General features: G+C 70.7%; 56 protein-coding genes (2 of these 56 cut by a window edge). 32 read left to right on the top strand and 24 right to left on the bottom strand.

What is annotated here, in order from left to right; translation table 11 throughout:
- The 4 genes in view from SOM19_RS02305 to SOM19_RS02290 are tightly spaced (at most 44 nt apart) and all read left to right on the top strand, a layout consistent with a single transcriptional unit that may run on beyond the window.
- Positions 1-360, top strand: the 3' portion of a protein-coding gene (locus SOM19_RS02305; protein WP_320486649.1) for an MFS transporter. It extends 1,044 nt beyond the left edge of the window; only the last 360 of its 1,404 coding nucleotides appear in the window; the start codon falls outside the window, past its left edge; it ends in the stop codon at positions 358-360.
- A gap of 44 nt (positions 361-404) precedes the next feature.
- A complete protein-coding gene (locus SOM19_RS02300) occupies positions 405-1,940 on the top strand; it encodes a peptide MFS transporter (RefSeq protein ID WP_320484933.1) in 1,536 nt (511 codons plus the stop codon).
- Between the two features lie 28 nt (positions 1,941-1,968).
- On the top strand, positions 1,969-2,847 hold the full coding sequence (gene purU / locus SOM19_RS02295) for a formyltetrahydrofolate deformylase (RefSeq protein ID WP_320484932.1): 879 nt from the start codon (positions 1,969-1,971) through the stop codon (positions 2,845-2,847).
- A gap of 23 nt (positions 2,848-2,870) precedes the next feature.
- Positions 2,871-3,602 carry an EI24 domain-containing protein gene (locus tag SOM19_RS02290; RefSeq protein ID WP_320484931.1) on the top strand — a complete coding sequence of 244 codons (732 nt, stop codon included), beginning with the start codon at positions 2,871-2,873 and terminating at the stop codon, positions 3,600-3,602.
- 19 nt (positions 3,603-3,621) lie between these two features.
- On the opposite strand, the gene SOM19_RS02285 is transcribed toward SOM19_RS02290, so the two are convergent.
- On the bottom strand, positions 3,622-4,713 hold the full coding sequence (locus SOM19_RS02285; RefSeq protein WP_320484930.1) for a serine hydrolase domain-containing protein: 1,092 nt from the start codon (positions 4,711-4,713) through the stop codon (positions 3,622-3,624).
- Between the two features lie 62 nt (positions 4,714-4,775).
- Here SOM19_RS02285 and SOM19_RS02280 point away from each other — a divergent pair, with 62 nt between their 5' ends.
- On the top strand, positions 4,776-5,294 hold the full coding sequence (locus SOM19_RS02280; protein ID WP_320484929.1) for a PadR family transcriptional regulator: 519 nt from the start codon (positions 4,776-4,778) through the stop codon (positions 5,292-5,294).
- Positions 5,295-5,360: 66 nt separating this feature from the next.
- On the opposite strand, the gene SOM19_RS02275 is transcribed toward SOM19_RS02280, so the two are convergent.
- Together SOM19_RS02275 and SOM19_RS02270 are read right to left on the bottom strand one after the other, a co-directional pair.
- Positions 5,361-6,413: a CorA family divalent cation transporter gene (locus SOM19_RS02275; RefSeq protein WP_320484928.1), complete on the bottom strand. Its 1,053-nt coding sequence runs from the start codon at positions 6,411-6,413 to the stop codon at positions 5,361-5,363.
- An 80-nt stretch (positions 6,414-6,493) separates the two neighbouring features.
- Positions 6,494-6,811 carry a hypothetical protein gene (locus SOM19_RS02270; protein ID WP_320484927.1) on the bottom strand — a complete coding sequence of 106 codons (318 nt, stop codon included), beginning with the start codon at positions 6,809-6,811 and terminating at the stop codon, positions 6,494-6,496.
- A gap of 113 nt (positions 6,812-6,924) precedes the next feature.
- On the opposite strand from SOM19_RS02270, the gene arfB reads away from it, so the two are divergent.
- Entirely contained in the window at positions 6,925-7,362 is a 438-nt protein-coding gene (gene arfB / locus SOM19_RS02265; RefSeq protein ID WP_320484926.1) for an alternative ribosome rescue aminoacyl-tRNA hydrolase ArfB, read from the top strand.
- A gap of 74 nt (positions 7,363-7,436) precedes the next feature.
- Positions 7,437-8,117: a Type 1 glutamine amidotransferase-like domain-containing protein gene (locus SOM19_RS02260; RefSeq protein WP_320484925.1), complete on the top strand. Its 681-nt coding sequence runs from the start codon at positions 7,437-7,439 to the stop codon at positions 8,115-8,117.
- A 50-nt stretch (positions 8,118-8,167) separates the two neighbouring features.
- Here SOM19_RS02260 and SOM19_RS02255 read toward each other — a convergent pair whose 3' ends face one another.
- The 3 genes from SOM19_RS02255 to SOM19_RS02245 all read right to left on the bottom strand — a co-directional run bounded on the left by SOM19_RS02255 (position 8,168) and on the right by SOM19_RS02245 (position 11,406).
- On the bottom strand, positions 8,168-8,398 hold the full coding sequence (locus SOM19_RS02255; RefSeq protein WP_320484924.1) for a YkvA family protein: 231 nt from the start codon (positions 8,396-8,398) through the stop codon (positions 8,168-8,170).
- Positions 8,399-8,440: 42 nt separating this feature from the next.
- Positions 8,441-9,358 carry a serine hydrolase gene (locus SOM19_RS02250; protein WP_491715920.1) on the bottom strand — a complete coding sequence of 306 codons (918 nt, stop codon included), beginning with the start codon at positions 9,356-9,358 and terminating at the stop codon, positions 8,441-8,443.
- An 83-nt stretch (positions 9,359-9,441) separates the two neighbouring features.
- Positions 9,442-11,406 carry a M13 family metallopeptidase gene (locus SOM19_RS02245; RefSeq protein WP_320484923.1) on the bottom strand — a complete coding sequence of 655 codons (1,965 nt, stop codon included), beginning with the start codon at positions 11,404-11,406 and terminating at the stop codon, positions 9,442-9,444.
- A gap of 115 nt (positions 11,407-11,521) precedes the next feature.
- Here SOM19_RS02245 and SOM19_RS02240 point away from each other — a divergent pair, with 115 nt between their 5' ends.
- The 3 genes from SOM19_RS02240 (at position 11,522) to SOM19_RS02230 (ending at position 15,199) form a co-directional block, all read left to right on the top strand.
- Positions 11,522-12,847: an MATE family efflux transporter gene (locus tag SOM19_RS02240; protein ID WP_320484922.1), complete on the top strand. Its 1,326-nt coding sequence runs from the start codon at positions 11,522-11,524 to the stop codon at positions 12,845-12,847.
- A gap of 82 nt (positions 12,848-12,929) precedes the next feature.
- Complete coding sequence (locus SOM19_RS02235; protein WP_320484921.1) at positions 12,930-13,991, top strand: semialdehyde dehydrogenase; 1,062 nt, start codon at positions 12,930-12,932, stop codon at positions 13,989-13,991.
- Entirely contained in the window at positions 13,988-15,199 is a 1,212-nt protein-coding gene (locus tag SOM19_RS02230) for an NAD(P)/FAD-dependent oxidoreductase (protein ID WP_320484920.1), read from the top strand. Before SOM19_RS02235 ends, SOM19_RS02230 begins: the two co-directional genes overlap by 4 nt.
- 78 nt (positions 15,200-15,277) lie before the next feature.
- Here the strand turns inward: SOM19_RS02230 and SOM19_RS02225 are convergent, their stop codons facing one another.
- Entirely contained in the window at positions 15,278-15,913 is a 636-nt protein-coding gene (locus SOM19_RS02225) for a TrmH family RNA methyltransferase (RefSeq protein ID WP_320484919.1), read from the bottom strand.
- Positions 15,914-16,019: 106 nt separating this feature from the next.
- Between SOM19_RS02225 and SOM19_RS02220 the strand changes: the two genes are divergently transcribed.
- The 3 genes from SOM19_RS02220 to SOM19_RS02210 all read left to right on the top strand — a co-directional run bounded on the left by SOM19_RS02220 (position 16,020) and on the right by SOM19_RS02210 (position 20,057).
- On the top strand, positions 16,020-17,459 hold the full coding sequence (locus tag SOM19_RS02220; protein WP_320484918.1) for an Nramp family divalent metal transporter: 1,440 nt from the start codon (positions 16,020-16,022) through the stop codon (positions 17,457-17,459).
- 23 nt (positions 17,460-17,482) lie between these two features.
- The gene (locus SOM19_RS02215) at positions 17,483-18,118 is read left to right on the top strand and encodes a metal-dependent transcriptional regulator (RefSeq protein WP_320484917.1); all 636 of its coding nucleotides are present in this window, start codon (positions 17,483-17,485) and stop codon (positions 18,116-18,118) included.
- Between the two features lie 358 nt (positions 18,119-18,476).
- The gene (locus SOM19_RS02210) at positions 18,477-20,057 is read left to right on the top strand and encodes a hypothetical protein (protein WP_320484916.1); all 1,581 of its coding nucleotides are present in this window, start codon (positions 18,477-18,479) and stop codon (positions 20,055-20,057) included.
- 53 nt (positions 20,058-20,110) lie between these two features.
- Here SOM19_RS02210 and SOM19_RS02205 read toward each other — a convergent pair whose 3' ends face one another.
- Entirely contained in the window at positions 20,111-21,070 is a 960-nt protein-coding gene (locus SOM19_RS02205) for an SDR family NAD(P)-dependent oxidoreductase (protein WP_414683619.1), read from the bottom strand.
- Positions 21,071-21,108: 38 nt separating this feature from the next.
- Between SOM19_RS02205 and SOM19_RS02200 the strand changes: the two genes are divergently transcribed.
- Together SOM19_RS02200 and SOM19_RS02195 are read left to right on the top strand one after the other, a co-directional pair.
- Complete coding sequence (locus tag SOM19_RS02200) at positions 21,109-21,918, top strand: HAD-IIA family hydrolase (RefSeq protein ID WP_320484914.1); 810 nt, start codon at positions 21,109-21,111, stop codon at positions 21,916-21,918.
- 524 nt (positions 21,919-22,442) lie between these two features.
- Complete coding sequence (locus tag SOM19_RS02195) at positions 22,443-23,015, top strand: YdeI/OmpD-associated family protein (protein WP_320484913.1); 573 nt, start codon at positions 22,443-22,445, stop codon at positions 23,013-23,015.
- A gap of 129 nt (positions 23,016-23,144) precedes the next feature.
- On the opposite strand, the gene pyrE is transcribed toward SOM19_RS02195, so the two are convergent.
- Together pyrE and SOM19_RS02185 are read right to left on the bottom strand one after the other, a co-directional pair.
- Complete coding sequence (pyrE, locus tag SOM19_RS02190; RefSeq protein ID WP_320484912.1) at positions 23,145-23,723, bottom strand: orotate phosphoribosyltransferase; 579 nt, start codon at positions 23,721-23,723, stop codon at positions 23,145-23,147.
- An 87-nt stretch (positions 23,724-23,810) separates the two neighbouring features.
- A complete protein-coding gene (locus tag SOM19_RS02185; protein ID WP_320484911.1) occupies positions 23,811-24,599 on the bottom strand; it encodes a S1 family peptidase in 789 nt (262 codons plus the stop codon).
- 124 nt (positions 24,600-24,723) lie between these two features.
- Here SOM19_RS02185 and SOM19_RS02180 point away from each other — a divergent pair, with 124 nt between their 5' ends.
- Positions 24,724-25,563, top strand: coding sequence for an exodeoxyribonuclease III (locus SOM19_RS02180; RefSeq protein ID WP_320484910.1), 840 nt, complete (start codon positions 24,724-24,726; stop codon positions 25,561-25,563).
- Between the two features lie 48 nt (positions 25,564-25,611).
- Here the strand turns inward: SOM19_RS02180 and SOM19_RS02175 are convergent, their stop codons facing one another.
- Positions 25,612-26,316, bottom strand: a complete 705-nt coding sequence (locus tag SOM19_RS02175; RefSeq protein WP_320484909.1) for a winged helix-turn-helix transcriptional regulator — start codon at positions 26,314-26,316, stop codon at positions 25,612-25,614.
- 4 nt (positions 26,317-26,320) lie between these two features.
- Positions 26,321-26,758 (bottom strand): VOC family protein, encoded by a 438-nt coding sequence (locus SOM19_RS02170; RefSeq protein WP_320484908.1) that lies wholly within the window; start codon positions 26,756-26,758, stop codon positions 26,321-26,323.
- A gap of 142 nt (positions 26,759-26,900) precedes the next feature.
- On the opposite strand from SOM19_RS02170, the gene SOM19_RS02165 reads away from it, so the two are divergent.
- Both SOM19_RS02165 and SOM19_RS02160 read left to right on the top strand, forming a co-directional pair.
- A complete protein-coding gene (locus SOM19_RS02165) occupies positions 26,901-28,163 on the top strand; it encodes a sensor histidine kinase (RefSeq protein WP_320484907.1) in 1,263 nt (420 codons plus the stop codon).
- A gap of 44 nt (positions 28,164-28,207) precedes the next feature.
- Positions 28,208-28,867 carry a response regulator gene (locus SOM19_RS02160; protein ID WP_414683644.1) on the top strand — a complete coding sequence of 220 codons (660 nt, stop codon included), beginning with the start codon at positions 28,208-28,210 and terminating at the stop codon, positions 28,865-28,867.
- Positions 28,868-28,962: 95 nt separating this feature from the next.
- Here the strand turns inward: SOM19_RS02160 and SOM19_RS02155 are convergent, their stop codons facing one another.
- The gene (locus tag SOM19_RS02155) at positions 28,963-29,532 is read right to left on the bottom strand and encodes an NADPH-dependent FMN reductase (protein WP_320484905.1); all 570 of its coding nucleotides are present in this window, start codon (positions 29,530-29,532) and stop codon (positions 28,963-28,965) included.
- A gap of 225 nt (positions 29,533-29,757) precedes the next feature.
- Between SOM19_RS02155 and SOM19_RS02150 the strand changes: the two genes are divergently transcribed.
- Both SOM19_RS02150 and SOM19_RS02145 read left to right on the top strand, forming a co-directional pair.
- Entirely contained in the window at positions 29,758-30,642 is an 885-nt protein-coding gene (locus SOM19_RS02150; RefSeq protein WP_320484904.1) for an ABC transporter ATP-binding protein, read from the top strand.
- Positions 30,639-31,751, top strand: a complete 1,113-nt coding sequence (locus tag SOM19_RS02145; RefSeq protein ID WP_320484903.1) for an ABC transporter permease — start codon at positions 30,639-30,641, stop codon at positions 31,749-31,751. The genes SOM19_RS02150 and SOM19_RS02145 overlap by 4 nt, the downstream gene beginning before the upstream one ends.
- Before the next feature lie 55 nt (positions 31,752-31,806).
- On the opposite strand, the gene SOM19_RS02140 is transcribed toward SOM19_RS02145, so the two are convergent.
- From SOM19_RS02140 to SOM19_RS02125, 4 genes are all read right to left on the bottom strand, one after another.
- Positions 31,807-32,187 carry a VOC family protein gene (locus SOM19_RS02140; RefSeq protein WP_320484902.1) on the bottom strand — a complete coding sequence of 127 codons (381 nt, stop codon included), beginning with the start codon at positions 32,185-32,187 and terminating at the stop codon, positions 31,807-31,809.
- 94 nt (positions 32,188-32,281) lie between these two features.
- Positions 32,282-33,493 carry an acetyl-CoA C-acetyltransferase gene (locus SOM19_RS02135; protein WP_320484901.1) on the bottom strand — a complete coding sequence of 404 codons (1,212 nt, stop codon included), beginning with the start codon at positions 33,491-33,493 and terminating at the stop codon, positions 32,282-32,284.
- Positions 33,494-33,663: 170 nt separating this feature from the next.
- Positions 33,664-34,131, bottom strand: a complete 468-nt coding sequence (gene rraA / locus SOM19_RS02130; RefSeq protein ID WP_320484900.1) for a ribonuclease E activity regulator RraA — start codon at positions 34,129-34,131, stop codon at positions 33,664-33,666.
- Between the two features lie 90 nt (positions 34,132-34,221).
- Positions 34,222-34,776, bottom strand: coding sequence for an ArsR/SmtB family transcription factor (locus SOM19_RS02125; RefSeq protein ID WP_320484899.1), 555 nt, complete (start codon positions 34,774-34,776; stop codon positions 34,222-34,224).
- Positions 34,777-34,833: 57 nt separating this feature from the next.
- Between SOM19_RS02125 and SOM19_RS02120 the strand changes: the two genes are divergently transcribed.
- The 4 genes from SOM19_RS02120 (at position 34,834) to SOM19_RS02105 (ending at position 39,406) form a co-directional block, all read left to right on the top strand.
- Positions 34,834-36,258 carry an MFS transporter gene (locus tag SOM19_RS02120; protein WP_320484898.1) on the top strand — a complete coding sequence of 475 codons (1,425 nt, stop codon included), beginning with the start codon at positions 34,834-34,836 and terminating at the stop codon, positions 36,256-36,258.
- 112 nt (positions 36,259-36,370) lie between these two features.
- Positions 36,371-37,534, top strand: a complete 1,164-nt coding sequence (locus tag SOM19_RS02115; protein ID WP_320484897.1) for a type III polyketide synthase — start codon at positions 36,371-36,373, stop codon at positions 37,532-37,534.
- Positions 37,531-38,271, top strand: coding sequence for a methyltransferase domain-containing protein (locus SOM19_RS02110; protein ID WP_320484896.1), 741 nt, complete (start codon positions 37,531-37,533; stop codon positions 38,269-38,271). Before SOM19_RS02115 ends, SOM19_RS02110 begins: the two co-directional genes overlap by 4 nt.
- Complete coding sequence (locus SOM19_RS02105; RefSeq protein ID WP_320484895.1) at positions 38,264-39,406, top strand: FAD-dependent oxidoreductase; 1,143 nt, start codon at positions 38,264-38,266, stop codon at positions 39,404-39,406. Before SOM19_RS02110 ends, SOM19_RS02105 begins: the two co-directional genes overlap by 8 nt.
- A 15-nt stretch (positions 39,407-39,421) precedes the next feature.
- On the opposite strand, the gene SOM19_RS02100 is transcribed toward SOM19_RS02105, so the two are convergent.
- The gene (locus SOM19_RS02100) at positions 39,422-40,264 is read right to left on the bottom strand and encodes a UbiA family prenyltransferase (RefSeq protein WP_320484894.1); all 843 of its coding nucleotides are present in this window, start codon (positions 40,262-40,264) and stop codon (positions 39,422-39,424) included.
- A gap of 55 nt (positions 40,265-40,319) precedes the next feature.
- The gene (locus SOM19_RS02095) at positions 40,320-40,802 is read right to left on the bottom strand and encodes a hypothetical protein (protein ID WP_320484893.1); all 483 of its coding nucleotides are present in this window, start codon (positions 40,800-40,802) and stop codon (positions 40,320-40,322) included.
- A gap of 63 nt (positions 40,803-40,865) precedes the next feature.
- Between SOM19_RS02095 and SOM19_RS02090 the strand changes: the two genes are divergently transcribed.
- A complete protein-coding gene (locus SOM19_RS02090) occupies positions 40,866-42,986 on the top strand; it encodes a DEAD/DEAH box helicase (RefSeq protein WP_320484892.1) in 2,121 nt (706 codons plus the stop codon).
- 27 nt (positions 42,987-43,013) lie between these two features.
- Here SOM19_RS02090 and SOM19_RS02085 read toward each other — a convergent pair whose 3' ends face one another.
- Entirely contained in the window at positions 43,014-45,218 is a 2,205-nt protein-coding gene (locus tag SOM19_RS02085; RefSeq protein WP_320484891.1) for an ATP-dependent Clp protease ATP-binding subunit, read from the bottom strand.
- A 196-nt stretch (positions 45,219-45,414) separates the two neighbouring features.
- Here SOM19_RS02085 and SOM19_RS02080 point away from each other — a divergent pair, with 196 nt between their 5' ends.
- A complete protein-coding gene (locus tag SOM19_RS02080; RefSeq protein WP_320484890.1) occupies positions 45,415-45,627 on the top strand; it encodes a dodecin family protein in 213 nt (70 codons plus the stop codon).
- A 3-nt stretch (positions 45,628-45,630) separates the two neighbouring features.
- Here the strand turns inward: SOM19_RS02080 and SOM19_RS02075 are convergent, their stop codons facing one another.
- From SOM19_RS02075 to SOM19_RS02060, 4 genes are all read right to left on the bottom strand, one after another.
- Positions 45,631-47,304: a SulP family inorganic anion transporter gene (locus SOM19_RS02075; RefSeq protein ID WP_320484889.1), complete on the bottom strand. Its 1,674-nt coding sequence runs from the start codon at positions 47,302-47,304 to the stop codon at positions 45,631-45,633.
- Between the two features lie 74 nt (positions 47,305-47,378).
- The gene (locus tag SOM19_RS02070; protein WP_320484888.1) at positions 47,379-48,383 is read right to left on the bottom strand and encodes a GlxA family transcriptional regulator; all 1,005 of its coding nucleotides are present in this window, start codon (positions 48,381-48,383) and stop codon (positions 47,379-47,381) included.
- 274 nt (positions 48,384-48,657) lie between these two features.
- A complete protein-coding gene (locus SOM19_RS02065) occupies positions 48,658-49,935 on the bottom strand; it encodes a glycosyltransferase (RefSeq protein WP_320484887.1) in 1,278 nt (425 codons plus the stop codon).
- A gap of 5 nt (positions 49,936-49,940) precedes the next feature.
- Positions 49,941-51,173, bottom strand: a complete 1,233-nt coding sequence (locus SOM19_RS02060; protein WP_320484886.1) for a glycosyltransferase — start codon at positions 51,171-51,173, stop codon at positions 49,941-49,943.
- A gap of 107 nt (positions 51,174-51,280) precedes the next feature.
- Between SOM19_RS02060 and SOM19_RS02055 the strand changes: the two genes are divergently transcribed.
- The 6 genes from SOM19_RS02055 to SOM19_RS02030 all read left to right on the top strand — a co-directional run.
- Positions 51,281-51,877, top strand: a complete 597-nt coding sequence (locus tag SOM19_RS02055) for a hypothetical protein (protein WP_320484885.1) — start codon at positions 51,281-51,283, stop codon at positions 51,875-51,877.
- Between the two features lie 9 nt (positions 51,878-51,886).
- Complete coding sequence (locus SOM19_RS02050) at positions 51,887-52,735, top strand: LLM class F420-dependent oxidoreductase (RefSeq protein ID WP_320484884.1); 849 nt, start codon at positions 51,887-51,889, stop codon at positions 52,733-52,735.
- A gap of 86 nt (positions 52,736-52,821) precedes the next feature.
- Entirely contained in the window at positions 52,822-53,034 is a 213-nt protein-coding gene (locus tag SOM19_RS02045) for a DUF8691 family protein (protein ID WP_320484883.1), read from the top strand.
- Between the two features lie 50 nt (positions 53,035-53,084).
- Positions 53,085-54,521, top strand: coding sequence for a cardiolipin synthase (gene cls / locus SOM19_RS02040; RefSeq protein ID WP_320486647.1), 1,437 nt, complete (start codon positions 53,085-53,087; stop codon positions 54,519-54,521).
- A 14-nt stretch (positions 54,522-54,535) separates the two neighbouring features.
- Positions 54,536-55,435, top strand: coding sequence for a formylglycine-generating enzyme family protein (locus SOM19_RS02035; protein ID WP_491715919.1), 900 nt, complete (start codon positions 54,536-54,538; stop codon positions 55,433-55,435).
- A 105-nt stretch (positions 55,436-55,540) separates the two neighbouring features.
- Positions 55,541-55,771, top strand: the 5' portion of a protein-coding gene (locus SOM19_RS02030) for a DUF899 family protein (RefSeq protein ID WP_320484882.1). Its footprint extends 549 nt past the window's final position; 231 of the gene's 780 nt are visible here — the first part of the coding sequence; it begins with the start codon at positions 55,541-55,543; its stop codon lies off the right edge, out of view.

The following is a 55,771-nucleotide window of genomic DNA, read 5'->3' as shown; positions in this document are numbered from 1 at the left end:
TTCTCGTCCGAGGTCTGGCACATCCTCGTCGCGAACATCCTCATCGGCGCCGGCATCGGCTTCGGCTACGCCTCGATGCCGATGCTCATCATGCGCTCGGTGCCGCAGAGCGAGACGGGCGCGTCCAACGGCCTCAACGCGCTCTTCCGGTCGCTGGGCACGAGCACGGCGGCGGCGGTCATCGGAGCGGTCCTGGCCACGTACGCCGTGGACTTCGAAGGCGTTCCCGTGCCGACGACGACGGCCTTCACCCTGTCGCTGATCCTCGGCGGCGCGGCGGCGATCATCGCACTCGTGGTCGCGCTGTTCATCCCCCGGCATCGCTCACCGCAGGAGCGGCATCCGTCCCTTCCTGAATGAGAGCGGTGCTGACGGGCCACCGCCCCTCCCGCTAGCCTGACGCCATGAACGAGAACGAGGGTCTCGAACAGGTGCCGGTCGGACCGCCCACGGGTGCCGCGGCCGCACGCGAAACGGCCACGGCGACGGCCGACGAGCACGATCGCCGCGACACCCGGTTCTTCGGACAGCCGTGGGACCTGGTCCATATCTTCTTCGTCGAGATGTGGGAGCGCTTCAGCTTCTACGGCATGCAGGGCATCCTCCTGCTGTACATGTACTACGCCGTGACCGAGGGCGGCCTCGGGATGCCGGAGGCCATCGCCACCGGCATCGTCGGCGCGTACGGCGGCTCGGTGTACCTCTCGACGATCCTCGGCGCCTGGGTCGCCGACCGCCTCCTCGGCTCCGAGCGGGTCCTGTTCTACAGCGCGATCGTCATCATGGGCGGACACATCGCGCTCGCCGTCCTCCCGGGGTACTGGGGCCTCGGCGTCGGTCTCATCCTCGTGGCCGTCGGGTCCGGCGGGCTCAAGGCCAACGCGACCTCGGTCGTCGGGACGCTCTACTCCCCCACCGACACCCGTCGCGACGCCGGCTTCTCGCTCTTCTACCTCGGCATCAACCTCGGCGCCCTGCTCGGTCCCATCCTCACCGGAGCCGCGCAGGTCGCGTGGGGATTCCACGCGGGGTTCGCGCTGGCGGCGATCGGCATGGCCATCGGGCTCACGCAGTACGCGTTCGGGCGCCGCAACCTGCCCGCCGAGTCGCGCACGGTTCCCAACCCGTTGCCGGCCAACCGCCGCGGCGTCATGATCGGCATCGCGGCGGCTGCCGTGCTGCTCGTCGTCGTGCTCGTGCTGTCGGGCATCATCCGCGCCGACAACCTGGACGGAGTGGTGATCCTCGTGACGCTGGGAGCGACGGTCGCGTACTTCGCCGTGATCCTCTCCAGTGGCCGCATCTCCGCGGTCGAGCGCTCGCGGGTCTTCGGCTTCATCCCGCTCTTCATCGTGAGCGTGGGGTTCTGGTCGCTCTACCAGCAGCAGTTCACGGTGCTGACGATCTACTCCGACAAGAAGCTCGACCGCAACATCTTCGGCTGGGAGATGCCGGTGCCGTTCGTGCAGTCCATCAACCCGATCTTCATCATCATCCTGTCGGGCGTCTTCGCGGCGCTGTGGACCAAGCTCGGCACTCGCCAGCCCTCCACACCGGTCAAGTTCGGCCTCGGTGTGATCATCATGGGCCTCGCGTTCCTGCTGTTCCTGCCCTTCGCCAACGGCGGGCCGAACTCCACGCCGCTCCTGGCGATCGTCGGGATCCTGTTCGTGTTCACCGTGGCCGAGCTGCTGATCTCGCCCGTGGGGCTGTCCGTCACGACGAAGCTCGCGCCGAACGCCTTCCACACCCAGATGGTGGCGCTCTTCTTCCTCTCGGTCGCGCTCGGCACGGCGATCGCGGGGTGGCTGGCGGAGTTCTACAACCCGGACAACGAGGTGCCCTACTTCTCGATCCTCGGAGCCATCGCGATCGTCCTCGGCATCGCGCTCCTCGTGTCGGTCAAGCCGGTCCTGAAGCTGATGCGCGGCGTGCGCTGACGCCGGCGCGACAGGGCAGAATCGTTGCATGGCCGCCCACAGCCCGCATCTTCTGCCCGACCACGCCTGCCTGATCGTCCACGGCAGCGACCGCCCGGGGATCGTCGCGGCCGTCTCGGCGCTCATCACGCGCAACCGCGGAAACATCGTCGCCTTCGACCAGTACTCCGACGACCCCACCGGCGGCGCCTACTTCCAGCGGGTCCTGTTCCACCGGCCTGACCTGTCGGCCGCGCTGCCCGAGATCGAGGCCGACCTCGGCCGCACGCTGGAGGGCAGCGATCTGCGGTGGACGATCACCGACCAGTCCGTGCCCAAGCGCATGGCGATCCTCGCCTCGAAGCAGGATCACTGCCTGCTCGATCTGCTCTGGCGCCACCGCCGCGGCGACCTGCCGGTGACCATCCCGATGGTGATCTCGAACCACACCGACGCGGCCGAAGACGTGCGCTCGTTCGGGGTTCCGTTCTTCCACGTGCCCTCGACGCCGGGGCCCGACAAGTCGGCGTCCGAGGCGGAGATCGTGAAGCTGCTCGCCGGGAACGTCGACTTCGTGGTCCTCGCCCGCTACATGCAGATCCTCTCGGCGGACTTCCTCGAGAAGCTCGCGGTGCCGGTGATCAACATCCATCACTCCTTCCTGCCCGCCTTCATCGGGGCCGAGCCCTACAAGAAGGCCAAAGAGCGGGGCGTCAAGCTGATCGGGGCGACGTCGCACTACGTGACGACCGACCTGGACGAGGGTCCGATCATCGATCAGGACACGATCCGGGTGACCCACGCCGACACCGTCGCCGAACTCGCGCGGCGCGGCGCCGACGTGGAGCGCCAGGTGCTCTCACGCGCGGTGCTGTGGCACGCGCAGGATCGCGTCATCCAGCACGGCAACCACACGATCGTCTTCTGACGGCCAGGCGAAGGCTGCCGTCGATGCGCGAATTCGCTCGAGGAGTCGCCCTGCTGGGCCGCGGCTTCGCGTATTGGCGACGCCGTCCGGGCGTCATGGCGCTCGGCCTGCTTCCGGCGGCGCTCGTCGCCGTGCTGCTCCTCTCGGGTCTGATCGCACTGGGCACTTCCCTCCCGGGCCTCACCGAGGCGGTCACCCCGTTCGCGGAGGGATGGCCGGGGCTCTGGGTCACCGTCATCCGTGTCGCCGTGGGAACCGCGGTGTTCGGCGGTGCGCTCGTGCTGGTGGCGGTCTCGTTCACCGCGCTCACGCTCCTGGTCGGGGAGCCCTTCTACGAGCGCATCTGGCGCACCGTGGAGTCCGAGGCCGGCGCAGCGCCCATCGATGCGGACTATGGATTCTGGCGTTCGCTCGGCGACAGCATCCGGCTCCTGGCACGAGGGTTCGGTGTCGCGATCGCGGCCGCCCTGCTGGGACTCATCCCCGTGGTGGGCGGGGTCATCGGCACCGTCTTCGCCGTGACCTTCACGGGATGGCTGCTCGCCGACGAACTCACCGCGCGCGCTCTGACGGCTCGGGGGATCGCCCGTGGCGCGCGCCGTCAGCTGATGCGAAAGCACCGAGCCCGGGCACTCGGCTTCGGCGTCGCCACGCAGCTGTGCTTCCTGGTGCCCCTCGGCGCGGTCGCGACCATGCCGGCGGCCGTGGCAGGATCCACGCTCCTCGCTCGCTCGATGCTGGAGCCGCCCCGCTGAGCATCAGCGAATCGCGCCCTCAGCGTCGCGCCCGCAGCACGCGCTGCAGCAGCTGGATGTGGAGCTGGAAGCTCCGGGTCATCTCGCGGGTGGAGTGCAGGTTGAGGACGAGGGTGATGTCGCGCTCCGGGTCGGAGAACAGGTGCACGCCCGTCACGCCGAGATGACCGATCGTGCGGGGCAGCCCCACCAGCAGGGGGAAGAAGCCCGGGTAGCGCAGCTGCATCACTCCGGCGCCGTAGTGGATGCCCGACCGGAATCGGTGCTCGATGCGCGTCATCCGTGCGCGCGATCCCCCGCCGATCAGCGCGCCGCCGTGCCACGCGCCGGCGAACCGGTGGAGGTCGTCGAGGGTGGTGGCGAGGCCGCCGCCGCCCCAGTCGCAGCTGAGGCTCCGCGCACGGCTGAGGTCGACGCCGTCGACGAGGATCGGCGCGATGTCGAGAGCCGCGCCGGGGTCGGATGCGGTGGATGCCCCACCGCCGGGCAGCGTGTGGAACAGCAGGCACGAGGCATCCATCCCGGCAGGACCGAGAATCCGCTCGTGCAGCTGCGCGCCCAGCGACGCCCCACCCGACTCCTCGATCAGCCGCGCGAGAAGCACGTACCCGGTGTCGGAGTACGAGAAGCGCTCGCCCGGTGCCCCGACGGGCCGCTGGTGCGCGCGTGAGAACGCGATCAGATCCCGCGGTGCGAACAGCTCGTCCCGGTCGGCGGTCACTCGTGCCGTGAAGGAGCGGCTCGTGTCGTTGGGGCCCTCGAAGTAGTCGGCGACGCCGCTCGTGTGGGTGAGCAGCTGCAGCGGGGTGACGGATGCCGCACCCGCGGCTCCTGCTCCGACGAAGAGTCCGTCGATCTCGTCCCGCGGAAGGAGGGACGTGAGCGGGGCGGTCATGTCGAGCCGCCCGCTCTCGGCGAGCTGGAATGCCAGGGTGGCCGTCAGCATCTTCCCGACGCTCGCGGAGTGGAAGCGGCGGCGGCGGTCGCCCGACGTGACATGCAGCCCCGGGGCGCTCACCAGCACCTGCGGTTCGGGAAGATCTCGGCGCTTGCGTGCGAAACGAGCGGCGATGGTATGCAGATCCTCCGCGATGCCGGAGTGTCGACCCATTTCTATACTCCCTTGAGATATATCTAAGGGATAGGTTGGCACAATTCGAGGAGGATGGATACATGCAGTTCGTCATCCTCGGCCTTCTCCTGCTCGCGCCGATGTCGCTCTACGACCTTCACAAGCAGTTCTCGGCCGGTCCGTCGCTGTTCTACAGCGCCAGCTTCGGAAGCCTGCAGCGCGCGCTCCGGCAGCTCGTCGAGCAGGGTCTCGTCACGGCGACGGATGCTCCGGACTCCGCGCGGAGGCGCAAACTGCACTCGCCGACCGCTGAAGGCATCGCCGCATGGCACAGCTGGATGCACGAGCCGATCGGGGGCGCCCACGCCGAGACGGCGATGCTGGCGAAGGTCTACCTGCTCGGACTGTTGGAACCGGGCCAGGAGCGCGACGACGCGCTCGCCGCGCTGAAGACGAGCGTGAACGCCGCTCTGGCGGAACTGCGCGAGGTCGCGCGTGCGCTCGACGCCGAGGACGTCCCCGCGCCCTTCGCCGACGTCTTCCGGTACCAGCGCGCCACGCTGGACTACGGCCTCCGTTCGCACGAGTTCGCCCTGGAGTGGCTGAACGAACTCCACTGAGTCCGCGGGGGCCGGCCGCCGGCGGGGTGGGTCCGAGCGTCAGCGGTCGGCCGCGTGCGGTCGCGGTCAGAGCCAGCCGCGGCGCTTGAACATGACGTAGATGATCACGTCGACGATGACCATGGCCGCGCCGATGGCGAGCCAGCCGTACTGCCACTGGACGAGCGGGATGTTCTCGAAGTTCATGCCGTAGAGCCCGGCGATCAGGGTCGGGAGGGCGAGCAGTGCGGCGAACGACGAGATGGTGCGCATGTCCTTGTTCTGCCGCGCGGACACGTTGTTCTCATGACTGGAGAGGATCGCATCCAGTGCGCGGCTCTGGTTGTTGATGAGCGCGGCCGTCCCCGCGGCGTCATCCAGAAGATCGTGCAGGTAGGGCACGATCTGCTCGCGCCCGACGGTGAGGGCCTCGAGGTGCTCGGTGCTCTCGCGCAGCGCTGCGGCGATGCTCGAAACCGCGCGGTCGATGCGGCCGATGTCCTTGCGGATCTTGTAGATGCGCCGATGATCCTCGGCGGTCTCGTCGTTGAAGACCTGCTCCTCCAGCTCCTCGAGGTCGGACTCGACATCTGCGGCGGCTTTGGCGTAGCCGTCGACGAGGTCGGCCATGATCGTGTACGCCGCGGGCATGGCCGCGTTGCGCAGGTTCTCCGGGGCATCGCCGAGCAGCTGCGGCAGGTCGGTGAGAACACCGCCCTCACCTCGCTGCACCGTGAGAAGCCACCCGTCGCCGATGTACACGTAGGTCTGTCCCAAGACGAGGTCGTCGGAATCCTCGTCCGGAAGGATGCTCCACAGCAGGATGAACAGGTGCTCGGCGAACTTCTGGATCTTCGGCTGCTGCCGCCCCGACACGACATCGGCGGCCGCGAGCGGATGGATGTCGAGCGTCTCCCGTGCCGCATCCACGGTGTCCTCGTCCGGATCGACGAGGTGAAGCCACACGAACCCGTCCTTGCGCTGCGCCTTGCGGACGAGCGCCGGCACGTCGGCCAGGTCCGTTTCCGCGGGCTCGATGGTGTCAGCGACCAGGAAGATCTCCAGCCGGCCGGGTGACTCGCCGGATGCTTCGGTGGATGCCTCGGTGGCATCGGACTGCGCGGTGCGTGTGGTGGCCATGCCAGATGGTAGGTCGGGAGGCACCGGCAGGCCCACGGCTTGACAACGGCCCTCCCAGGCGGTCCGACCGAGTCGGGCTCCTACGTCTGCTGCAGGTAGTGGCGCACCCGATCGTCGCGTTCCACCAGGTATCGGTCGTCTTCGGGGTAGAACACGGCGCGCTCGAGGTCCTCGCCGGCGAACCGCCTGATCGCGTCCAGCGACTCCCAGCGCGACACCGTGGTGACCTCGGTGCGGCCGTCACCGAGATCTCGAGTCAGCAGCCAGGCGTCGGTGTTGCCCGCCGTCGTGCGATAGGCGGACATCCCGGTGCGCTCGACGTACGCCACGTAGTCGTCCGTGTCTTCCGTGCGCACGACGCCCGTCCACATGCGCACGACCGCTCGCTGCTCCGCCATGTCTCCAGGGTGCACCCGTCATCACCGTGCGGAGAACGAATTTCCGCCAGGAATCGGCGTGAAACCGACATGCTCCACTTCGGTGGGCCCGGTCACCGGAGCATGATGGGTGAATGCCCGCCCCGCACCGTCCCGGCCTCCGCGTCGGCTCGGGAGTCACCATCCCCGAGTCCGAGCTGTCCTGGCGGTTCTCGCGATCGTCCGGCCCGGGAGGCCAAGGGGTGAACACCGCGGACTCGCGCGCCGAGCTCGTCTGGGATGCCGCGCGGTCCACGGCGCTCTCGCCGCTCCAACGCGAGCGACTCCTGGAACGCCTGAGCGGCCGGCTCGTGGACGGAGTGCTGACGATCGCCGCCTCGGAGCACCGAGCCCAGCTGCGCAATCGCGAAGCCGCGCGTGATCGGCTCGCTGCTCTCGTGGAAGACGCGCTGCGGCCGCCGTCGCCGTCCCGACGCCCGACGAAGCCGGGTCGGGGAGCCAGGGAGCGGCGCCTGAAGGCCAAGAAGCAGCGCGCCGACGTCAAACGGCTGCGTCGACCACCCGACGACTGACGCCGACATTCCCGCACCCGTCGCGCCCGTCCCTCCCGTCCCGCCTGTCCCGCCCGTCCCCGAGGAAGGAAATCATGAAACTGCTCCTCACGTCCGCCGGCATCACGAACCCGAGCATCCACGACGCGCTCGTCGGCCTGCTGGACAAGCCCATCGACGAGTCCAGCGCGCTCTGCATCCCCACGGCGGGCTACGGGCACCCCTGGGTGTCGCCCGTCCGAGCGTCGGCCTTCATCAGCGGTCGCGAGCCGGAGAATCCGATGGCCGGCCTCGGCTGGCGTTCGGTGGGCGTGCTCGAGCTCACCGCACTGCCCACGATCGCCCGTGAGCGCTGGACAGGGTGGGTCGCGGAGGCGGACGTGCTGCTGGTCAACGGCGGCGACGCCATGTATCTGGCGTACTGGATGCGGCAGTCAGGGCTCGCCGAGCTCCTGCCCACGCTGCGCGACAAGGTGTGGGTCGGGTTGAGTGCGGGCAGCATGGTGATGACTCCGCGGGTGGGAGCGGAGTTCCTGTCATGGGACCCTCCGCTCACCCCCGGCGACGAGACACTCGGCGTCGTCGACTTCTCGATCTGTCCGCACCTGGCCGAACCCGGGGCGCCGGGCAACACGATGGCCGCAGCGGAGAAGTGGGCGAGCGGGATCGGCGGCCCGGCGTACGCCATCGACGACCGGACCGCGATACGGGTCGTCGATGGAACCGTCGACGTGGTCTCTGAGGGGAACTGGAAGTTCTTCCCCGGAGGGAGCTGACACCGCCGGCGCCGCGGAGCGGCAGCAACCCGGTTCGCCGAGCGCCCGTCCTATTTCGCGGGCAGCGCGGCCTGCCACCGCCGCTTCTCGCGGGCGAACAGGACGGCGAATATGCCCCAGACACCGACGTCGTCGGCGAATCCCAGCGGCCCGAGTACCAGTTCGGGGATCAGATCGATCGGCACGAAGGTGTAGACGACAGCGCCGATCGCCACGACCCACGTCGTCGGTGCGACGCGGTGCTCGCGCAGTCTGACCGCCTTGAGGAACCTCCACCACATGCATCAAGTGTGCGCCACAACACGGAGGATGGCGCTGATCCGTCAGAACACGTACTCCATCAGCTCCATGCCGAGCGTGCGGAACGCTTCGTGCGCGCGCATGCGGTGCATGATCGACAGGTCGTCGAAGCAGACGATGAGGGCGTACGACACGCCGGCCCGCGGACCGGCCAGCACTCCCGCTTCGACGCGGATGCCGGCATCCCGGCCCGTCTTGTTGATGAAGAGCAGGCCGTGCTCGTCGTTCTCGTGCGAGAACGGGTCGAGGCCGGTCGCGGAGGCGACGAGCGACAGATCGTGGTTGAGGCTCAGCCACTCGGCGACCTGAGCGCTGACGCTCGCCGAGACGATCTGCGAGTTGACCAGGGCGGCGAAGACCTCGGCGAGCTCGCGCGCCGATCCGAGCGCGAAGTGCGGCGCGTCGTCGGGTCCGCGCTCATCCCGGAAGCGGTCGAGCATCGCGGATCGCGCGAGGCCGAGCTTCTCGATCCGGGCGCGCACGGCGGGCAGGCCGACCCGCGAGAGCAGGGCGTTCGCGGCGAGCGCGTCGCCGGTGGACGCGGCGAGCACCGCGAGGTCGACCAGCGGGAGCGCCGGCGCCTTGAGGTGCTGCCAGACCCCTCCCACGGCGACGGCGTCGACGTGCGAGCGTTCGATGATCTCGAGCGGATCGAGGCTTCCCGACTCGAATCCCGCCGCGACCTCGATCAGCAGCGGGACGACCCCGAGTCCGGCGACGGGAAGCGTGACGAAGTCGTCGCCGGCGAGCACCGACGTGCCGCGATCGAGGTCGGTGATGCGCACCGAGATCTTCGCGCCGGACGTGGCGAGGTCATCGAGCGCCTTGAGCGTCGATGTGAACGATCTGCGTCCGACCGCCGCCCTCCTCGGCAGTCTTCTGCTCGTGCTTCGTCGCGACCCCCGTAGCGACTCGGCATCCCTTCTGGGCTCAGTGCCCACGGGCGGGGTTCCTTCCGGTGGATTCGGGTGGGGTGGGGTGCGCCGCGAAGGCGCGGAGGGCTGCGGGCGGCAGGCCCGCGAGCTCACCAGATGGTGACGCGCTGCTCCTCGTCGAGCCACAGGGCGTCGGACTCCGTCACGTCGAACGCCTCGTAGAACGCGTCGATGTTGCGGACGATCTGGTTGCAGCGGAACTCGTTGGGCGAGTGCGGGTCGATCGTCAGCAGGCGGATGGTTTCGGCATCCCGTCCCTTCTGCTGCCAGATCTGGCCCCAGCTCAGGAGCAGCCGCTGCACGCCGGTGAATCCGTCGATGACCGGCGCCTCGGCACCGCCCAGGGACAGCTCGTAAGCCCGCAGCGCGATGCCGAGCCCGCCCAGGTCGCCGATGTTCTCGCCGATCGTGAGCGACCCGTTGACCTTGTAGTCGCCTTCCAGACCCTCGGGCGTGAGGGCGTCGTACTGGTCGATCAGGTTCTTGGTGCGCACCTCGAATGCGGCGCGATCGTCGTCGGTCCACCAGTCGCGCAGCGAGCCGTCGCCGTCGAAGCGGCTGCCCTGGTCATCGAACCCGTGACCGATCTCGTGGCCGATGACCGCGCCGATGCCGCCGTAGTTGGCGGCCGCGTCGCGCTCGGCGTCGAAGAACGGGTACTGCAGGATCGCCGCCGGGAACACGATCTCGTTCATCAGCGGGTTGTAGTACGCGTTGACCGTCTGCGGGGTCATGTACCACTCGTCGCGGTCGATCGGCTGGCCGATCTTGTCGAGCTGGCGGTCGTGCTCCCACACATGGGCTCGCCGCACGTTGCCGAGCAGGTCTGCGGCGTCGATCTCGAGCGTGGAGTAGTCCTTCCACTTGACCGGGTAGCCGATCTTCGGGGTGAAGGCGTCGAGCTTCGCGAGGGCCCGCTCGCGGGTCTCGGGCGTCATCCACTCGAGCTGAGTGATCGACTGCCGGTACGCCTCGATCAGGTTGGCGACGAGCTCGTCCATCGCGACCTTGGAGGCAGGCGGGAAGTGACGCTCGACGTAGACGCGGCCGATGGCCTCGCCGAGTGCGGCCTCGGTCAGCGCGACGCCGCGCTTCCACCGCTCGCGGTTCACCGGGACTCCGGTGAGCTGCGTGCCGTAGAACGCGAAGTTCTCGTCGACGAACTCGTCCGACAGGAACGACGCCGAGCCGTGCACGATCGCGAAGCGCAGCCACGCCTTCCAGTCCTCGAGCCGGTCCTCGCGAAGGAGCGATCCGAGGCCCTCGACGAAGCTGGGCTGGTAGACGTTCACCTCGGTGAACGCGCCGGCGTGCGAGGCCGCCACGCCCTCGATCCACGGACCGAGGTCGACACCGGCGAGCGCCTGGACGTCGGCCCACGGCTTGAGGTTGTAGGTCGCGACGGCGTCGCGGCTCTTCACGTTGTCCCAGTGATGCGTGGCGAGTTCGGTCTCGAGCGTGATGATGCGATCGGCGGATGCGGCGGCATCCGCCACCCCCGCCAGTTCGAGCATCTTCTGGACGTGCGCCCGGAAGGCGATGCGCGTCGGCTCGAAGTTCTCGAGCCGGTAGTAGCTCTCGTCCGGCAGCGACAGGCCGCCCTGGATGATGAACGGCACGTAGCGCCGGGGGTTGCCCGGGTCGGGCTCGATGTAGAGGTGCACGAGGCTGGCGAGGCCGTCCCGCTCGAGCTCGCCCACCGTGCGGAGGAAGGACGGGATGTCGTTCACCGCGTCGACCCGGGCGAGAGGCTCGACGAGCGGCGCGGCCCCGAGCGCCGTGATGCGCTCGGTGTCCATGAAGCTCGTGTAGAGGTCGCCGATCTTGCGCGTCTCGGTGCCGGGGTCGGCGGCGCGAGACTCCTCGACGATGACGCGGACGTCGGTCTCGGCCTGCTCGGCGATGAGGTGGAACGAGCCCCAGCGGGCCTTGTCTTCGGGGATGTCGGTGCGTTCGAGCCACGAGCCGTTGACGTGGCGGAACAGGTCGTCCTGCGGGCGGATCTCGGCGCTGAGCTCCTCGAGCGCGAGACCGGAGCGGGGGGCATCGGTCATGCGTTCCAGAATAGGTCCCACGACTCACGCGGCCCGCCGATCTTCCGTTGATTCACTGACGTGACCGCATTGTGATGAGAAGCCGGTCGTCGCAGCCCACGCCTAGGCTCGGAGGGTGACGAGCCGTCCCGACACGCTGAACCGCGACATCCGTCGGCTCGCCGTCCCCGCGCTCGGCGCCCTCGTCGCCGAGCCGCTGTTCCTCATCGTCGACTCGGCCCTGGTCGGGCACCTCGGCGTGACGCCGCTGGCGGGCCTCGGCATCGCGTCGGCGGTGCTGCAGACGATCGTCGGGCTGATGGTGTTCCTCGCCTACTCGACCACGCCGGCGGTCGCACGACGGTTCGGCGCGGGTGACCGCACGGGTGCGGTCTCGGTGGGCATCGACGGCATGTGGCTGGCGCTCGGCATCGGGGCCGTGCTGGCGCTCGCGGGCTCCTTCGCCACGCCGTTCCTCGTCGGGCTGTTCGGAGCGACTCCGCTGGTCGCCGACCAGGCCGAGATCTACCTCGGCATCTCGATGTGGGGCCTGCCGGCGATGCTCATCGTGTTCGCCGCGACCGGACTGCTCCGGGGCATGCAGGACACGGTGACCCCGCTGTGGATCGCGGGCCTCGGGTTCGGGGCCAACGCCCTGCTGAACTGGCTCTTCATCTACGGTCTCGGCTGGGGCATCGCGGGTTCGGCCACCGGCACCGTCGTGGCGCAGTGGGGAATGGTCGGCGCGTTCGTGATCGTCATCGGCCGGGTCGCGCGCCGGCACGAGGCATCCGTCCGCCCGCATCGCGAGGGAGTGCGGGGGTCGGCGCGATCGGGCGGGTGGCTCTTCGTGCGCACCGTCTCGCTGCGCGTCGCACTGCTCGCGACGGTCGCCGTCGCGGCCACTCTCGGAACCGAGGAGCTGGCCGGCTGGCAGGTCGCCTTCACCATCTTCTCGACGGCGGCCTTCGCGCTCGATGCACTCGCGATCGCCGCTCAGGCGCTGATCGGCAAGGGGCTCGGCGAGGAGGATCGGCCACTGGTGCGGCGAGTGCTCGGGCGCACCCTCGCGTGGGGCGCCTGGTTCGGCGTGATCGTCGGCGTGGTGATCGGTGCGCTGTCCGGCGTCATCGGCCTGGTGTTCACCGGCGATCCGGCGATCGCCGCGCTCGTGCAGCCGGCGCTGATCGTGCTCGCCGTCGCCCAGCCGGTCTGCGGCGTGGTGTTCGTGCTCGACGGCGTGCTGATCGGGGCGGGCGATGCGAAGTACCTGGCGATCGCGGGCGGGCTGAACCTCGTGCCCTACCTGCCCGTCCTCGTCGTCGTCGCGGCGCTCCAGCCGGCCGGGGCCGCGGGGCTGGCGTGGCTCGCGGTCGCCTTCTTCGGCGTGTACATGCTCGCGCGCCTGGCCACGCTGGGCTGGCGCGTGCGGGGTGCCGCCTGGATGAACGTCCCGGTCTGATCGGCTCCCGCCGGGTATCAGCGCGGGGCCCCGTCGCTCTTCTCCGCATGGCGCGCACTCGCGGCGCCGGGAGGAGCATCCTGTGTCCGGTTCCGGAACTTTCGCGTTCACCGTCCACCCGCGCGGCCGGCTGCGCGAGGACCTCGCACGTGCGTGGCGGCCGCTGGGCCTCGTGCCCGAGGCGGTGTACGACGCGGCCCTGCGGCGCCTCCCGCTGCCCCCGGTCACGATGGCGACGGCGCAGATCGGCGGCGAGCGGGTCGGCGATGTCGTGCTCGTGCCGTTCGGTGCTCGGCACCTTCTCGCCGACGTCGTCGGCGGCCGCCGACGGGTCGGACAAGCCGTCGACCGCGCGGTGGCGCTCGGGGCCGACGTCGTCGGGCTGGGTGCGCTCACCGCGACCGTCACGGCGGGGGGCATGACGCTGGGCGAGCGCACCGACATCGGAGTGACCAACGGCAACGCGTTCACGGCGGCGATCGTGGAGGACCAGATCCGGCTGCTGCTCGACCGCACCGCGGGCGGCGGATCCCGCCCGCACATCGCGATCGTCGGTGCCAGCGGCAGCGTCGGCTCCGCGGTCACGAGGCTGCTGGCGCGTGATCCGGCCGGTGCTCGGCTGACGCTCATCGCCCGGACTGCGCCCCGGCTCGACGCACTCGCGGCCGATGTCGCCGATTCCGTCGAGGTCGCCGTCGCGCACACCATCGACGCCGTCGCCGACGCGGACCTCGTGGTGCTGCTGACGGCCTCCGCAGACACGCTGCTGGGCCCGCAGCACCTGGCGCCCGGCGCCGTGGTGCTCGACGCCACGCAGCCGCGCAACACCTCCCCCGACCTGCGCGTGCAGCGCCCCGACGTGCTGATCGTCGACGGCGGGATCGTCTCGGTCCCCTCGCTGCGGCTCCGGGGCGGCGACATCGGGCTGCCGGACGGGCGCTCGTACGCCTGCTTCGCCGAGACCGCGATCCTCGCACTCACCGGACACCGCGGCCACTTCTCGCTGGGCAACCCGACACTCGAGCGGATCGACGAGATTCGTGCCCGAGCGCGCGAGCTCAGTCACCTGGGGTTCCGGGCAGCGGAGCCGACCAGCTTCGGCGCCCCGATCGCACTCGAGTCCCGCTCGGCGGTGATCGCATGACCCGCGTGCTGCTGCTCGGGGGCGGCTACGTCACGCTCCACGCCTACGCCACGCTCCTTCGGCGGATCGGTCGCAGGGTGCGCAGCGGCGAGGTGGAGATCGTCGTCATCTCGGCCGATCGGGCCCATCGATTCCACGGCTTCACCGGCGAGCTCATCGCCGGGATGGTCGACTCTGACCGCCTGGCGACGCCGCTGACCGAGGCGATGCCGGACGCCCGGATCATCCTGGGGCGAGCGGTCGACATCGATCCGCTGCGCCGCGAGGTCGTCTACCGGCGCGACGGAGACGAGACCGATGCCACCCTCGGCTACGACCACCTCGTGGTGGGAACCGGGGCCAAGGAGCCCACCGCACACGTGCCCGGGCTGCGCGAGCACGGTCACACGCTGCGGGGTCCGGATGAGATCGGCGAGCTCGCGGAGCAGCTGGCCGCCAGGCCCGGATCGCCGGTCGTCGTGGCCGGAGGCGGCGTCGCCGGTGCCGAGCTGGCGGCGGCGATCGCGGACCGCGGCCACCCGGTGACGCTGGTCCACTCGGGCGCGAGGCTGCTCGGCGAATGGGCCGACCAGCCGCGGCTCGTGGCCCGCACCGAGGCGGAGCTCGCGCGCCTCGGGGTGCGGGTCCTCGCCGGGACGCGCCTCGCGCGGGTCGCTGCCTCGGCCGCGATGCTGTCGGACGGCACGTCGATCCCGGCGGGCACCGTGGTCGCGGCGACCGGGCAGCGGCCCGTGCGCATCCCGGGCCTGGGCCGCTGGCGCGACGAGCACGGGCGGCTGCGCACCCGGCGCACGCTTGCGGTCGCGCCCGGGGTGTGGGCGGCGGGTGACGGGGCGCGCGTGACGCACCCGGTGACAGGAGTGTCCGTGCCCGCCAACGCGCTGTGGGCGATCAAGGGCGGCGACCACATCGGTCGCTCCGTCGCCCGGGAGCTCGGTGGACGGCGCGCGCGGCGTTTCGGCTACCGCGGCCTCGGGCGGGCGGCGTCCTTCGGGTTCGGGCACGGGATCGCCGAGCTGTACGGCATCCCCCTCACCGGCGCCGTCGCCTGGCTGATGCGCCTCGCCTTCTTCCTCCGCTTCATGCCGTCGCGGCGTCGAGCGGCCGCGGTAGTGGCCGACCTGACGCGGTACGCGGTCCGGCCGCGTCGGCAGCGGGTGGGACGAGCGGCGGCGGGCGCTCCGGCGCTCCTCCCCACGGGGTCCTGAGGGCCCCGCAGGACGTGAGGCGTTTCGTCTCGCTTCGGCTCGCTCAACGACCGGGGGCCGGGGACCGGGGGCCGGGGGTCAGGCCCAGCGGCGGCACCACTCGTACATCACGACGGCGCCGGCCGCGCTGGCGTTGATCGACCGGGTCGAGCCGTACTGCGTGATCTCGACGACAGCGGATGCCGCACCGACCGCCTCGGGCGACAGCCCCGGGCCCTCCTGCCCGAACAGCAGCACGCAGTGCTCGGGCAGATCGGCGCGGTCCAGCGGCACCGAGCCGTCGACGTTGTCGATCGCGATGATGGGGAGGGATGCGGCATCCGCCCACTGCCGGAAGGCCTCGACGGACTCGTGGTGGCGCACGCGCTGATAGCGGTCGGTGACCATCGCCCCACGGCGGTTCCACCGGCGGCGGCCGATGATGTGCACCTCGGCGGCGAGGAAGGCGTTGGCGCTGCGCACGATCGACCCGATGTTCATGTCGTGCTGCCAGTTCTCGATCGCCACGTGGAATCCGTGCCGGCGCTGGTCGAGGTCGGCCACGATGGCGTCCATCGTCCAGTAGCGGTAGACGTCCACCACGTTGCGCCGGTCGCCGTGCTCCAGCAGCTCGCGGTCGTACCGGGGATCGTCGGGCCAGGAGTCCGGCCCTCCCGGCCAGGGTCCGACGCCGACGGGAAGCACGGGCTCGGCCTGGTCGGGGGTCTCGCTCACCGGCTCAGGCTACCCGCCGCGCGGTCCCCACTCCGCTCCCCGCCGCTCGGCCAGGTCCGCCGGCACAACACTTTTCGGTGCGCCGAAATCCGACTAGGATTTCGGTATGCCGAAAGATGCCGACGCCGTCGCCGAGGACCGCGTGACGCAGCCCCCCGCAGCTCGCGGCCGTCGAGGGCTCACCACCCCGCGCGCGGCCTGGCTGATCGGCCCGGCCCTCGTCGCCGGCGTGGCCTATCTCGACCCGGGCAACGTCGCGAGCAACATGACGGCCGGCGCGGTGTACGGGTATCTGCTCGTCTGGGTCGTGGTGCTCGGCAACGTCATGGCGTGGCTCATCCAGTACCTCTCGGCCAAGCTCGGCATCGTCACCGGGCGGAGCCTGCCCGAGACCCTGGGCGCGCGCATCCGGAGCACCTGGGGGCGCCGCGCCTACTGGCTGCAGGCCGAGCTCGTCGCCATGGCGACCGACATCGCCGAGGTGATCGGCGGCGCCGTCGCGCTCAACCTGCTGTTCGGGGTGCCGTTGCTGTGGGGCGGGGTGATCACCGGCACCGTGTCGATCGTGCTGCTGCTGGTGCAGTCGCGGCGCGGCCCGCGCACCTTCGAGTTCGTGGTGATCGGGATGGTCGCGATCATCGCGATCGGCTTCACCTACGGGGTCTTCCTCGCGCCGCCCGATCCCGCCGGTGTCGTGGCCGGCCTCGTGCCGCGCTTCGAGGACACCGGGTCGGTGCTGCTGGCGGCGTCGATCCTCGGTGCGACGATCATGCCGCACGCCATCTACGCGCACAGCGCGCTCGCCCGGGACCGGTTCGCGCCTCCTCGGTCGTTGAGCGAGCGAGGAACGAGCGGGACGAAACGCCCAGGACCATCGTCAGGCGTCGGTTCGGCGCGGTTCGGCTCGCTCCGCTCGCTCAATGACCAGGCAGCGACCGATGTGAGCCCGGGCCCACGCATCGAGGTTCCGATCGAGGAGCTGCGCGGCATCCCGACCGCCCGCCTGCTGCGCGCGACGAAGTGGGACGTCAGCATCGCAATGCTCATCGCGGGCACTGTGAACCTGTGCATCCTGCTGCTCGCTGCCGCGAACCTCGCCGGCGTCCCCGGCACCGACACGCTCGAGGGGGCGTACGACGCGCTCGAGGCCGGCCTCGGCCCGCTCGTGGCAACGCTGTTCGCGATCGGCCTGCTCGCGAGCGGCCTCGCCTCGACGTCGGTCGGCGCCTACGCGGGCGCCGAGATCATGCACGGGCTGCTGCACATCCGGGTGCCGCTGCTCGCCCGCAGGCTGGTCACCCTGATCCCGGCACTCGTGATCCTGGCGCTGGGCGTGGACCCGACACTCGCCCTGGTGCTCAGCCAGGTGGTGCTGTCGTTCGGCATCCCGTTCGCGCTCGTTCCGCTGGTCGCGCTGACCGCGAAGGCCGACGTGCTCGGGAAGTACCGCAACCGGGTCCTGACGACGGTGGCGGGGATCGCAGCATCCGTCTTCCTCATCGCCCTCAACGCGATCCTGCTGTGGCTCGTGCTCACGGGCGCCTGATCCGGGGCCGGTAGCCTGACATCGTGGTTTCCCCTGCCGTCGACGACTACCTCAAGACGATCTACCACCACACCGAGTGGCAGACCGAGCGCATCACGCCGTCCCAGCTGGCGGCCGAGCTGGGCCTCGCGCCGTCGAGTGTCACCGAGATGGTGCAGAAGCTCTCGGCGCAGGGGCTCGTCACCCACCGCCCGTACGGTCCGATCGGACTCACCGAGGCGGGCGAGGTGCGGGCCGCCGCGATCATCCGCCGCCACCGCCTCATCGAGACCTGGCTCGTGCGCGAGTTCGGGTACGCCTGGGACGAGGTGCACGACGAGGCCGAGGTCCTCGAGCACACGATCAGCGACCGGCTCCTCGAGGGCATCGACGAGCGGCTCGGACGCCCGCGCTTCGATCCCCACGGCGACGCGATCCCGGATGCCGCGGGCCATGTCGAGCGCGTGCCCTTCGTGCTGCTCGCGACGGCGGTCGCCGGACACACCGGCAGCGTCCTGCGCGTGAGCGACCGCGACCCCGAGCTGCTCCGGGCCGTCGAGGCGGCCGGCGTCGCGGTGGGGGCCGAGGCGACGGTCCAGGATGCCGCGACCCTCCGCATCGGCGGCATTGACGTCTCCCTTCCTTCCGCCGCGGCCGATGCGGTGTGGCTCAGCGCCTGACCCGCGAGCGCCCGAGACGAGCCGCCGTCCACCTCGCCGCAGGCAACCGGACACGGCGGTTTATGCAAACCCATGGATTTGAGCGGCACCGGGGTGATCAGCCGGTCGGAGGTGCCCTTGACGCTCCGGACACGCGGGGGGATACTTCCCGGTGGGGAGTCCTTCGGGACGGCGGGCACGCCCGATCGCGCGGGCGCAGTTCGGCGGCGATGCCGCACGCACACTTCTACATTCCAATCCGAAAGCAGCGATCATCCGTGTGCGCGGCGCACCGCCGACGCGACAGCCTCGCTCTAAGGGGAGAGCGATCCTCCACATCCGTGGGCGACCACGGTCAATGGAGGGGAAAACTACAACCATGTTCAGGCGAACATTCGCGATCGCGGCTGGGGCCGCGCTCGTGCTCGCGGGGGCGCTGGCAGTCCAGCCCGCCGCGGCGATCGATCTCGGGCCGCAGGGCGGCGCGACAGCGGAGTGCAAGGCGGCGGGCTTCGACTACGGTGTCAAGCTCGACACCGGCGGAGGACCCGCCACATATGTCTACGACGACGACGGCCCCTGGTCACCCACCGGCCTGCCGATCGCGCTGACGGTCACGATCGACGGCGACAACTCCTTCGAGTGGTGGGCGAACCCCGCCGTGGCCGGAGTGCTGATCAAGGCGGGCCAGGGCTACACGATCCTCGGCGGCGGCACGTACGGCACGGGGACTCCCAGCAGCGGGAAGGGCATCAGCCACATCACCTTCTGCTACGACGACGGACCGGAGGGCGACCCCGAGGAGCACCTCACGGTGACGAAGACCGTCGACACGTCGTGGCACCGTCAGCACCACTGGGATCTGGACAAGAGCGTCGACATGAACGATGTCTACCTCTACGTCCCCGGTCAGGGCGCGGGCAAGCCCAGCAGCGCCACGGCGCACTGGACGGTGACCGTCGACTACGCCGAGCCTCCCACCGACAGCGACTTCATGGTGTGGGGAACGATCACCGTGAAGAACGACGGCGACACGACCGTCATCGTCGATGACGTCATGGACGTGATCACGGTCGACATGGCGGAGACGGCGGTCACGGTGGACTGCGGGGTCGATCTCTCAACCACCAACGTCACGCTCGTGCCCGGCGCATCGCTGGAATGCACCTACGAGTACGAGGCCGGCAGCGCGATCGACGGCACCAACACGGCCACGGCGATGACCACCGTCGGAGACGAGTACGAGTCTCTCGCGATGCCGATCAACTGGAGCGCCACCCCGACGACCGAGGCCGACAAGACGGTCACGGTCACCGACGTCAGCGACCTGCTCGGTGAGCAGTCGAAGACGTTCACGGCGCCGACAGGCGGCTCGCTCACCTACGAGCACACCTTCTCGTGGGGCTGGTACGACGCGTACAGCGATCCGAAGTGCGGCGACTTCGCGTACCCGAACGTCGCCACCCTGACGGGAGACGACGGCTATCCCTTGGCTGAGGACACCGAGACGGTGAACGTCCACGTCCAGTGCGAGGTCTTCCAGGGCGAGACGGCGTGGGCGGCCAACACCACCGCGGGAACGCTGCCGTACAACAAGAAGGGCGGCAACTGGGCGACGTACGTGGCGTACACCGCGGGCACCACGAAGACGTACAACGTGTACGCCGGTCAGACGATGCTCGCCGGGACGGCGACCATTGCCCCCGCGGGCGCCGGCTACGTCACCGTGACGGTGGATCTGGCGGAGTCTCCGGTGAACTGGGACTTCGCGGACTCCGTCTCCAACCTGAAGATCCAGACGTATTCGAGCGCGCCGAGCGGCAACCCGTCGCCGGGGCTGTTCGCGTACAAGACGACGTGTGTGATGGACACATGCACGTCAGGGCCCATCCCGGTCGCCAAGTTCTACGGCATCCACCTGGATGTCGGGGTCTTGGTACCCGACCCGATGTTCCCGTGATCAACGGGAGGTGAGCGCCTGCGGGGAGTCGGTGAGGGCTCCCCGCAGGCGTGTCAGGCGGAGGCTGCTGCCGCCGCCTTCGCGAACGGCCAGCGCACGCCGGTCGCCGTCTCGGCGGCCTGCCACAGGCGGGCGGCGATCTCGGGGTCGCGCGTGATCCTGGAGGCCTGCTGCCGGCGCGGAACGCCTCGTGCGACGGTCCTCGGACCCCAGAACTCGCCGCCCTCGATCTGTGGATCCGCGAGTGCGCGGACCAGCGTCCAGGCGCCGTGCTCCTTGGACTGCGTGATCAGGGCCTGCAGGTTGTCGGCGAACCGGGTCGTCTTCGTCGGGGCGTTGACCCCGGCGATCCCTGGGGTGCGACCGCTCGTCGAGTAGCCCGGGTGTGCGACCACGCTCGCCACCGGCACACCGGCCGCGCGCAGCCGCCGGTCGGCCTCGAAGCCGAGGGAGCTCGTCGCGATCTTGGACTGCACGTACGCGCGCCAGGCCGAGTAGTTCTCGGTGAGCTGCGGGTCGACCGGGTCGTAGGGGGTGAGCGAGGTCGACATGCTCCCCACCCAGACCATGCGACCCCCGGCTTCGGCGAGCGCGGGCAGCAGCTCGCCGGCGAGGGCGAAGTGGCCGAGCGCGTTCGTGGCGAACACGACCTCGTGCCCGTCGACCGTCGTCTCGCGCGACTTCGGCGGGTGCACGATCCCCGCGTTGAGCAGGACCCCGTCGAGGGGCCCTCTCCCCCGCACGCTGGCCGCGGCAGAGCGCACGGAGCCGAGGTTGCTGGTGTCGAGCACGAGCGTCTCGGTGAGGTCGAGCGCGGCATCCGGATTCCGACGCCGCAGGGCCGCACGGGCCGCAGCCAGCCGATTCGGGTGGCGACCGGTCATGAACACGCGGGCGCCGGCGCGGACGAGCTGCTCCGAGGCGAAGTAGCCCAGACCAGCGTTCGATCCGGTCACGAGATAAGCGCGCCCGGACAGGTCGGGGAGGCGGCGGGGATCCCACGTCGTGCGCACGACTTCGACCATAACCCCACGGCCCCTAGGCTGGGCGCATGCGGACCCGTGCCGAGATCGAATGCTGGCTGACCGATATGGACGGGGTCCTCGTCCACGAGAACACGCCGATCCCGGGGGCGTCCCAGCTGCTGGAGCAGTGGCGGGACTCGGGCACGCCGTTCCTGGTGCTGACGAACAACTCGATCTTCACGCCGCGCGACCTGAGCGCCCGGCTCCGCGCGTCAGGGCTCATCGTCCCGGAGGAGTCGATCTGGACGTCGGCGCTCGCCACGGCCGACTTCCTGCGCAGCCAGATGCCCGGCGGCACCGCGTTCGTGATCGGCGAGGCGGGCCTCACGACGGCGCTGCACGAGGCCGGCTTCATCATGACCGAGACCGAGCCCGACTACGTCGTCGTCGGCGAGACCCGCAACTACTCGTTCGAGGCGATCACGAAGGCCATCCGCTTCATCGGCGCCGGCGCCAGGTTCATCGCGACCAACCCCGACGCGACCGGCCCCTCGGTCGACGGCGTGCTGCCGGCCACGGGAGCCATCACGGCGCTCATCACGAAGGCGATCGGCATGGAGCCCTACGTCGTGGGCAAGCCGAACCCGATGATGTTCCGCTCCGCGCTCAACCGCATCGGCGCCCACTCCGAGAACACCGGGATGATCGGCGACCGCATGGACACCGACATCGTCGCCGGCATCGAGGCCGGTCTCCACACCGTGCTGGTGCTCACCGGGATCAGCGATCCGGCCGAGATCCAGCGCTACCCCTTCCGGCCCGACGAGGTGCTCGACTCCGTCGCCGATCTGCTCGTCAAGGAGCCGTTCGAGGCCGAGGAGGCCGACATCCTCTGACGGGTCCCCCGGCAGCGCGCAGGTCGCCAAGGCACGGGCTCCCTCGCGCGAGTCGCACACGCACGCGTCCGCCGCGCGCCGCGTCGCGACCGCCGCGCGCACACGCGTCCGCTGCGAGCCGCGAGCCCGCCGCAGGCCGCGAGTCGCCAAGACACGCCGGACGCGACCCCGCTCCACCGGCGTGTCTTGGCGACTCGACGGACCCAAGGGTCGGGCGGCACGGGCGACCCGTGCGACACAAGGGTCGCGGGGCCGGTCACGAGCCGCGCGCACCTGCCGCGAGCCGCGCGGGCAACTGCCGCGAGCCGCGAGTCGCCAAGACACGCCGGATGCCATCCCGCTCCACCGGCGTGTCTTGGCGACTCGACGGACCCAAGGGTCGGGCGGCACGGGCGACCCGAGCGACACAAGGGTCGGGCGGCACGGGCGACCCGAGCGACACAAGGGTCGCGCGCGGAACCGACGAGTCGATGGCAGGTCAGCGACAGCGCAGGGTGTCGGCTGATCCGGGTATCGTCGCGGTCATGGGTGCGTTGGATGACGGCGAGAAGATACTGGCACCGGATGCCGCGACCTGGCGTCAGTGGCTCGTCGAGAACCATCGCACCTCGAAGGGCGCCTGGCTCGTCCGCGCCCGGGCCGGGTCGGACGTCACCGTCATCGCCTACGAGGATGCGATCCGGCATGCGCTGTGCTTCGGCTGGATCGACGGGCCGGTGCGCACCTTCGATGAGTCCACCGGCGGCCTGTGGTTCGCGCCGCGTCGTCCGTCGAGCGGGTGGGCGGCGAGGAACAAGGCGCGGCTGATCGAACTGGAGGCCGCCGGGCTGATGACCGAGGCGGGCATCCGTGCGGTCGAGGTGGCCAAAGCGAACGGCTCGTGGGTCGTGTTCGACAACGCCGAGGCGATGATCGAGCCCGACGACTTCGCGGCGGCGCTCGATGCTCAGCCGGCGGCGCGGGTCGGATGGGATGCCTTTCCCCCGTCCGCGCGGAAGATGGGGATCGGCCTCGTCGACTCCGCCCGACGGCCCGACACCCGCGCCGCGCGGATCGCGAAGCTCGTGGCCGACGCCGCAGAAGGGAAGCGACCGTGATGTCCGAGTTCGAGCAGACGCTCCTGTTCGCGGCGACGGGCGTCGTGCTCGTCGGAACGCTGATCGTGTTCGTGTGGCAGTGGATGCGCCACCGCGACGACGACGACTGACCGGGCGCCGCGCGGTCGCCTACTGCGGCGCCAGCCCGAGGTCGTCGAGGTCGATCGCTGCGAGCCACTGCAGACCCTCGGCCTCGACGGCAGCCTGAGCGCCGGTCTTGCGGTCGACGATCACGGCGACGGCGACGGGCTCGGCGCCTTCGCGGCGCAGTGCCTCGACCGCCTTGAGCGCGGACTGACCCGTGGTGGACGTGTCTTCGAGCACCACGACGCGCCGGCCCGCGACATCCGCCCCCTCCACCTGGCGACCGCGACCGTGGTCCTTCGGCTCCTTGCGCACGACGAAGGCGTCGAGCGGCGTCTCGGTGCGAGCGGACTCGTGCATCACCGCGTTGGCGATCGGATCGGCGCCGAGCGTGAGCCCGCCGACCGCCACGACGCCGTCGACGTCGCGCACGAGGTCGAGCATGATCCGTCCGATGGCGGGGGCCGCCCGATGGTCGAGCGTCAGCTTGCGCATGTCGACGTAGTACGTGGCCTTCTTGCCGCTCGAGAGCGTGAAGTCCCCGTGGAACACCGCCTCGGCTCTGATGAGGGCGATGAGGTTCTGGCGGTCGGACTCGAGCTCGGGCGTTGAGGCGGCGGTCATGGGGACGATTCTACGGATGCCGCGGCACGGCGAAGCCGGTGCGACCGCTGGTCGCACCGGCTTCGTGATCCGTCGCTCAGCGCCTCATCAGAGGAACGTGCTGATCCATTCGAGGTCGTCGGCGCGGTCGATGCGGTACACGCCGCCCGTACCGCCGCAGGCGGAGTTCAGCCCGAACGAGGTGACCCCGGCGATGACGTTGGTCGAGCCGATGAAGTTCGGACCGCCCGAGTCGCCGTAGCAGGTGCCGCCCGTGTGCGCGTTGTTCGACAGCAGCAGTGACCCGTCACCCGTGAAGCCCGTGTTGATCTGCACGAGCTTCGGGTACGACACCATGCGGAGCCGCACGGCCTCGTTCTTCCAGGCGGCGGCATCGGGGAAGCTCTTCTGCAGCCCGTACCCGACGGCGGTGAAGGTCGCCGTCTTCTTGCCGGTCTGGACGAGCGAGTCCAGCTGGTTCAGGGTCGGCAGAGCGCCGTACTCGTCGAGGATGACCGGCTCGTCGAGGACGACCACCCCGACGTCGTAAAGGTAGAAGGCGTTGTCGTCGTAGTCCGGGTGCGTATACGGGGTGCCGCTCACCTCGCCGTCCGTCGGATAGCCGATGGCCGCGGCATCCCGGAGGTCGTCATCGAACCACAGCTCGACGTGATCGGCTCCGTAGGTGCAGTGACCGGCCGTCAGATAGACCGTCGATGAGATCAGCGTGCCGCTGCACCGCCAGGCAGGCTCGCCGTCGACGAAGGCGACCATGAGGCCGACCTCCGGGTGGGCGTCGCCGTCGGGAACGCCGTCTGTGATGGCCTGGGCCGGTGCCGCACTCAGTCCGATGAGTGCGAGTGCCGCGATGGTGGCGGCGAGCGCTTTGTGACGCATGATGCTACCCCTCTCCCTGGGTTGCGAAGAGCATGCCACCGGCGCGCGCCGACCACAAGGATCAGCGCGCAGCCAGCGGCTTCGCCGCGCGCCCGCGTCCGGGCCCGCGCCTAGGCTGGAAGCCATGCGCCTGGCCACCTGGAACGTCAACTCCATCCGCGCCCGCGTCGACCGCATCGTCGACTTCGCGGTGCGCGAGCACATCGATGTCCTCGCGATGCAGGAGATCAAGTGCAAGGTGGAGCAGTTCCCCTTCGACCGCTTCGAGGAGGCGGGGTTCCACGTCGAGGCGCACGGCTTCTCGCAGTGGAACGGCGTCGCGATCGCGAGCCGCGAGCCCGTCACCGACGTGCGCACCGCCTTCCCCGGAATGCCCGGCTTCGAGAAGGGCGTTGAGGCCCTGGACGCCCCGCAGGAGGCTCGCGCGATCGGCGCCACGGTCGGCGGTATCGAGCTGTGGAGCCTCTACGTCCCCAACGGCCGTTCGCTCGGGGACCCCCACTACTTCTACAAGCTGGACTGGCTCGCAGCGCTCGAGCAGTACACGCGCGAGTCGCTCGCCGCGAACCCCGATCACGCGCTCGCGCTCGTCGGGGATTTCAACATCGCTCCGACGGATGCCGACAACGGCGTCCCGCAGATCGTCCAGGGGTTCTCCACCCACATCTCGCCGCCCGAGCGCGCCGCGTTCGCCGCTCTCCAGAACGCGGGACTGCAGGACGTCGTGCGGCCCCTCGTGCCGACCGGCTTCACTTACTGGGACTACAAGCAGCTGCGCTTCCCCCGCAACGAGGGCATGCGCATCGACTTCATCCTGGGCTCCCACGCGGTCGCCAACGCGGTTGCCGGCGCCACGATCCACCGCAATGAGCGCAAGGGTGAGGCGCCCAGCGACCATGTTCCGGTGGTGGTCGACCTCGACCTCGAGGGTCCGGACGACGACGATCGCCCCATGATCTTCTGACGCCCCGGCCGCGCCGGGACCCGCGGCCGCGCCCGGCCGCGCTGCGGCTCAGGCTGCGAGCGCCGGGCCCCCGGTCGCGGGGATGTGGAAGGTGGCGGCGAACCGCTCGAGCAGGGCGGCGTCTCCCGAGATGACGGTGAGCACCTCGTGCTGGATCGCCTCGGCCGGGGCGAGCTCGCCCGAGATGACACGGCGAAGTCCTGACCCCGCGGCGAATGCGATGTCGGGATCGCCCTGCGGAAGTCGGCCCCCGACGGGCGGCGCGGGTGGGGCCAGCTGCGCGATTCGCAGCTCGTCGCCGTCCACCTGCACGCGAAGCGTCACCGCACCGACGTGAACCTCGTAGTCGCCGGGAGGGAGGGAGGCCGCGGCATCCGCCCGGAATGCGGTTCGGAGGGTGGTCGTGAGCGAGTCGGCCGTCACGACGTCGTCGATGCCGGCCTCGCCCATCGAGGCGAAGCCCCAGCGTCCGAGCGCCAGCACGATCGGCTCGAGCTCGCGGCCGTACGGGGTGAGCTCGTAGACCAGGCCGCAGTTCATCAGCGGCACGCGCCGGACCACACCGCCCTCCTGCAGCTCCTTCAGCCGCGTGGAGAGGATGTTGGTCGGGATCCGGGGCAGTCCCTGCTTGAGGTCGGTATAGCGCCGGGGGCCGACGAGCAGATCGCGGACGATGAGCATCGCCCATCGCTCCCCGATCAGCTCGACGGCGGACGTGACACCGCAGTACTGCCCGTAGCTGCGCGAGGCCACGGGGTCAGGCCTGCGTCTGCTCCGCCAGGTAGACCTCGGGCCCCTGCGCGGCGGCGGAGGGCTCCATGTACATGAACTCGATGCCGTTGCCGTCGGGATCCTCGAGGTCGCGGGAGTACATGAAGCCGTAGTCCTTGGCTTCGGTCGGCTCGGTGCCGCCGTTGGCCAGGCCCGCGGCGAGGATCTTGTCGACGTCGTCCCGCGACTCCCGGCTGAGGGCGATCAGCACTTGCGCGTGGGTGTTGGGGTCGACCATCTCCTTGTCGGTGAAGGTCGCGAAGTACTCCTTGGTGAGCACCATGAAGAAGACGTTCTCGTCCCAGACGATGCAGGCCGCGTTCTCATCGGTGAACAGCGGATTGATGTCGGCGCCGAGGGCGGTGTAGAAGGCCTTGGCGCGCTCGAGATCGCTCGTCGGGATGTTGACGAAGATGTGGGTCATTTCGTTGCTCCTCTGGCGGTGTGAGCCGAGTCCGTCCGCGGCTCCTGGTCGATACTTGCAAAAAGCAACCTCGCTTGTCAATAGCAAGTGAGGTCCGTCGTGCGGGGATGCCGCACCCCCACGCGGCCCGTACCGTGGAGGGATGTCCGAGACCTCCGCCGCCCACAGGCGCCCGCCCGTCAGCGCGCTCGAGCTCCGCAACGACGTGTGGCTCGCGGCCGCGCTGCTGATCGGCGCCGTGCTGAGCGCGGCACTCGGATCCGTCGCCGGCGTGTACGGGGACGACACCGCACAGGGGATGCAGTGGTCGCTCCTCTACGCCGTCGGTCTCACCGCGCCGCTGGCGCTGCGTCGGCGGTACCCCGAGCTCGTCGCGGTCGCCATCGCGCTCGTGTTCTTCGTCGGCGTCTCGATGCGCATCCCCGAGCTCTATGTCGGCAACATCGCCCTCTTCATCGCGATGTACACGGTGGGCGCCTGGGTCGACGACCGCCGCCGGTCGCAGTACGTGCGGATCGCGATCATCATCGGGATGTTCGTGTGGCTCCTCGTCACGACGTTCCAGGCCGCGACGGCGCCCACCGATGACGGCTTCTCGCGGGAGGGCGTCTTCTCGCCGTTCGTGGCGTTCATGCTGATCCAGCTGCTGATCAACGCGGCCTTCTTCGGCGGCGCCTACTACATGGGCGATCGTGCCTACGCGTCGGCGCTGCAGCGGGGCGCCCTCGAGGAGCGCACGCGCGAGCTCGAGAACGAGCGCGAGGTCACCTCGGCTCAGGCCGTCGCCCTCGACCGCGTGCGCATCGCCCGCGAGCTGCACGATGTCGTCGCCCACCACGTCTCGGCGATGGGGGTGCAGGCCGGAGCCGCCCGCGCGGTGCTCGACCGCGATCCCGAAGCCGCACGCGCGGCCCTGGTCGGAGTGGAGGAGTCGGCGCGCTCCGCGCTCGAAGACCTCCGCCACCTGCTCGAGACGCTGCGCACGCCGGACGGCGATGCACCCAGTGCGTCGACCGTCCGGCTCGTCGGCCTCGCGGACCTCGTCGCCCACGCGAGCGAGAACGGGCTGCCCACGACGCTGACCGTCGTCGGCGACCAGGTCGCGCTCCCTGACCTTCTGCAGGTCAACATCTATCGGGTCGCACAGGAGGCGCTCACGAACGCGAGGCGCCATGGCGGGCCGGATGCCGCAGCCGAGGTGCGGCTGCGCTTCGACGACGACGCGGTCGAGCTCGAGGTCACCAACTCCGGACGGGTGGCATCGCCGATGCGCCCGGGCCTCGGCATCGTCGGCATGAGGGAGCGCGCGGCCGCCTCCGGTGGCACGCTCGAGGCATCGCCCCGGGGCCGCGGCGGGTTCCTGGTGCGCCTGCGCGTTCCTCTGAGCGAGCGGGTCGCGGCGTGACGGCTGCGACGATCCGCGTCCTGCTGGTCGACGACCACGCCGTGATGCGAGCCGGATTCCGCATGATCCTCGAGGCTGCCGACGACATCGTCGTGGTCGGCGAGGCCGCGAGCGGCGTCGAGGCGGTGGCCGCGGCATCCGCTCTCCGCCCCGATGTGGTGTGCATGGACGTGCAGATGCCCGACATGGACGGGCTCGAGGCGACCCGGCGGATCGTCGCCGACCCCGACGTCGACGCGGCCGTCGTGATCGTCACGACCTTCGACCGCGACGACTACCTCTTCTCGTCGCTCGCCGCCGGCGCGAGCGGGTTCCTGCTCAAGAACGCCGGGCCCGAGGAGCTGGTGTCCGCTGTGCGCGTCGCCGCCGCCGGCGATGCGCTGCTCGCGCCCGAGGTGACGCGCCGGGTGATCGCGCGGTTCGCCGACGACCCCGCGGCGTCGCGACCGGCGGGCGCCGGTGCGACGTACCCGCGGATGTCGACGGGCGAGCAGCCGGTTCTGCCCCCGCGTCCTGAGCTGACGGACCGCGAGGACGAGGTGCTGCGGCTGCTCGCGCAAGCCATGAGCAACGCCGAGATCGCCGAGCGGCTGTACATCGGCGAGGCCACGGTCAAGACGCACGTCTCGAACGTGCTGCAGAAGCTCGGCGCGCGCGACCGGGTCGCGGCCGTGGTCTACGCGCACCGCCACGGCCTGGCCTAGCCCGGGCGCGTTTCGTCTCGCTCGCTGCGCTCCCTCGCTCAACGACCACCGGTCGTTGAGCGAGCGAAGCGAGACGAAACGCGCCGGCACGGGGCCTACGCGGCGACGGGCACCTGGGTGTAGCGGTCGACGAGTGCGCCGAAGGCCTCGAGGTAGCCGGCGAGGAACTCGGCGGTCTGGTCGTTCGTGACCTCGCCCGCGTCGGTGAAGAGACCGGGCGTCGACTGCACGTAGCCCTCGGGCTGGCCGAGCGTCGGAGCGTTGTAGTGGCTGAGGATGGCCTTGAGGTGCTGCTGCGCGGCCGCCGTCGCGATCGGGCCGCCGGACGTGCCGATCACGGCCGTGGGCTTGCCGTTGAACGAGCCCTGACCCCACGGGCGGGCGGCCCAGTCGAGCGCATTCTTCAGGACGCCGGGGATCGAGCGGCTGTACTCCGGCGTGACGATGATGACGCCGTCGACGTCGTCGATCGCCTGCTTGAAGTCGCGGGCGACCTGGGGATAGTCGGCGTCGAAGTCGGGCGAGTAGAACGGCAGGTCCTTGATCGGGATCTCGACGAGCGTCGTGCCCTCGGGGGCGAGGCGCTCGAGCGCCTTCGCGAGACGACGGTTGATCGACGTCGACGAGATGCTGCCGACGATGTAGCCGATGGTGCGGTCGGACATGTTGAGTCTGCTCCTTGAAGTGACAAAGGCGTCCCCTGGTGGGGACCACCGTGGACGTTCCATTCACGTGCAAGGACCGGCATCCGCTGTCTATTCCCGCGCATGGAATCTGTCCCGCGGGCACCCGCCTCCTCCTCCCGGCGGGGGCGGATCCCCCTCGTGCGGGGGATGCCGCGGGCCGGCCCCTTCCCTAGCGTGGAGACACACCACCTGAAGGAGACGCGGATGCTGCAGCTGACCGGGATCACCAAGAGCTACGGAGGGCGACGCGTGCTCGACGACGTGTCGTTCGACGTGCGGGAGGGAAGGCTCACCGGGTTCGTCGGCGGCAACGGCGCCGGCAAGACCACCACCATGCGCATCGTGCTCGGCGTGCTCGCCAAGGAGGGCGGCACGGTCACCCTCGACGGCGTCGAGGTCACGGCGGGCGATCGCCGCCGCTTCGGCTACATGCCCGAGGAACGCGGGCTGTACCCGAAGATGAAGGTGCGTGAGCACATCGTGTACCTCGCGCGGCTGCACGGGTTTTCGAAGGCGGATGCCACGGCCCGCGCCACGGCGCTGCTCGAGAATCTCGGGCTCGGCGAGCGCCTCGACGACAACGTCGAGACGCTGTCGCTCGGCAATCAGCAGCGGGCGCAGATCGCGGCCGCCCTGGTGCACGACCCCGAGGTGCTGATCCTCGACGAGCCGTTCTCCGGACTCGACCCCCTCGCCGTCGACGTCGTGGCCGGCGTCCTCCAGGAGCGCGCGGCCGCGGGCGCCGCCGTCATCTTCTCCTCCCACCAGCTCGATGTCGTCGAGCGCCTGTGCGACGACCTCGTGATCATCGCGGGCGGGACGATCCGCGCCGCCGGTGCCCGTGACGCCCTCCGCGCCCAGCACTCCACGCGCCGCTTCGAGCTCGTGTCGGCCGGTGACGCCGGCTGGCTGCGGTCCGAGCCGGGCGTCGAGGTGCTCGACTTCGACGGCGGCTTCGCCGTGTTCGACGCCGACAGCGACGAGACGGCCCAGCGCGTGCTGCGCCGGGCGGTCGCGCAGGGCGACGTCGCGAGCTTCGCGCCGCAGCATCCCACCCTCGCCCAGATCTTCAAGGAGGTCATCCAGTGAGCACCGCGACTCGCACGTCCCCCACCGCTCTCGCACCGAGCGCCGCCCAGAGCATCTGGCTCGTGGCCGAGCGCGAGATCGGCTCGAAGCTGCGCAGCAAGGCCTTCGTCATCTCGACGGCGATCCTGCTCCTCGGCGCCCTCGTCCTGGTGCTCTGGGGCGGCTTCGCGGCGAGCAATGCGACCGGCACCCCGGTGGCGGTGACCTCGGATGCCGCGCAGTACGTCTCGGAGGTGCAGGGGCTCGACGTCACCGACGTCGCCGACCGCGCCGAGGCGGAGGCCCTCGTCGAGAGCGGCGACGTCGACGCCGCGGTGGTCGCCGACGCGGACTCCCCCGTCGGCTTCGCGGTGGTGGCGGACTCCGACGCCCCGTCGCAGCTGATCCTGCAGCTCTCCCAGACGCCGCCGGTCGAGCTCCTCAACCCCGAAGAGGGCAACGCCGCACTCGGCTACGTCGCCGCCATCGGATTCGGCGTGGTGTTCCTGTTCGCCGCATCGATGTTCGGCGGGACGATCGCGCAGAGCGTGGTCGAGGAGAAGCAGACGCGGGTCGTCGAGCTGCTCATCTCGGCCATCCCGGTGCGGTCGCTGCTGGCCGGCAAGGTCATCGGCAACACGATCCTCGCGATGGCGCAGATCCTGCTGCTGGCGGCGATCGCGGTCGTCGGGCTGACCGTGACCGATCAGACCGCGCTGCTGCAGGGACTCGGCGGACCCATCGCCTGGTTCGCGGTGTTCTTCTTCTTCGGCTTCATCCTGCTCGCGTCGCTGTTCGCGGCGGCGGCCTCGATGGTGTCGCGTCAGGAGGACATCGGATCCACCACGACGCCGCTCACGATGCTCATCATGGCGCCGTACTTCCTGGTGATCTTCTTCTTCGACAACCCCGTGGTGCTCGGCATCATGTCGTACGTGCCGTTCTCGGCCCCGGTCGGTATGCCGATGCGGCTGTTCCTCGGCGAGGCGCAGTGGTGGGAGCCGCTGCTGTCGCTCGCCATCCTCATCGCCACCTGCATCGCGGCCATCCTGGTCGGTGCACGCATCTACGAGAACTCGCTGCTGCGCATGGGCGGTCGCGTGAAGCTCTCGGAGGCGCTCGCCCGCTGACAACGGCTCCGGATGCCTCGGCCCCGAGTGACTCGCGGGCCGAGGCATCCGCTCGTCAGCTGCCCTTGAGCACGGAGAGCACGTTTCCCGACGGATCGCGGAACCATGCGATCTCGGGACCCATGTCGCGCGCGATGCCCTTTGCGTCGGTCGGGAAGTCGGCGTCGTCGTAGATCTTCGTCCTCACGCCGCGCGAGTTGAGATCGTCGACAGCGGCCTCGACGTCGTCGACGTCGAAGTTCATGATCGTGAAGCCGGCGGGCTCGTGGTCGGGCTTGGGGTAGGCGATCACGGTCGCACCCGAGCCGAGCGTGAGCTGGAGGATCCCCATCTCGTTGAGCGTCGCGGGGATGCCGAGCGTGTCGCCGTAGAACGCCTTGGCCTCGTCGATGTCGCGGACGGCGAAGCCGCTGAATGCGCGGTCGGGCGTGAACATGGTGCCTCCTGGGTCGTGACTGTGCTGATGGCTGCAGCCAGCCTCCGCCTGTGCGGCGCGCGTGTCCAGGGGTTGCGAGGGGGCGCGGGCGATGTCAGACGAGCTCGACCACCGTCGCGACGCCCATGCCGCCGCCGATGCAGAGCGTGGCGAGTCCGTAGCGCCCACCGGATCGCTCGAGCTCGTCGATGAGGGTGCCGAGGATCATCGCCCCGGTCGCGCCGAGCGGGTGGCCCATCGCGATCGCGCCCCCGTTGACGTTCGTGCGCTCGTGCGGGAAGTCGTCGAGGTCGCGCATGAGCTTGAGCGCCACCGACGCGAAGGCCTCGTTGATCTCGACCAGATCGATGTCGTGGATCGACAGGCCCGCGCGCTCGAGTGCGAGGCGCGACGCCGGGCCGGGGCCGGTGAGCATGATCGTCGGCTCGGTGCTCACGACCGCGGCCGACCGGATGCGGGCGCGCGGCGTGAGGCCGTGGCGCTCGCCCGCGCTCTCGCTGCCGACGAGCACGAGGGCGGCGCCGTCGACGATGCCGGAGGAGTTGCCCGCGTGGTGCACGTGGTCGATCTCCCCGGCCTCCGGATACCGGCGCAGCGCGATCTCGTCGAACCCGGACCGGCCCATCGCCGCGAACGCCGGGGGCAGGGCGGCCAGCGTCTCGAGGCTCGTGCCCGGACGGATGATCTCGTCGCGCGCGAGGACGACGTCGCCTCCGGCGGCCAGAACCGGCACGACGGAGCGGTCGAACCGGCCCTCGTCCCAGGCCCGGGCGGCGCGCTCGTGCGAGGTCGCGGCGAACCGGTCCACGTCCTCCCGGCTGTAGCCCTCGAGCGTCGCGATGAGGTCGGCGCTGATCCCCTGCGGCACACCCTCGGCTGTGACGGCCGCGGCCGAATCCTTCGACCACGGACCGCCGTCGCTGCCCATCGGCACACGGCTCATCGACTCGACGCCGCCGGCGAGGAACAGGTCCTCCCACCCCGAGCGCACGCGGGCTGCGGCCTGGTTCACCGCCTCGAGGCCCGACCCGCAGAAGCGGTTGAGCTGCACGCCGGGCACGGTGTCGGGGAGCCCGGCCGCGAGCGCCGCGACTTTGGCGATGTCGGAGCCCTGATCGCCGATCGGCGTGACGCAGCCGAGCACGATGTCATCGATTCCGGCCGGATCGAGCCCCGGATGACGCACGCGCAGGGCGGCGACGAGCCCGACCACGAGCTCGTGCGGCGGGATGCCGTGCAGCGCCCCCGTCGCTTTGCCGCGACCCCGCGGTGTGCGAACCGCGTCGTAGACGTAGGCCTCGGTCATGGCGTCTCCTCTGATCGCTTCCTCCATGGTGCCTCTTCCGGAGGGTCGGCGGCGCCTGGCGGCGCAGATTCAGGAGACACGCCGCCCGCGGCTGCGCGGCGGGCCCTGCAGCACGGCGTGTCTCCTGAATCCGGTACGGCACGGCCGCGGCGACCCCGCACGGGCCGGGGTCAGCGCTCGACGAGCACGCCGTCGGCGTCGGCCCAGACGTGCCGGCCGGGCGTGAAGACGACGCCCGCGATGGTGACCGGCACGTCGACCTGGCCGGCCCCGTCCTTCGCGCTCTTGCGCGGGTTCGAGCCGAGGGCCTTGACCCCGAGCGGCAGGGCCGCGATGGCCTGGCGGTCGCGGATCGCGCCGTTCACGACGACCCCGGCCCAGCCCTGGGCGACGGCCGACGCCGCGATCAGATCGCCGATCAGAGCCGACTCGAGCGAGCCGCCGCCGTCGATCACGAGCACGGCTCCGTCGCCGGGTGTCGCGAGCACGGCCTTGACCAGCGCGTTGTCGCGGTGGCATCGGACGGTTCGGATCGGTCCGTCGAACGCGACGCGACCGCCGGCGTCCTGAAGCTGCAGCGAGAGCGAGTCCAGCTCGTCGCCGCGCTCGTCGTACAGGTCGGCGGTGGAGATGGTCATGGTGCCACCGTATTCCGCCCCGTGCGGCCTGTCGGCGAGAACGGCCGCGGAAGTTCGGCCGCATTTTTCCGTGCGTGAAGCCGGGCGCCCTCAGGCGTCGCGGGCGGCGCCGCCGCCCGTGGGCGGATTGCGGTCGGGGTGGAACGCGATGAAGAGCGAGTAGGTCTCGCCGTCGGGATCGGGGCCGCGCTCCTTGAACTCCTGCGCGAGGTCGTAGAGCCGCTGCTGGAGCTCGGCCTTGTGCTCGGCATCCAGCTTGAGGCCCAACCAGGTGGTGTCGAGTTCCTCGTCGTCGAGACCGTCGATCTGCTGCAGGAACGTCTCGACGAGGACGGTGCTCCCTCCCGGCATCGCGGTGCGCCACGACAGCCCGGTCGCGCGGTACGGCACCTCGCGCGCACCCTGCGCGCCGGCGCGCTCCGGCTCGGCCACGAGGTAGCCCGTCTGCACCAGGGTGCGCACGTGATGGAGCATCGTGCCCGGGTTCATCCCGAGCAGTTCGGCCAGCTCCTTGTTCGTGCGCGACTCGAACGCGCACAGCCGGAGGACGCGCAGCCGCAGCGGAGAGCTCAGCGCCCGCAGCCGCAACTCGGCCTCGGGGTCGTCGGGATTGAGCTCGACCCGTTCCTCGCGATACTCCACCACCCGCCCAGGCTAACCGACCGATTGACAACTCTCAATCAGTGTCGGACACTGATTGGCATGTCCCAATCACCGCACCCGAGCGACCCCGCGGCGGTCGACGAGGGTGTGCTCGCCGAAGCGCGGGCCGAGGCATCCGTCCCCTCCTCCGCCTCGCGGGCGGACGCCGGCGTCGAAGCAGACCACGCGGGCCCGACGCCGGCGGCCGCGCCCGTCGGGTCGCTCTGGCGCGACCGCAACTTCCTCACGATGTGGAGCGGCCAGACGCTGAGCCAGTTCGGCGCGCAGGTGACCGAGCTCGCCGTGCCCGTGCTCGCGGTGCTCCTGCTCAACGCCACCGAGTGGCAGGTCGGCGTGCTCAACGCCGCCAATGTGGCAGCCTTCCTGCTCGTCGGGCTGCCGGCCGGCGCCTGGATCGACCGCATGCGCAAGCGCCACGTCATGATCGCCGCCGACCTCGTGCGCGCCGCCGCACTGGCCCTCGTGCCGCTCCTGTGGATGCTCGGGATGCTGCAGATGTGGCATCTCGTCGCGATCATGGCCGTCGTGGGGATCGCCACCGTGTTCTTCGACGTGTCGTACCAGAGCATCGTCCCGTCGCTCGTGCGACCGAACCAGATCGCCGAGGCGAACGGCAAGCTGCAGTCGAGCTATGAGCTGGCGAACATCGCGGGCCCGGGGTTCGGCGGGTGGCTGGTCGGACTGATCACCGCCCCGCTGGCGGTGCTCGCGACCGCCGGCACCTATGTCGTCTCGGCCGTCGCCCTGCTCTTCACGCGTGATCACGAGCCCCCGCGCGCGATCGAGGATCGCGGCCCGATCCTGCGCGAGATCTGGGAGGGGCTGCACTTCGTCTTCACCGAGAAGCTGCTGCGCCGGATCGTCGGAACGACGGGCACCTCGAACTTCTTCAGCACGGTGTCGGGCACCCTGCTGCCCCTGTTCCTGCTGCGAGACCTCGGATTCACCCCGGTGTCGCTCGGCCTGATCTTCTCGCTCGGGGCGGTCGGGGGCCTCCTCGGCGCCATGGCCACGCCGCACATCGTGCGCTGGATCGGCGAGGCGCGGGCGATCCCGGTGAGCGCGCTCGGATTCAGCATCATCGGCCTCGTCGTGCCCTTGGCCGCCGCCGTGCCGGCCATCGCCTTCCCGCTGCTGGTCGCGCAGGCGTTCGTGATGAGCTTCACGGTGCTGCTGTACAACATCACGCAGGTCACCTTCCGCCAGCGCATCACCCCGATGCGCCTCCTCGGCCGCATGAACGCGTCGGTGCGCTTCGTGGTGTGGGGTGTCATGCCGATCGCGGCCCTCCTGGCGGGCCTGCTCGGCACGTGGCTCGGCGTCCTGCCCACGATGTGGATCGGCGCGATCGGGCAACTGCTGTCGGCCGCCTTCGTCGTGTTCGGCCCCTTCTGGGCGATGCGCGAGCTGCCCGACGTCCACACGTCCGCGGCATCCGCCGACGAGACGCCGCCCGAGAAATGAGCGCGAGGGTCGCCCCCGCTCCCGTCTCGGGCCGACGCACCGCCTTGTAGTCGGCCGGACTCGTTCGCGCAAGGCGGCCCTGTGCGGGCCCCCGAGATGCTTAGGTGTGAGCATGAGCACGCGTATCGTCTCGATCGGAACCGCCGTTCCGCCGACCCGCATCGGCCAGGAGCGCGTCCGCGACCTCTTCGCCGCGCAGCCGGGCGTGGACCGCCTGACCCGACGCCTCATCCATGCCGCGTTCGACGCCTCCGCGATCGAGTCGCGCCACACCGTGCTCGCAGAGCTCGACCCGGGCTCGGATGCGCAGCCCGGCGGCGACGCCTCGTTCATCGACGGCGGCACGCTCCTCTCCCCGACCACGGGACCGCGCAACGACCTCTACATCCGCGCCGCGCCGGGGCTCTGCGCCGAGGCGGCGAGGAGTGCGCTGGCGGATGCCGAGATCGAGGCATCCGCGGTCACCCACGTCGTCACGGTCTCGTGCACCGGGTTCTACGCCCCCGGGCCGGACTACCGGCTGGTGCGCGACCTGGGGCTGCCGACGACTGTCGAGCGCTACCACCTCGGCTTCATCGGGTGCGCGGCGGCGCTGCCCGGCCTGCGGCTCGCCTCGCGCATCACGGCCGCGCAGCCCGGAGCGGTCGTGCTCGTGGTGTGCGCCGAGCTGTGCTCGCTGCACATCCGGGCCTCGTCCGACCCCCAGCAGATCGTCGCCGCGTCGGTCTTCGCCGACGGCGCCGCCGCCGCGGTCGTGACGGCGGATCCGGATCGCGGCCGGGCGGGCGGCCTGGAGCTCGACCGGTTCGGCACGGCTCTGACCGGCGAGGGCGAGAAGGACATGGTCTGGACGATCGGCGACAACGGGTTCGAGATGATCCTGTCGGCCGAGGTCCCCCGCATCATCGGGCGTGAGATCCGCTCGGCCGTGGACCGGTTCCTCGGCTCCGACGGCTCACCGGACGCCTGGGCGGTGCACCCCGGCGGGCGCAGCGTGCTCGATCGCGTGGAGTCCGGCCTCGACCTGACGCCCGACAGCCTGGACCGCTCACGCGGGGTCCTCCGCGACTACGGCAACATGTCCAGCGCGACCATCTTGTTCATCCTGCGCGCGCTCCTGCAGGACGAGGCCATCGGCGACGGCGCCCGCGTGGGCGCGCTCGCGTTCGGGCCCGGCCTCACGGTCGAGTCCGCGCTCCTGACGAAGCGGACGCCGACGGCGACTCCCCCCGCGGGCGCTCGCGAGATGGCGGCGTCGGGCCCGGTCCGCGCATGAGCCTGGCGGTCCGCGACCCCGCGCTGGCCGAGCTCATGGACGACCCGGCCTGCGATCCGGTGCGCCTGCGCGCGACGCTGCGCCGATTCGGCACGATCAACCGCCTGGTGTCGGGCTGGGGCACGGTCTACCGCACCCGGCTCCGTCCCGCCCTCGCCGCTCTCGACCGACCGGCGCGCGTGCTCGACCTCGGCTCGGGGGGCGGAGATCTGGTGCGCCGGCTCGCCGGCTGGGCCGCACGCGACGGACTCGACGTGGAGTGGACGGGCGCCGACCCCGATCCTCGCGCGCACGAGGTGGCAGAGAGCTATCACGCACCTCCCACGGTCGAGTTCCGGTGCACGGATGCCGCGGCCCTCCTCGCTGAGGGCGCCGAGTTCGACGCGGTGCTGTCCAACCACGTGCTCCACCACCTCGGCGTGACCACCGCCACGTTCCTGGAGGAGTCGCAGCTGCTCTCCCGCGGGCTCGTGCTGCACGGCGACATCGCGCGCAGTCGGTTGGCGTACGGGCTCTACGCGGTGGGGATCACGCCCTTCGCGCCGGGCACGTTCCTGCGCACCGACGGGCTCCGGTCGATCCGCCGCAGCTTCACAAGGCAGGAGCTGCAGACCGCGCTCGACCGGGAGGCACCGGCGGCGTGGACGGTCGAGGCTCCTGTGCCGTTCCGGCTGCTCGCCGTCGGGTCGGGCCTGGCGAGCGGCCATCAGGAATCCCGAGGCGGCCACCGTGCCTGACGTGATCGTCGTCGGCGCGGGACCGGTGGGCATGCTGCTCGCCGGCGACCTCGCCCGCCGCGGCGTCGACGTCGAGGTGCTCGAGCGTCGCCCTGCCGCGGGGAACGGGTCGCGCGCGATCGGCGTGCATGCGCCGGCACTCGCCGCGCTCGAGGCGTCCGGCACGACGGAGCGCCTGCTGGCCGATGCGGTCCGCGTCGGGCGCGGCGAGGCGCGATCCGGGGAGCGGGTCCTCGGCGTCGTGCGCTTCGACCGCCTGTCGACGCGGTTTCCCTTCGTGGCGACGCTCCCCCAGGCGGCGACCGAGCGCGTCCTCGCCGCGGGCGCCCCCGAACCGCTCCGGGGTGCGACCGTGCGGGCGGTGCTTCCCCGCGCCGACGCGGTGCGCGTGCGCGCCGGAATCGGCGGCCGGCCGATCGAGCTCACCGGCGCACTGGTGGTCGTGGCATCAGGAGCCGCCGGCCGCGACCTCGTCTACCGGCCCGCGGCCGTCCGCCCCCGCGAGTACCCCGACCGGTACCTCATGACCGATGCCGCGCTTCCCCCGCGGCCGGACGCGGAGGTCGCGGTGGTCAACCTCGACCGGCACGGCGTCCTCGAGTCGTTCCCGCTGCCGGGAGGCGTGCGTCGCTTCGTGGCCTGGGACGATCCCGGCGCCGACCCCGAGCCCGAGGCCCGGGCCGCACGCCTGCGTGCCGCCCTGGTCGCGCGCGGCGAGGCCGAGGCATCCGACGCGATCACCGAGGCGAGCGCGTTCAGAGTGCGACGGGTCCTCGCCCGGCGACTGCGGAACGGACGGGTGTTCGTCATCGGCGACGCCGCGCACGAGGTGAGCCCCATCGGCGGCCAGGGAATGAATCTCGGACTGCTCGACGCTGCCGGGCTCGCGCCGCTGCTGGCGACCTGGATCCGCACGGGCGACGCGCCGGAGGCGGAGCTGCAGCGGTGGGAGCGGCGACGCCTCGCCTCGGCGCGGACCGCGGCCCGGCTCGCGGCCGTCAACACGTCGCTGGGCCGGCCGCTGCCGGGCGCGCTCGACGCCGCCCGTCGCGCGACCGTGCGCGCCATGCTCGGACCCGCGACGGAACGGCTGTTCGCCCGCGCCTACGCGATGGGGCTCGACCGCGACGCGTGAGCGCCGGACGCGGCCTCAGGTCGCGAGCGCCTGACCCGACGCGACGAGCTGCGCCGCGAGCAGCAGCGCCGACACCATGACCAGGCGGAAGACCACGCGCGCCGGGGGCCGCAGCGTGGCACGGACGAGCGTCAGCACGGCGACCACGACGACGGCGGCGAAGAAGATCCACGACAGCGGGGTCACCTGCGACAGGTCCCCGCCCACCGGCCCGAGCAGCACGGCGACGGCGCCCCCGGTCACCGCGAGGGCGGCGAGCACGGCCGACAGGCGAGGCCCGAGGCGGTGGGGCAGGCCGCGGACTCCGGTGCGCTCGTCGTCGTCGAGATCGGGCAGCACGTTGGTCAGGTGCACGGCCGAGCCGAGGGCGGCGCCCGCGATCCACGCCCACCCGGCGGCGAAGGAGGGGTCGGGCGACGAGAGCGTCGCGAGGGAGGGGAAGAGGCCGAAGCTCACGATGAAGGGGACCAGCGAGAACGCCGTCGACTTCAGCCCCGCGTTGTACGACCACGCCGAGCCGAGGAACAGGGCATGGGCCGCCAGCATCCGCCAGCCGAGAGGCGCCGAGAGGGCGAGCGCGAGGAAGAGGGCGACGGATGCCGCGACCCACGCGGTCCGCTCGCTCACATCCCCCCGGGCCACGGGCTTGTCGGTGCGCCCGACCGAGCGATCCCGGGCCGCGTCGAACGCGTCGTTCGAGATGCCGATCGACAGCTGGCCGAAGAACACGGCGAGCCCGAGGAGCGCCAGGCGCCAGGGCTCGAGACCGACGGCGATGCCCAGCGCGACGGCGAGGGTGGTGACGACCAGAGTCGGACCGGGATGCGAGGATCCCCACAGAGCCCGGACGGTGCGCACGCTCGATGCTCTCACGCGGCAGCGCGCGGGCACGGCCGGTTGCGCGCCGCCGACGTCATCGGGTAGCCGGTACCGGAGCGGCTGCCGCCCGACGGCCGATCACGATGCCCCAGACGGCGAGGACGAGCATCGCGAGATAGGCCAGGCCGACGAGCACCGCCGAGATCACGAACAGGGCCTGCGAAGTCTCCTCCGTGATGTTCCACCACGACATCAGCGCCGAGTTCAGATGGCCCGAGTCGCCGGAGTCGGGCACGGTCAGTCCGCCGAGCACGAACCCGAGCCACAGCACCGCGCTCGCGAGGTCGTAGCGCACCCGCGTGGCGCGGGCTCGTCGCACCTCGGTGTCGAAGAGGGTCAGCACCGGCGGGATCAGGAGCAGCCCGACCACCACGGCCCCGTAGACGATGCCGACGATCGCCATCCAGCCCAGTTCGGCGCCGACGGCGCCGCGGCCGAGGAAGAAGAACACGGGAAGGAGCAGCGCCATCGCCCACTGCGCGTAGAAGACGATGCGACCGGTGCCCTCGATGTGCATTGTCCGACCGTACCGCTCTGCCGGCGCGAAGCGGATGTCGGGGCGATCGGGCAGGCTGGGGGGATGACGGTGACCACGACTCGCGCGGCGGCGCTCGACGCACTGCGGAGTCTCGTCGGGCGCGACGACGCCGACTTCCACGACGGCCAGTTCGAGGCGATCGAGGCGCTGGTGGACGGGCGCCGTCGGGCGCTCGTCGTGCAGCGCACCGGGTGGGGCAAATCGGCGGTCTACTTCGTCGCGACGCTGCTGCTGCGTCGTCAGGGTGCGGGGCCCACCGTGCTGGTGTCGCCGCTGCTGGCCCTCATGCGCGATCAGATCGCCGCGGCCGAGCGTGCGGGCGTCCGCGCGGTCGCGATCAACTCGACCAACGCTCACGAGTGGTCCGACGTGCTCGCCCGGCTCGACCGCGACGAGGTGGACGTGCTGCTCGTCTCGCCCGAACGACTCAACAACCCGTCCTTCCGCGACGAGCAGCTCCCGGCGCTGGTCGCGCGGATCGGCATGCTGGTGGTCGATGAGGCGCACTGCATCAGCGACTGGGGGCACGACTTCCGCCCCGACTACCGGCGGCTGCGCGAGCTGATCGCGCGCATGCCGGCGGGCGTGCCGGTGCTGGCGACCACCGCGACGGCGAACAGCCGGGTCGTCGCCGACGTGGCGGAGCAGCTCGGATCCGAGGAGCTCGGGGGCGCGGCATCCGGTGCCTCCTCCGAGGTCCTGACGATCCGCGGGCCGCTCGCGCGCACCTCGCTCCGGCTGGGGGTGCTGCGCCTGCCGACTGCGCCGAGCCGGCTGGCGTGGCTTCTCGGGCACCTCGGCGATCTGCCCGGCTCGGGGATCATCTACACGCTGACGGTTGCGGCGGCGAACGACACCGCCCAGCTGCTCCGCTCGCGCGGCTACGATGTGCGCGCCTACACGGGCCAGACCGACGCCGACGAGCGCGAGGAGTCCGAGGCCCTGCTCAAGGCCAACCGCGTCAAGGCGCTCGTCGCCACCAGTGCGCTCGGCATGGGGTTCGACAAGCCCGACCTCGGGTTCGTCGTGCACGTGGGCGCCCCGTCGTCCCCCGTCTCGTATTACCAGCAGGTAGGGCGCGCGGGGCGGGCGACGGCATCCGCCGACGTCCTGCTCCTGCCCGGCGTCGAGGACCGCGACATCTGGCACTATTTCGCCACCGCGTCCATGCCGTCCCGCGATCGCGCCGAGCGCGTCATCTCCGCGCTGTCGGGATCGCCTCTGTCGACCCCGGCGCTGGAGGCCGTGGTCGACATCCGCCGCACTCCGCTCGAACTGCTGCTCAAGGTGCTCGACGTCGACGGAGCAGTCCGCCGCGTGCAGGGCGGCTGGATCTCCACCGGCGAGCCCTGGGTCTACGACGAGGAGCGCTACGCGCGGATCGCCGCCGAGCGCATCGCCGAGCAGCGGCACATGATCGAGTACGAAGAGACCTCGGGCTGCCGCATGGAGTTCTTGCAGCGCTCGCTCGACGATCCGACGGCGGCACCGTGCGGGCGCTGCGACAACTGCGCGGGCGTATGGTTCCCGGTCGAGATCCGGTCCGACGCCGCGGATGCCGCGACCGCCGCCCTCGACCGGGTGGGCGTGCCGATCGAACCGCGCCGGCAGTGGCCGACGGGCGCCGACCGTCTCGGAGTGCCCGTGAAGGGGCGCATCCCTCCCGCCGAGCAGGCCGGCGAGGGCCGCGCGCTCGCCCGCCTCACCGATCTCGGATGGGGCGGGACGCTCCGCGAGGTCTTCGCCGCCGGGGCTCCCGATGCGCCGGTGCCGCCGAACCTCCTCGCCGCGTGCGTGCGGGTGCTGGCGGACTGGGGGTGGGACGAGCGCCCCGTCGCCGTGGTCGCGATGCCGTCCCGGGCCCACCCGCTGCTCGTCGACTCGCTGGCCCGGGGCCTCGCCGAGGTCGGCCGGCTGCCCTACCTCGGCGCCCTCGAACCGGTGTCCGGCGGCCCGAGCGGGCAGCCGGGCGGCAACAGCGCGTTCCGCCTCGCCGGGCTGTGGAGCAGGCTCACCGCCGACGGGCTCCAGATGCCTCCCGGGCCGGTGCTGCTCGTCGACGATTACGTCGACAGCCGCTGGACGATGACGGTCGCCGCGCGGGAGCTGCGAGCCGCCGGTGCGAGCGCCGTGCTGCCGTTCGCGCTCGCCCTGCGCGGGTGACGACGGCCGGCCCGCCGCCGGTCGGTCCTAGTCCTCCAGCAGTTCGGCCTCGACGACGTCCTCGTCCGGCGCCTCGGGGGCGGGTGCGGGGCCTTCGCTCACCAGGGTGAGGCCCGACCCGTCGGCCGCGACATCCACCCGCACCACGTCGCCGTCGCGCACCCCGCCGCCGAGGATCGCCATCGCGAGGCGGTCCTGGATCTCGGACTGGATGAGGCGGCGCAGCGGCCGCGCCCCGAACACCGGGTCGTAGCCGCGCTCGGCCAGCCACCCGCGGGCATCGGGCGTCACCGCGAGGGTGAGTCGTCGGTCGTGCAGGCGGCGCTGGAGCGCATCGACCGCGAGCTCGACGATCTGCGCCAGGTCGTCCTGGCTGAGCGACTGGAAGATCACGATGTCGTCGAGGCGGTTCACGAACTCGGGCTTGAACGCCTGGCGCACGAGCCCCTGCACCTGCTCCCGCTTCTGGTCGATCGACAGCGTCGGGTCGATCAGGATCGGCGAGCCGAGGTTGGACGTCAGGATAAGGATGACGTTCTTGAAGTCGACGGTGCGGCCTTGGCCGTCGGTCAGTCGCCCGTCGTCCATGACCTGCAGCAGCACGTCGAACACCTCGGGATGCGCCTTCTCGACCTCGTCGAGCAGCACCACGCTGTACGGACGCCGCCGCACCGCCTCGGTCAGCTGCCCGCCCTGCTCGTACCCGATGTAGCCCGGAGGGGCGCCGACGAGCCGCGACACCGAGTGCTTCTCGCCGTACTCCGACATGTCGACGCGCACCATGGCGTGCGGGTCGTCGAACAGGAACTCGGCGAGCGCCTTGGCGAGCTCGGTCTTGCCGACGCCGGTGGGGCCGAGGAAGAGGAACGATCCCGTCGGACGGTCGGGGTCGCTGATGCCCGCGCGGGAGCGCCGCACCGCGTCGGACACCGCCTTCACGGCGACCTTCTGCCCGATGAGCCGCTTGCCGAGCTCGGCCTCGAGATGCAGCAGCTTCTCGGTCTCGCCCTGCAGCAGACGGCCCACGGGGATGCCGGTCCACGCCGCGATGACGGCGGCGATGTCCTCGTCGGCGACCTGGTCATTGACCATGCGGTCGCCCGCGGGCTCGTCGCGCTCGGCCTCGACCAGCTGGCGCTCGAGGCCGGGGATCTCGGCGTACAGCAGCCGGGACGCCTTCTCGAGGTTGCCCTCGCGCTGCGCGCGCTCGGCCTCCATGCGGGCGGCGTCGAGCTTCGTCTTGAGGTCGCCGACGCGGTTGAGCGACGCGCGCTCGTGCTCCCATCGGGCCTGCAGCTCGCTCAGCCGCGCCTGCTCCTCGCCGAGCTGCTCACGGAGGGCGGCCAGACGCTCCTTCGACGGGGCGTCCTTCTCCTTCTTGAGGGCCAGCTCCTCGAGCTTCAGCCGGTCCACGTGCCGGCGCAGCTCGTCGATCTCGAGCGGCGCCGAGTCGATCTCCATGCGCAGGCGCGAGGCGGCCTCGTCGATGAGGTCGATGGCCTTGTCGGGCAGTTGCCGGCTCGGGATGTAGCGATGGCTGAGGGAAGCCGCGGCCACGAGCGCGGCATCCGCGATCGCCACCTTGTGGTGGGCCTCGTAGCGCTCCTTGAGTCCGCGCAGGATCGCGACGGTGTCCTCGACCGAGGGTTCGCCGACGTAGACCTGCTGGAAGCGGCGCTCGAGCGCGGCGTCCTTCTCGATGAACTCGCGGTACTCATTCAGCGTCGTCGCGCCGATGAGCCGCAGCTCACCGCGGGCGAGCATGGGCTTCAGCATGTTCGAGGCCGCGACCGACCCCTCGCCGCCGCCCGCGCCCATGAGCACGTGGAGCTCGTCGATGAACGTGATGATGCGCCCGTCGGACTCGGTGATCTCCTTGAGCACGCCCTTGAGTCGCTCCTCGAACTGGCCGCGGTACATCGCGCCGGCGACCAGGGCCGAGATGTCGAGGGTGACCAGCTCCTTGTCCTTGAGCGAGTCGGCGACGTCGCCCGCGACGATGCGCTGGGCGAGCCCCTCGACGACGGCGGTCTTGCCGACGCCGGGCTCGCCGATGAGCACGGGATTGTTCTTGGTGCGACGGGTCAGCACCTGGCTGATGCGGCGGATCTCGCTGTCGCGTCCGATGACCGGATCGAGCTTGCCCTGCCGGGCGCGGTCGGTGAGGTTGATCCCGAACTGCTCGAGGGCGCTCTGCGCCTCCTCCTGCCCGGGGTTCTGCGTGGCGTTCATGTGTCTCCTGAAATCTGCTCGCGCTCAAACTTGAGTCGCGATGGCTCAAGTTTATCAGGAGAGCGGATGCCTCGGCAATGCCTGCCACCGGTCGTTGAGCGAGCGCAGCGAGACGAAGCCCCCCGCCGACCGAGGGTTGATTCGTCGTGCGAGCGGGAGAAGTCTGGGGGGACACACACGAACAGAGGAGTTCATGATGAGCAACACGACTGTCGCACGCGTCACGACGATCACCGCCCGGTCCCCGGAGAGCTTCGAGTCAGCGCTCAAGGAGGGCATCGCACGCTCCCACGCGACGCTCCGCAACGTCAGCGGGGCATGGGTCAAGGAGCAGAAGGTCGAGTGCACCGACGGCGCGATCACGTCGTTCCAGGTCGTGCTCGAGGTGACGTTCGTCCTCGACGACTGACCGCTACGGGCGATCCGTCCCGATCTCGGCCCGCGCATCGGCATAGGCGCGGCGCAGCGTCTCGCCGACCCACTCGGTGCCCTTGTAGATGTTGCGCTCGCCGATGTCGTCGAGCAGGCCGCCCGCCTCGAGCTGGTCGATCACGCGGTCCTCGGTCGCCACGATCTTCAGGCTCGAACCCGCGTCGTCGAGGCGGTGGGCGAACCGGCGCAGGACGTCGACGAGCGACAGGCCGATCTGGTCGGTGCCGCGCAGCCGCACGATGACCACGGCGTTGCGCGACTCGCGGGTGACGTCGGGGAGCTGCTTCTCGAAGATGGGCGCGCTCGCGAAGAACAGGCTCCCGTACGGCTGCAGCACCAGGACGTGGTCGGGGGGCACGACGGGCGGCGGGTCGGACTCGCGCAGGCGACCGTCGTCGGCGATGTGCACGGCGCGTACGCGCACGCGGTTGGACTGCTGGGCGACGTAGAGGATGATGCCGAGCCCCACCCCGGCGAGCACCGCGAACTGGAGCGGGATGATCAGCGTCAGCCCGAAGGTGACCGCCATGATCGCCGTCGGCAGCGGGCCGGACTTCACCACCGAGTACACGCGGCTCGGCTTGATCGCGCCGAAGCCGATCACGATGAGGAGGCCGGCGAGGGCCGGCATCGCGACGAACGCGACGACGTCGGCCAGGAGGAACACGACCAGCGCCATCACCCCACCGGCGATGAAGAGCGCGAGCCGCGACTTCGCGCCCGCCTGCACGATCAGCGACGAGCCCGACATCGAGCCGCCCACAGGCATGCCCTGGAAGACCCCCGACACCAGGTTGCCGGCGCCCTGGCCGATGAAGTCGCGGTTGGTGTTCGCCGGACGTCCGTCCACCGTCGGGATCCCCGCCGAGACCGCAGCGCCCTGCACGAGGCCGATGAACGCCAGCGACACCGCCGGCACGATGAGGAGCGGCACGTCGGCGAGGCTCGGCAGCACGGGCAGCGGAAGCCCGCGCGGCACATCGACGAGGTCGCGCAGCTGGATCACGGGGTCGCCGACCCAGAGGTTCAGCAGCACTGCGCTCGCCGACCCGACGACGACGGCGACGACGAGGCCGAGGCTGCCCACGCGCGTGGGCCGCAGCACCACGATGAGGAGGATGGTGATGGTGCCGACGACGATGGACGCGATGCTCCACTGCCCGATGTGCACGACCACATCGAGCGTCTTCAGCAGCCTGTTGGAGCCCTTCGCCGCGTAGCCCGTGAAGTTGGACAGCTGGCCGAGCACGATGTTGACGCCGATGGCGGTGATGAAGCCGGTCATGACCGGGGTGGGAACGAAGCTCACCAGACGCCCTGCCCGCAGGAGCCCGGCGAGGACCATCACCACCCCCGTCAGCATCGCGAGCGTGAACAGCGCACGGTCGGGGTCGGGGGTGCTCGCGAGTCCGGCGTCGGAGACGACCAGCGCCATCGCGCCCGTGGCCTGGACCGCCATGAAGGAGCTGCTCGTGAAGGCAGCCGCCCCGACGAGGCCGAACATATAGCCGTAGAGGCCCGCCAGCGGGTTCACGCCCGCGAGAAGTCCGGCCGCGAGCCCGTCGGGCACGGCCTCGATGCCGAGCACGAGACCGGCCGCGGCATCCTTCCCGACCGTCTTGCGGGAGAACCACCGCCTGGGATCTATCCGCACGGTGACACGCTATCGAAGCGCGGCGGTGCGCACGCGCGGACGCCCGTTGGCGGGTCGAGGTCCGGCGCCCGCGCTCAGGCGGCCGAGCCCGCGAGCTCCCGCGTCTCGCGCATCGAGTCGGTCTCGCCGAGCGTGCAGCAGAAGCGCGCGCGGTAGGCGGTCGGGGTCGTGTCCAGCACGCGGGCGAAGTTCTGCCGGAGGACCGCGGCCGAGCCGAAGCCGCTCTCGTACGCGATGCGGTCGAGCCCGAGCTCGGTCTTCTCGAGCAGGCGCTGTGCGTGGATGATCCGCTGCCGCGCGAGCCAGGCCGCCGGAGTGGCGCCGTGATCGGCCTTGAACCTGCGGGCGAAGGTGCGCGGCGACATGTGCGCCTTCGCTGCGAGCTGATCGACCGTGAGGTCGAGCCGCAGGTTCTCGAGCATCCAGTCCGTCACCGGCGACAGGGAGAGCGACGCCACGTCGGGGAGAGGACGGTCGATGAACTGCGCCTGGCCGCCGTCCCGCTGCGGCGGCACGACCATGCGGCGCGCGATCTTGTTGGTCAGCTCGGCCCCGAGCTCCTGACGCAGCAGGTGGAGGCAGGCGTCGAGGCCGGCCGCGGTGCCGGCGCTCGTGATGATGCGGCCGTCCTGCACGTAGAGCACGTCGGGGTCGACGTCGACCTTGGGGTACATCTTCGCCATGGTGGCGGCGTACATCCAGTGCGTCGTCGCCTTGCGCCCGTCGAGCACACCGGCCGCTCCGAGGATGAACGAGCCGCTGCACACGCTCAGCACCCAGGCGTCGCGCGCGACCGCCTTGCGCACCACGTCGAGCACGCGCTCGTCTGTCTTCGTCCAGTACTCGCGGGGAGTCGGCGAGACGACGACGAGATCGGCCTCGTAGGCGAACGAGAGGTCGAGGTCGACGTTGATGGAGAACCCCATCTTCGACTGGACGACCCCCGGCTCGGACGTCACGATGCGGAAGTCGAAGTTCGGGATGCCGTCATCCGTGCGGTCGAGACCAAACGCCTCGCATGCGACTCCGAACTCGAACGGCGCGAAGCCGTTCTCCACGATGACGGCGACCGTCTTCATGTCGTACCTCCTGGTTGCGTCACGTGGCAGTATTCACGCGATGTGTGTCCATCCTGCCACTCGTGGCAGGACAAGCACAAGCGTAGCTTTACTGCCATGTTCATGGTGATTCTTCTTGCAGCCCTATCCGCTGTCGCGGTCGCCTCGACGATCACGGCACTCCGCAACGACGGCTACCACCGTCTGCCGACCGACCCCGCTCGCCTCCCCTGATCCGCCTCTCGCGCGCACCTCGTCCGCTCAGACGGACGGACGAGGCGCGAGTGGCCGGCGGTCAGGGCCCGGTGACGCGGGCGTAGACCTCGAGCATCGCCGCCGTGCGCGACGACTGGCGGAAGCGGTCCCTGATGCCGGGATCCGGCACCCGCGGCGCACCGGCGGCGATGTCCGCGGCGGCCGCCCGCAGCGCTGCCGCGAGCGCGCCGGTCGAGGCATCCGCTCGCTGCCCGTCGCCCACCGGCCAGAAGCCCGAACCCAGCTCGGCCGCCAGGTCGGGGTCGCTGATGACCGACGGCGTGCCGAGCGAGGCCGCCTCGAAGATCGTCATGCCCTGGGTCTCGAAGCCGATCGATGTCTGCACCACCGCGTCGGCCGCCGCGATGCGCCGCAGCGTCTCGGCATACGACAGCCGCCCGGCGAATCGCACGCGCGGGCCAGCGCCTGGGGACGCGCCCAGCCCGTGCTTCTCGACGATCCGGCGCGCGGCACGCAGCTGCCCGCCCCCGCCGATGATCTCGACGTCGGCGTCGACCGAGGCCTCGGCGATCGCCTCGAGGAACGGGAGCAGTCGCTTCTCGGGGCTCATCCGGCCGAGCCACACGAACCGCGGGCGTCCGGGGGCGCGCGCTGCCGGGGCATCCGCCAGCGCCGTCGCGAGGATGTCGTCGTCGATGCCGTTCCAGATCACATCGACCCGCGAATCCCCATAGTGGGGGCGCGGAACTCCGCGACGACCGCCGGGCACGACGCCGTGCAGCTCGAGACGTCGGGCGAAGTGCGCGGACGGGGTGGTGACGGCATCGGCGGCGCCGGCGAACCGCCGGAGGAACGCCCAGCCGTCGCTGCCCGCGGTGCGGGACGGCGCGGGCGCCTTCAGCGCCCGCCGCTGCCAGGCGTTCAGTACGCGCAGGACGGTCTTCGGGAAGGGCGCGGTGGCCTCGATCCCCACGTCGACGCGATTGTGCATCGTGTGGACGACGGGCAGGCCATGGCGCGCGGCGTAGCGGTGGCCGATGAACGCCCCCCAGAAGTCCGCCTGCACGTGCACGACTTCGACCGGCGGGCGCGCGGCGAGCGCGGCATCGACCCACCGATCCGTGCGGCGGCCCGGCCAGGCCAGGGAGTATTCGCGGTCAGGCGTGATGGGCATCGACGGGATGTCGAGGTACGCGGCATCCGGAGCGATCGACCGGCCCCGCTGACCGTGCACCGCGGGCGCGACGACGGTGACGGTGTGGCCCGCGCGCTCGAGGAATCGTCGCTGGAGGCGCATCGACACCTGGGCCCCGCCGAGCGTCTCGACGTGCTGGTCGCCGAACATCACGACGTGCACGGCGCCTACTCGGGCAGCGGCTGGTCGCGGTACAGGGCCTCGAACGTGTCGAGCGTGCGCTGCATGTCGTGCACCTTCACGCCGTCGAGCGAGGCCTGCTGCATGCGCAGGCGCTCCTCGGGCGACTGGGTGAGCACCGTCGTCAGCTTCTCGGCGAGCTCTTCGACATTGCCTGGCTCGAACAGGTAGCCGTTCTCGCCGTCGTGCACGAGGTGAGGAAGCGCGACGGCGTCTGCCGCGACGATCGGCAGCCCGGAGGCCATCGCCTCCATCGTCGCGATGGACTGCAGCTCGGCGATCGACGCGATGAGGAACAGGCTCGCGTTCGTGAGGAAGCCCCTCAGCTGCTCATCGGTGGTGTGACCGTGGAAGGTGACACGGTCGGCGAGGCCGAGCTCGACCGTGAGCTCCTCGAGGTTGCGGCGCTGGTCGCCCTTGCCGACGATGTCGAAGGTCACATCGAGCGCGGGATCGAGCCGGGCGACGGCGCGCAGTGCGACGTCGATCTGCTTCTCGGTCGTGAGCCGGCCGACGAACACGAGGCGATTGGCCGATCGGGGCGTCAGATCGGCGGTGTAGTTCGACGCCTGGATGCCGCAGCTGATCGGGATCACGTTCTCGATGTCGATCGTCCGCTCGAGGAACTCGGCGGCCTTGCGCGTGGGCGTGGTCACCGCGCGGGTCATGGCGAAGGTGCGCGCGGCGTCCTGCCACGCGAGCTTGATCGCGTAGCGCGTCCACGAGGCCGGCAGCACCGTGAAGTCGAGGACGTTCTCGGCCATCACGTGGTTCGTCGCGATGATCGGGATGCCTCGCTTGCTCGCTTCGCGGGTCAGACCACGGCCGATGACGATGTGCGACTGGATGTGCACGACGTCGGGCTTGACCCGGTCGAGCACCCGGCGCGCGTAGTACTTGGAGCGGAACGGCAGCACGAAGGTGAGCCAGTCGTGCGGGTACCACCGCCACGCCGGGAGGCGGTGCATCGTCATGGGCTCGCCCTCGATCACCTCGGTGAAGGTGCCGTGGTGACGGTGGGTGTCACTGGGGGCCATCACGTGGACGTCGTGTCCGCGTGCGACGAGGCCCGCGGCGAGGCGCTCGGCGAAGCGTGCGGCCCCGTTGACGTGGGGCAGGAACGTGTCGGCGCCGATCAGGATGGTGAGCGGGCGTTCGTCCGGTGCAGGAGATGACCGGGCGTCGGCGGTGGTGTCGTCGGGCGTCGCGGGATCGGTCACGGGATGCGGGGCCTGTCTGTGCGGCGGGGGAGGCGCGGCGGACGGGGTGCTGTTCGCGCGGTCCCACTGTACCCGAGGGGCCTCCGGCGGCCCCGTACCCTGGAGGCATGCCCCGATTGCAGGCCGACGCCGATCCGAACCTCTGGGTTCCCGTCACCGAGTCTCTGGGACTGCGCGGTCGCCGCCACCGCAAGGCGGCTATCCGGATGCTGCTGTCCCAGGCGAACACCGCGATGGGTGCGACGGACCGCCCCGGCAGCGGCGTCGCTGCCTGGGCGATGAGTCAGGCCGCTCCGCTTCTCCTCCGGCGTGCCGCCGGGCGGGTGCTGGTGTGGGTCTGGAAGGCGGATGCCGAGCTCGTCGTCGTCATGGCCCAGATCCAGGAGGCCACGTCGCAGCTGCGCACCGCCCGCGCGATGATGCCGATGGAGTACGACGACACCGAGTCGTTCCGCAGCGCCTACCTCGGCGTCGGCGAGAAGCTCGAGATGGCACTCCCCTCGGATGTGCGCACGCCCCCGTTCGCGACCTACACCTGGGATACCGGCACGCATTTCGTGACGGTGACCGCGGTCTGCTCGGACCGCGAGCGGTTCGGAACGGTCATCGGCTCGGTGGACGACCTGGCCCGCACCGTGCGCGTCGTCGACGACCTCGCGGTCGGCGAATCCCCCACCGTGCTGCGCATCGAGCCGGGCAGCTGAGGGACCGCCATGACCGAGCCGACCGCATCCGACCACCCCGCCGCCCATCGTCCGGTGCGCATCGGGGTGCAGCTGGCACCCCAGCACGGGTCGTACCGCGCCTTCCGCGACGCCGTGCTGCGCGCCGAGGACCTCGGCGTCGACGCGGTCTTCAACTGGGACCACTTCCTCCCGCTCACCGAGCCCCTGGAGGCCGAGCACTTCGAGGCGTGGACGCTGCTCGCCGCGCTCGCCGAGCAGACCGAGCGGGTCGAGTTCGGCCCGCTCGTGAACTGCAGCTCGTACCGCAACCCCGACCTGCAGGCCGACATGGCCCGCACGGTCGACCACATCAGCGCCCGTGCCACCGGCACCGGGCGGCTGATCTTCGGCACCGGCTCGGGATGGGCCGAGCCCGACTACGTCGAGTACGGCTACGAGTTCGGCACCGTCGGATCGCGGCTCGACGCGCTCGCGGCCGATCTGCCGCGCATCCGGTCGCGCTGGGCCCGGCTGAACCCCGCTCCCACGCGGCGCATCCCGGTGCTCATCGGCGGTCAGGGCGAGCGCAAGACGCTGCGCCTGGTCGCCCAGCATGCCGACATCTGGCACACGTTCACGAAGCTCGACGACATGGCCCGCAAGATCGGCGTGCTGCACGAGTGGTGCCGTGCCGAGGGCCGCGACGCCGCCGAGATCGAGCTGTCCACGGGCTGGTCGATCCGCGGCTTCGGTCCGCTGACCGAGACGGATGCCCCCGCCCGCCTCCATTCGCTCGGATTCCGTCTCCTCATCCCCGCGATCGACGGACCCGACTACGACCTGTCGCCGCTCGCACCGCTGCTGGAGTGGCGCGACCGGGTCAACGCCATCGCCTGAGGCGAATCGTCCGCCGCGGGTGACGACGGGACGGCACGCGTCCCGCACTCTTGCAGAGTCGGGTCGCCAGCGCTGGAAGGACGGTCATGTCCGCACACCTCGTCGAAGTGGTCATCACGGGCCATCTCGGGCCATCCCTGGTCACCGCGCTGGACGGCTACGATGTGACGACCCGCGCGGACGGGACGACCAGTGTCACGGGGGTGGTCGCGGACCAGTCCGGACTGCGCGGTCTGCTCGGCGTCTTCGACGATCTGAACATCGAGGTCGTGTCCGTCAATCGCGTCACCCCCGCCTAAGGAGACCCTGCGTGTTCAGCATTGCCGAGTCGGGGCCGTTCTGGCCGCTCATGCTCCTCGCCGTCGTGATCATCGACATCGCGGCGCTCATCTTCGTGCCGCGCGGGCGCAAGCCCACGGCGGCGATGGCCTGGCTGCTCCTCATCATCCTGCTGCCCTTCGTCGGCATCGTGGTCTTCCTCCTCATCGGCAGCTTCCACCTCCCGAAGAAGCGGCGCGACGAGCAGGCCCGCATCGACGGCCTCATCCGCGGGGCCGTCAGCGCGCAGAACCTCGAGACGATGGAGCAGGACTGGCCGCGGTGGTTCCAGCGGGTCGTGCAGCAGAACGAGGCCCTGACCGCCCTGCCTGCCACGGAAGGGAACGAGGCATCCCTCTACGGCGACTACCAGGGCTCGATCGACGCCATGGCCGCCGAGATCGACACCGCGACGGCGTTCGTGCACGTGGAGTTCTTCATCGTCGCGTGGGACGACACGACGCGCGGCTTCTTCGCGGCGATGGAGCGCGCCGTCGCCCGGGGCGTCTCCGTGCGCCTCCTCGCCGACTACGTCTCCACCCGCCGCCTCGGCAATTGCAAGGCCACGCTGGCCGAGCTCGACCGCATCGGCGTGAAGTGGGCGTGGATGCTCCCGGTGATGCCGTTCCAAGGCAAGTACCAGCGCCCCGACCTGCGCAATCACCGCAAGATCGTCGTCGTCGACGGGCGGGTCGGCTATATGGGGTCGCAGAACCTCATCTCGCGCGACTACGACTCGGAGAAGAACATCAAGCGCGGCCTCAAGTGGCAGGAGCTCGTCACGCGCCTCAACGGCCCGGTCGTGGCATCCCTCAATGGGGTCTTCCTCTCGGACTGGCTGATCGAGACCGGCGAGGACCTCCGCGCGGTGGCGCATGTGCCGGCCCCCGAGCTCGAGCGCTCCAGCTCACCCGACGCGCTGCTGTGCCAGGTCGTGCCCAGCGGCCCGGGCTACCCCACCGAGAACAACCTGCGGCTCTTCCTGTCGCTCATCTACGGCGCGACCGAGAAGGTCATCCTGACGAGCCCCTACTTCGTCCCCGACGAGGCCATGGTCTACGCGATCACCACCGCGTGCCAGCGAGGTCTCGAGGTGCAGCTGTTCGTCTCGGAGATCGGCGACCAGGGCCTCGTCTACCACGCGCAGCGGTCGTACTACACGCCGCTCCTCGAGGCGGGCGTGCGGATCTTCCTCTACCCGCCGCCGTACATCCTCCACTCGAAGCACTTCTCGATCGACGACGACATCGCCGTGATCGGCTCGAGCAACATGGACATCCGCTCGTTCAGCCTGAACATGGAGGTCTCGATGCTCGTGCGCGGAAAGTCGTTCGTCGACGCCATGAGGGAGGTCGAGCAGGGCTACCGCGACGCCGGCCGCGAGCTCACCCTCGAGGAGTGGCGCAACCAGCCCGGCAAGGCGACGTTCCTCGACGGGCTCGCGCGACTCACGTCCGCACTGAACTGACCCGCCGCGACGCGATGGACGAGATGGTCCTCATCGAGGGCGGCACGTTCCGGATGGGCTCGGACGAGTTCTACGCAGACGAGACCCCCGTCCACGATCGCACGGTGCGACCGTTCCTGATCGACCGGTACGAGGTGACGAACGAGGACTACAGCCGATTCGTCGACGCCACCGGCTACGTCACGGTGGCCGAGCGCGACCTCGACCCCGCTGACTTCCCGGGCGCCGATCCCGCCGAGCTCGTTCCGGGTGCCATGGTGTTCACGCCGACCGTCGGCCCCGTGGACCTGCGCGACTGGCGCGGCTGGTGGCGATGGCAGCCTGGCGCTCGTTGGAGCGAGCCGTCGGGCCCCGGGTCGTCGATCGATGAGCGGATGCGGCATCCCGTCGTCCACATCGCCTTCGAGGACGCCGCCGCCTATGCCTCCTGGGCGGGCAAGAGGCTGCCGACCGAGGCCGAGCATGAGTACGCCGCCCGAGGTGCACTCGAGGGCGCACGGTTCGCGTGGGGCGATGAGCCGTACCCCGACGGCCGCCCTCTCGCCAACTCCTGGCTGGGCCGCTTCCCCTTCGAGAACAAGGGAGTGGGGGATGCCGCACCCGTCGGCTCGTATCCTCCCAACGGCTACGGTCTCTACGACATGACCGGGAACGTGTGGGAATGGACGACGGACTACTACTCACCCCGCCACCTGCGACTGTCGGACCGCCCCGTCGATCCCGGCCGACGTGAGAATCTGCTGGCGAAGGCCAGCGCACAGGACGGCTCCTCGACTCCGCGTCGCGTGCTCAAAGGCGGCTCGCACCTGTGCTCCCCCGACTACTGCCTGCGCTTCCGGCCGGCCGCGCGCTCACCGCAGGCAGAGGACACCGGCATGTCGCACATCGGGTTCCGCTGCGCCCGCGACCTCTGAGCCGAGCGGTGCGACCGGATCACCGGGTTACGAGACGGCCGACGTTTTGCTAGCGTGACCGCGGTACGACGCCGGTCCCGCCCGGCCGGCACGACGGAGGACACCATGACCATCGCGCCCGACCACTCGAGCTCCGCGCGACCAGCCATGCCTCCGATCGTGGACCGGGCGAGCTGGCAGGCCGTCCGCGACGAGCTGCTGCGGCGGGAGAAAGCTCACACGCGCGAGGGCGACGCCATCGCCTCCGCTCGGCGCCGGCTGCCGATGGTCGAGTTCGACGGCACGACCGAGGTCATCGGAGCCGACGGTCCCGTCCCGTTCCTCGACCTCTTCCAG

This window comes from Microbacterium sp. CFBP9034 (genome assembly GCF_034045255.1).
Taxonomy (GTDB): domain Bacteria; phylum Actinomycetota; class Actinomycetes; order Actinomycetales; family Microbacteriaceae; genus Microbacterium.
This window is presented reverse-complemented; position numbering and strand designations above follow the sequence as displayed.

Excerpts from the sequence above, each read along its gene's own strand:
- SOM19_RS02140 (WP_320484902.1), bottom strand. The coding sequence starts at position 32,187 with ATGTTCACGCCCGACCGCGCATTCAGCGGCTTCGCCGTCCGCGACATC.
- SOM19_RS02255 (WP_320484924.1), bottom strand. The coding sequence starts at position 8,398 with ATGTGGTGGAGGTTCCTCAAGGCGGTCAGACTGCGCGAGCACCGCGTC.
- SOM19_RS02270 (WP_320484927.1), bottom strand. The coding sequence starts at position 6,811 with ATGGCGGAGCAGCGAGCGGTCGTGCGCATGTGGACGGGCGTCGTGCGC.
- SOM19_RS02095 (WP_320484893.1), bottom strand. The coding sequence starts at position 40,802 with ATGCACATCGAGGGCACCGGTCGCATCGTCTTCTACGCGCAGTGGGCG.
- SOM19_RS02195 (WP_320484913.1), top strand. The coding sequence starts at position 22,443 with ATGGGTGCGTTGGATGACGGCGAGAAGATACTGGCACCGGATGCCGCG.
- SOM19_RS02290 (WP_320484931.1), top strand. The coding sequence starts at position 2,871 with ATGCGCGAATTCGCTCGAGGAGTCGCCCTGCTGGGCCGCGGCTTCGCG.
- SOM19_RS02300 (WP_320484933.1), top strand. The coding sequence starts at position 405 with ATGAACGAGAACGAGGGTCTCGAACAGGTGCCGGTCGGACCGCCCACG.
- arfB (WP_320484926.1), top strand. The coding sequence starts at position 6,925 with ATGCCCGCCCCGCACCGTCCCGGCCTCCGCGTCGGCTCGGGAGTCACC.
- cls (WP_320486647.1), top strand. The coding sequence starts at position 53,085 with ATGCTCCTCGCCGTCGTGATCATCGACATCGCGGCGCTCATCTTCGTG.
- SOM19_RS02115 (WP_320484897.1), top strand. The coding sequence starts at position 36,371 with ATGAGCACGCGTATCGTCTCGATCGGAACCGCCGTTCCGCCGACCCGC.
- SOM19_RS02080 (WP_320484890.1), top strand. The coding sequence starts at position 45,415 with ATGAGCAACACGACTGTCGCACGCGTCACGACGATCACCGCCCGGTCC.
- SOM19_RS02160 (WP_414683644.1), top strand. The coding sequence starts at position 28,208 with ATGCGAGCCGGATTCCGCATGATCCTCGAGGCTGCCGACGACATCGTC.
- SOM19_RS02280 (WP_320484929.1), top strand. The coding sequence starts at position 4,776 with ATGCAGTTCGTCATCCTCGGCCTTCTCCTGCTCGCGCCGATGTCGCTC.
- purU (WP_320484932.1), top strand. The coding sequence starts at position 1,969 with ATGGCCGCCCACAGCCCGCATCTTCTGCCCGACCACGCCTGCCTGATC.
- SOM19_RS02085 (WP_320484891.1), bottom strand. The coding sequence starts at position 45,218 with ATGAACGCCACGCAGAACCCCGGGCAGGAGGAGGCGCAGAGCGCCCTC.
- SOM19_RS02170 (WP_320484908.1), bottom strand. The coding sequence starts at position 26,758 with ATGACCCACATCTTCGTCAACATCCCGACGAGCGATCTCGAGCGCGCC.
- SOM19_RS02180 (WP_320484910.1), top strand. The coding sequence starts at position 24,724 with ATGCGCCTGGCCACCTGGAACGTCAACTCCATCCGCGCCCGCGTCGAC.
- SOM19_RS02070 (WP_320484888.1), bottom strand. The coding sequence starts at position 48,383 with ATGAAGACGGTCGCCGTCATCGTGGAGAACGGCTTCGCGCCGTTCGAG.
- SOM19_RS02245 (WP_320484923.1), bottom strand. The coding sequence starts at position 11,406 with ATGACCGATGCCCCCCGCTCCGGTCTCGCGCTCGAGGAGCTCAGCGCC.
- SOM19_RS02135 (WP_320484901.1), bottom strand. The coding sequence starts at position 33,493 with ATGACCGAGGCCTACGTCTACGACGCGGTTCGCACACCGCGGGGTCGC.
- SOM19_RS02185 (WP_320484911.1), bottom strand. The coding sequence starts at position 24,599 with ATGCGTCACAAAGCGCTCGCCGCCACCATCGCGGCACTCGCACTCATC.
- SOM19_RS02220 (WP_320484918.1), top strand. The coding sequence starts at position 16,020 with ATGCCGAAAGATGCCGACGCCGTCGCCGAGGACCGCGTGACGCAGCCC.
- SOM19_RS02045 (WP_320484883.1), top strand. The coding sequence starts at position 52,822 with ATGTCCGCACACCTCGTCGAAGTGGTCATCACGGGCCATCTCGGGCCA.
- SOM19_RS02035 (WP_491715919.1), top strand. The coding sequence starts at position 54,536 with ATGGACGAGATGGTCCTCATCGAGGGCGGCACGTTCCGGATGGGCTCG.
- SOM19_RS02055 (WP_320484885.1), top strand. The coding sequence starts at position 51,281 with ATGCCCCGATTGCAGGCCGACGCCGATCCGAACCTCTGGGTTCCCGTC.
- SOM19_RS02275 (WP_320484928.1), bottom strand. The coding sequence starts at position 6,413 with ATGGCCACCACACGCACCGCGCAGTCCGATGCCACCGAGGCATCCACC.
- SOM19_RS02200 (WP_320484914.1), top strand. The coding sequence starts at position 21,109 with ATGCGGACCCGTGCCGAGATCGAATGCTGGCTGACCGATATGGACGGG.
- SOM19_RS02210 (WP_320484916.1), top strand. The coding sequence starts at position 18,477 with ATGTTCAGGCGAACATTCGCGATCGCGGCTGGGGCCGCGCTCGTGCTC.
- SOM19_RS02110 (WP_320484896.1), top strand. The coding sequence starts at position 37,531 with ATGAGCCTGGCGGTCCGCGACCCCGCGCTGGCCGAGCTCATGGACGAC.
- SOM19_RS02090 (WP_320484892.1), top strand. The coding sequence starts at position 40,866 with ATGACGGTGACCACGACTCGCGCGGCGGCGCTCGACGCACTGCGGAGT.
- SOM19_RS02120 (WP_320484898.1), top strand. The coding sequence starts at position 34,834 with ATGTCCCAATCACCGCACCCGAGCGACCCCGCGGCGGTCGACGAGGGT.
- SOM19_RS02285 (WP_320484930.1), bottom strand. The coding sequence starts at position 4,713 with ATGGGTCGACACTCCGGCATCGCGGAGGATCTGCATACCATCGCCGCT.
- SOM19_RS02050 (WP_320484884.1), top strand. The coding sequence starts at position 51,887 with ATGACCGAGCCGACCGCATCCGACCACCCCGCCGCCCATCGTCCGGTG.
- pyrE (WP_320484912.1), bottom strand. The coding sequence starts at position 23,723 with ATGACCGCCGCCTCAACGCCCGAGCTCGAGTCCGACCGCCAGAACCTC.
- SOM19_RS02230 (WP_320484920.1), top strand. The coding sequence starts at position 13,988 with ATGACCCGCGTGCTGCTGCTCGGGGGCGGCTACGTCACGCTCCACGCC.
- SOM19_RS02155 (WP_320484905.1), bottom strand. The coding sequence starts at position 29,532 with ATGTCCGACCGCACCATCGGCTACATCGTCGGCAGCATCTCGTCGACG.
- SOM19_RS02165 (WP_320484907.1), top strand. The coding sequence starts at position 26,901 with ATGTCCGAGACCTCCGCCGCCCACAGGCGCCCGCCCGTCAGCGCGCTC.
- SOM19_RS02150 (WP_320484904.1), top strand. The coding sequence starts at position 29,758 with ATGCTGCAGCTGACCGGGATCACCAAGAGCTACGGAGGGCGACGCGTG.
- SOM19_RS02260 (WP_320484925.1), top strand. The coding sequence starts at position 7,437 with ATGAAACTGCTCCTCACGTCCGCCGGCATCACGAACCCGAGCATCCAC.
- rraA (WP_320484900.1), bottom strand. The coding sequence starts at position 34,131 with ATGACCATCTCCACCGCCGACCTGTACGACGAGCGCGGCGACGAGCTG.